The 57,671-nt window shown below is 70.9% G+C and carries 54 protein-coding genes and 1 pseudogene (1 of these 55 running past the window's edge); 48 read left to right on the top strand and 7 right to left on the bottom strand.

The features are described from left to right. Positions 1 to 1,113, bottom strand: the 5' portion of a protein-coding gene (locus tag NOD94_RS11935; RefSeq protein ID WP_281205817.1) for an elongation factor G-like protein EF-G2. It extends 1,092 nt beyond the left edge of the window; only the first 1,113 of its 2,205 coding nucleotides appear in the window; the start codon lies at positions 1,111 to 1,113; its stop codon lies beyond the left edge, outside the window. Between the two features lie 243 nt (positions 1,114 to 1,356). Here NOD94_RS11935 and pgsA point away from each other — a divergent pair, with 243 nt between their 5' ends. The 15 genes from pgsA (at position 1,357) to NOD94_RS11860 (ending at position 16,551) form a co-directional block, all read left to right on the top strand. After that, the gene (gene pgsA / locus NOD94_RS11930) at positions 1,357 to 2,040 is read left to right on the top strand and encodes a phosphatidylinositol phosphate synthase (protein ID WP_281205816.1); all 684 of its coding nucleotides are present in this window, start codon (positions 1,357 to 1,359) and stop codon (positions 2,038 to 2,040) included. Then, the gene (locus NOD94_RS11925; RefSeq protein ID WP_281205815.1) at positions 2,040 to 2,942 is read left to right on the top strand and encodes a phosphatidylinositol mannoside acyltransferase; all 903 of its coding nucleotides are present in this window, start codon (positions 2,040 to 2,042) and stop codon (positions 2,940 to 2,942) included. The genes pgsA and NOD94_RS11925 overlap by 1 nt, the downstream gene beginning before the upstream one ends. After that, a complete protein-coding gene (locus tag NOD94_RS11920; protein WP_281205814.1) occupies positions 2,942 to 4,114 on the top strand; it encodes a glycosyltransferase family 4 protein in 1,173 nt (390 codons plus the stop codon). The genes NOD94_RS11925 and NOD94_RS11920 overlap by 1 nt, the downstream gene beginning before the upstream one ends. A 129-nt stretch (positions 4,115 to 4,243) precedes the next feature. Next, on the top strand, positions 4,244 to 4,786 hold the full coding sequence (locus NOD94_RS11915; RefSeq protein ID WP_281205813.1) for a hypothetical protein: 543 nt from the start codon (positions 4,244 to 4,246) through the stop codon (positions 4,784 to 4,786). A gap of 148 nt (positions 4,787 to 4,934) precedes the next feature. Continuing rightward, a complete protein-coding gene (gene pdxS / locus NOD94_RS11910) occupies positions 4,935 to 5,852 on the top strand; it encodes a pyridoxal 5'-phosphate synthase lyase subunit PdxS (protein ID WP_281205812.1) in 918 nt (305 codons plus the stop codon). A gap of 8 nt (positions 5,853 to 5,860) precedes the next feature. Next, positions 5,861 to 6,451 carry a pyridoxal 5'-phosphate synthase glutaminase subunit PdxT gene (gene pdxT, locus NOD94_RS11905; RefSeq protein WP_281205811.1) on the top strand — a complete coding sequence of 197 codons (591 nt, stop codon included), beginning with the start codon at positions 5,861 to 5,863 and terminating at the stop codon, positions 6,449 to 6,451. A 57-nt stretch (positions 6,452 to 6,508) separates the two neighbouring features. Continuing rightward, positions 6,509 to 7,261 carry a YebC/PmpR family DNA-binding transcriptional regulator gene (locus tag NOD94_RS11900; RefSeq protein WP_281205810.1) on the top strand — a complete coding sequence of 251 codons (753 nt, stop codon included), beginning with the start codon at positions 6,509 to 6,511 and terminating at the stop codon, positions 7,259 to 7,261. Positions 7,262 to 7,372: 111 nt separating this feature from the next. Further along, positions 7,373 to 7,903 (top strand): crossover junction endodeoxyribonuclease RuvC, encoded by a 531-nt coding sequence (gene ruvC / locus NOD94_RS11895; RefSeq protein WP_281205809.1) that lies wholly within the window; start codon positions 7,373 to 7,375, stop codon positions 7,901 to 7,903. Then, positions 7,900 to 8,532: a Holliday junction branch migration protein RuvA gene (gene ruvA / locus NOD94_RS11890; RefSeq protein WP_281205808.1), complete on the top strand. Its 633-nt coding sequence runs from the start codon at positions 7,900 to 7,902 to the stop codon at positions 8,530 to 8,532. The genes ruvC and ruvA overlap by 4 nt, the downstream gene beginning before the upstream one ends. 53 nt (positions 8,533 to 8,585) lie before the next feature. Further along, on the top strand, positions 8,586 to 9,659 hold the full coding sequence (ruvB, locus tag NOD94_RS11885; RefSeq protein WP_281205807.1) for a Holliday junction branch migration DNA helicase RuvB: 1,074 nt from the start codon (positions 8,586 to 8,588) through the stop codon (positions 9,657 to 9,659). 164 nt (positions 9,660 to 9,823) lie between these two features. After that, positions 9,824 to 10,312, top strand: a complete 489-nt coding sequence (gene yajC, locus NOD94_RS11880; RefSeq protein ID WP_281205806.1) for a preprotein translocase subunit YajC — start codon at positions 9,824 to 9,826, stop codon at positions 10,310 to 10,312. 151 nt (positions 10,313 to 10,463) lie between these two features. Then, the gene (gene secD, locus NOD94_RS11875; protein ID WP_281205805.1) at positions 10,464 to 12,287 is read left to right on the top strand and encodes a protein translocase subunit SecD; all 1,824 of its coding nucleotides are present in this window, start codon (positions 10,464 to 10,466) and stop codon (positions 12,285 to 12,287) included. Between the two features lie 3 nt (positions 12,288 to 12,290). After that, complete coding sequence (secF, locus tag NOD94_RS11870) at positions 12,291 to 13,352, top strand: protein translocase subunit SecF (RefSeq protein ID WP_281205804.1); 1,062 nt, start codon at positions 12,291 to 12,293, stop codon at positions 13,350 to 13,352. Further along, positions 13,349 to 13,900, top strand: coding sequence for an adenine phosphoribosyltransferase (locus NOD94_RS11865; protein WP_281205803.1), 552 nt, complete (start codon positions 13,349 to 13,351; stop codon positions 13,898 to 13,900). Before secF ends, NOD94_RS11865 begins: the two co-directional genes overlap by 4 nt. 218 nt (positions 13,901 to 14,118) lie before the next feature. After that, complete coding sequence (locus tag NOD94_RS11860; RefSeq protein WP_281205802.1) at positions 14,119 to 16,551, top strand: bifunctional (p)ppGpp synthetase/guanosine-3',5'-bis(diphosphate) 3'-pyrophosphohydrolase; 2,433 nt, start codon at positions 14,119 to 14,121, stop codon at positions 16,549 to 16,551. Positions 16,552 to 16,667: 116 nt separating this feature from the next. On the opposite strand, the gene NOD94_RS11855 is transcribed toward NOD94_RS11860, so the two are convergent. From NOD94_RS11855 to NOD94_RS11845, 3 genes are all read right to left on the bottom strand, one after another. After that, positions 16,668 to 17,921 (bottom strand): glycosyltransferase family 39 protein, encoded by a 1,254-nt coding sequence (locus NOD94_RS11855; protein ID WP_281205801.1) that lies wholly within the window; start codon positions 17,919 to 17,921, stop codon positions 16,668 to 16,670. A gap of 217 nt (positions 17,922 to 18,138) precedes the next feature. Next, positions 18,139 to 19,368, bottom strand: coding sequence for a DUF349 domain-containing protein (locus NOD94_RS11850; RefSeq protein WP_281205800.1), 1,230 nt, complete (start codon positions 19,366 to 19,368; stop codon positions 18,139 to 18,141). Positions 19,369 to 19,570: 202 nt separating this feature from the next. Further along, complete coding sequence (locus tag NOD94_RS11845) at positions 19,571 to 20,356, bottom strand: peptidylprolyl isomerase (RefSeq protein ID WP_281205799.1); 786 nt, start codon at positions 20,354 to 20,356, stop codon at positions 19,571 to 19,573. 152 nt (positions 20,357 to 20,508) lie between these two features. Between NOD94_RS11845 and NOD94_RS11840 the strand changes: the two genes are divergently transcribed. The 5 genes and pseudogenes from NOD94_RS11840 to NOD94_RS41400 form a co-directional block, all read left to right on the top strand. Continuing rightward, a complete protein-coding gene (locus NOD94_RS11840) occupies positions 20,509 to 21,222 on the top strand; it encodes an MBL fold metallo-hydrolase (protein ID WP_281205798.1) in 714 nt (237 codons plus the stop codon). 10 nt (positions 21,223 to 21,232) lie between these two features. Further along, positions 21,233 to 22,492, top strand: a complete 1,260-nt coding sequence (gene hisS / locus NOD94_RS11835; protein ID WP_281205797.1) for a histidine--tRNA ligase — start codon at positions 21,233 to 21,235, stop codon at positions 22,490 to 22,492. Positions 22,493 to 22,638: 146 nt separating this feature from the next. After that, positions 22,639 to 23,253, top strand: a complete 615-nt coding sequence (locus NOD94_RS11830; protein WP_281205796.1) for a vitamin K epoxide reductase family protein — start codon at positions 22,639 to 22,641, stop codon at positions 23,251 to 23,253. A 44-nt stretch (positions 23,254 to 23,297) separates the two neighbouring features. Beyond that, positions 23,298 to 24,650 carry a replication-associated recombination protein A gene (locus tag NOD94_RS11825; protein WP_281205795.1) on the top strand — a complete coding sequence of 451 codons (1,353 nt, stop codon included), beginning with the start codon at positions 23,298 to 23,300 and terminating at the stop codon, positions 24,648 to 24,650. A gap of 57 nt (positions 24,651 to 24,707) precedes the next feature. Beyond that, positions 24,708 to 25,385: pseudogene (locus NOD94_RS41400) on the top strand (HNH endonuclease family protein); the annotation flags it as partial. Positions 25,386 to 25,430: 45 nt separating this feature from the next. Here the strand turns inward: NOD94_RS41400 and NOD94_RS11815 are convergent. Then, positions 25,431 to 26,117 carry a DUF2470 domain-containing protein gene (locus tag NOD94_RS11815; protein ID WP_281205793.1) on the bottom strand — a complete coding sequence of 229 codons (687 nt, stop codon included), beginning with the start codon at positions 26,115 to 26,117 and terminating at the stop codon, positions 25,431 to 25,433. Between the two features lie 280 nt (positions 26,118 to 26,397). Here NOD94_RS11815 and rpsD point away from each other — a divergent pair, with 280 nt between their 5' ends. After that, positions 26,398 to 27,009: a 30S ribosomal protein S4 gene (rpsD, locus tag NOD94_RS11810; protein WP_008740451.1), complete on the top strand. Its 612-nt coding sequence runs from the start codon at positions 26,398 to 26,400 to the stop codon at positions 27,007 to 27,009. Positions 27,010 to 27,029: 20 nt separating this feature from the next. Here the strand turns inward: rpsD and NOD94_RS11805 are convergent, their stop codons facing one another. Continuing rightward, positions 27,030 to 29,228, bottom strand: a complete 2,199-nt coding sequence (locus tag NOD94_RS11805) for an AAA family ATPase (protein WP_281205792.1) — start codon at positions 29,226 to 29,228, stop codon at positions 27,030 to 27,032. A gap of 146 nt (positions 29,229 to 29,374) precedes the next feature. Here NOD94_RS11805 and NOD94_RS11800 point away from each other — a divergent pair, with 146 nt between their 5' ends. The 14 genes from NOD94_RS11800 to nusB all read left to right on the top strand — a co-directional run bounded on the left by NOD94_RS11800 (position 29,375) and on the right by nusB (position 42,523). Further along, entirely contained in the window at positions 29,375 to 29,818 is a 444-nt protein-coding gene (locus tag NOD94_RS11800) for a DUF948 domain-containing protein (RefSeq protein WP_281205791.1), read from the top strand. Positions 29,819 to 29,826: 8 nt separating this feature from the next. Further along, on the top strand, positions 29,827 to 30,171 hold the full coding sequence (locus NOD94_RS11795; RefSeq protein WP_281205790.1) for a DUF6167 family protein: 345 nt from the start codon (positions 29,827 to 29,829) through the stop codon (positions 30,169 to 30,171). Continuing rightward, positions 30,171 to 32,840: an alanine--tRNA ligase gene (gene alaS / locus NOD94_RS11790; RefSeq protein ID WP_281205789.1), complete on the top strand. Its 2,670-nt coding sequence runs from the start codon at positions 30,171 to 30,173 to the stop codon at positions 32,838 to 32,840. The genes NOD94_RS11795 and alaS overlap by 1 nt, the downstream gene beginning before the upstream one ends. Positions 32,841 to 32,842: 2 nt before the next feature. Then, on the top strand, positions 32,843 to 33,313 hold the full coding sequence (ruvX, locus tag NOD94_RS11785) for a Holliday junction resolvase RuvX (RefSeq protein ID WP_281205788.1): 471 nt from the start codon (positions 32,843 to 32,845) through the stop codon (positions 33,311 to 33,313). Between the two features lie 128 nt (positions 33,314 to 33,441). Beyond that, positions 33,442 to 35,190, top strand: coding sequence for an endolytic transglycosylase MltG (gene mltG / locus NOD94_RS11780; protein WP_281205787.1), 1,749 nt, complete (start codon positions 33,442 to 33,444; stop codon positions 35,188 to 35,190). Positions 35,191 to 35,197: 7 nt separating this feature from the next. Further along, positions 35,198 to 36,019 carry a shikimate dehydrogenase gene (locus NOD94_RS11775; protein WP_281205786.1) on the top strand — a complete coding sequence of 274 codons (822 nt, stop codon included), beginning with the start codon at positions 35,198 to 35,200 and terminating at the stop codon, positions 36,017 to 36,019. Positions 36,020 to 36,227: 208 nt separating this feature from the next. Then, positions 36,228 to 37,412: a chorismate synthase gene (gene aroC, locus NOD94_RS11770; protein ID WP_281205785.1), complete on the top strand. Its 1,185-nt coding sequence runs from the start codon at positions 36,228 to 36,230 to the stop codon at positions 37,410 to 37,412. Continuing rightward, on the top strand, positions 37,409 to 37,927 hold the full coding sequence (locus NOD94_RS11765; protein WP_281205784.1) for a shikimate kinase: 519 nt from the start codon (positions 37,409 to 37,411) through the stop codon (positions 37,925 to 37,927). The genes aroC and NOD94_RS11765 overlap by 4 nt, the downstream gene beginning before the upstream one ends. Then, positions 37,924 to 39,015, top strand: a complete 1,092-nt coding sequence (gene aroB, locus NOD94_RS11760; protein ID WP_281205783.1) for a 3-dehydroquinate synthase — start codon at positions 37,924 to 37,926, stop codon at positions 39,013 to 39,015. The genes NOD94_RS11765 and aroB overlap by 4 nt, the downstream gene beginning before the upstream one ends. After that, the gene (gene aroQ, locus NOD94_RS11755) at positions 39,012 to 39,452 is read left to right on the top strand and encodes a type II 3-dehydroquinate dehydratase (RefSeq protein WP_281205782.1); all 441 of its coding nucleotides are present in this window, start codon (positions 39,012 to 39,014) and stop codon (positions 39,450 to 39,452) included. Before aroB ends, aroQ begins: the two co-directional genes overlap by 4 nt. Before the next feature lie 46 nt (positions 39,453 to 39,498). Beyond that, positions 39,499 to 40,233 (top strand): AAA family ATPase, encoded by a 735-nt coding sequence (locus NOD94_RS11750; RefSeq protein WP_281205781.1) that lies wholly within the window; start codon positions 39,499 to 39,501, stop codon positions 40,231 to 40,233. A 118-nt stretch (positions 40,234 to 40,351) separates the two neighbouring features. Continuing rightward, entirely contained in the window at positions 40,352 to 41,458 is a 1,107-nt protein-coding gene (locus NOD94_RS11745; protein WP_281205780.1) for an aminopeptidase P family protein, read from the top strand. Between the two features lie 61 nt (positions 41,459 to 41,519). Continuing rightward, a complete protein-coding gene (efp, locus tag NOD94_RS11740; RefSeq protein ID WP_281205779.1) occupies positions 41,520 to 42,086 on the top strand; it encodes an elongation factor P in 567 nt (188 codons plus the stop codon). 2 nt (positions 42,087 to 42,088) lie between these two features. Beyond that, entirely contained in the window at positions 42,089 to 42,523 is a 435-nt protein-coding gene (gene nusB, locus NOD94_RS11735) for a transcription antitermination factor NusB (RefSeq protein WP_281205778.1), read from the top strand. A 202-nt stretch (positions 42,524 to 42,725) separates the two neighbouring features. On the opposite strand, the gene bldD is transcribed toward nusB, so the two are convergent. Continuing rightward, positions 42,726 to 43,226 (bottom strand): transcriptional regulator BldD, encoded by a 501-nt coding sequence (gene bldD / locus NOD94_RS11730; RefSeq protein ID WP_007263032.1) that lies wholly within the window; start codon positions 43,224 to 43,226, stop codon positions 42,726 to 42,728. 250 nt (positions 43,227 to 43,476) lie between these two features. Here bldD and pyrR point away from each other — a divergent pair, with 250 nt between their 5' ends. The 13 genes from pyrR to metK form a co-directional block, all read left to right on the top strand. After that, the gene (gene pyrR, locus NOD94_RS11725; RefSeq protein WP_281205777.1) at positions 43,477 to 44,064 is read left to right on the top strand and encodes a bifunctional pyr operon transcriptional regulator/uracil phosphoribosyltransferase PyrR; all 588 of its coding nucleotides are present in this window, start codon (positions 43,477 to 43,479) and stop codon (positions 44,062 to 44,064) included. 110 nt (positions 44,065 to 44,174) lie between these two features. Next, complete coding sequence (locus NOD94_RS11720; protein WP_281205776.1) at positions 44,175 to 45,161, top strand: aspartate carbamoyltransferase catalytic subunit; 987 nt, start codon at positions 44,175 to 44,177, stop codon at positions 45,159 to 45,161. 2 nt (positions 45,162 to 45,163) lie between these two features. After that, positions 45,164 to 46,450 (top strand): dihydroorotase, encoded by a 1,287-nt coding sequence (locus NOD94_RS11715; RefSeq protein ID WP_281205775.1) that lies wholly within the window; start codon positions 45,164 to 45,166, stop codon positions 46,448 to 46,450. Beyond that, a complete protein-coding gene (locus NOD94_RS11710; RefSeq protein WP_281205774.1) occupies positions 46,447 to 47,037 on the top strand; it encodes a hypothetical protein in 591 nt (196 codons plus the stop codon). The genes NOD94_RS11715 and NOD94_RS11710 overlap by 4 nt, the downstream gene beginning before the upstream one ends. After that, on the top strand, positions 47,034 to 48,182 hold the full coding sequence (gene carA / locus NOD94_RS11705) for a glutamine-hydrolyzing carbamoyl-phosphate synthase small subunit (protein WP_281205773.1): 1,149 nt from the start codon (positions 47,034 to 47,036) through the stop codon (positions 48,180 to 48,182). The genes NOD94_RS11710 and carA overlap by 4 nt, the downstream gene beginning before the upstream one ends. Beyond that, entirely contained in the window at positions 48,175 to 51,483 is a 3,309-nt protein-coding gene (gene carB / locus NOD94_RS11700) for a carbamoyl-phosphate synthase large subunit (protein ID WP_281205772.1), read from the top strand. The genes carA and carB overlap by 8 nt, the downstream gene beginning before the upstream one ends. 88 nt (positions 51,484 to 51,571) lie before the next feature. Beyond that, complete coding sequence (locus NOD94_RS11695; protein ID WP_281205771.1) at positions 51,572 to 52,681, top strand: quinone-dependent dihydroorotate dehydrogenase; 1,110 nt, start codon at positions 51,572 to 51,574, stop codon at positions 52,679 to 52,681. Then, positions 52,678 to 53,529 (top strand): orotidine-5'-phosphate decarboxylase, encoded by an 852-nt coding sequence (pyrF, locus tag NOD94_RS11690; RefSeq protein WP_281205770.1) that lies wholly within the window; start codon positions 52,678 to 52,680, stop codon positions 53,527 to 53,529. Before NOD94_RS11695 ends, pyrF begins: the two co-directional genes overlap by 4 nt. Before the next feature lie 403 nt (positions 53,530 to 53,932). Then, positions 53,933 to 54,256, top strand: a complete 324-nt coding sequence (mihF, locus tag NOD94_RS11685; protein ID WP_281205769.1) for an integration host factor, actinobacterial type — start codon at positions 53,933 to 53,935, stop codon at positions 54,254 to 54,256. A 61-nt stretch (positions 54,257 to 54,317) separates the two neighbouring features. Next, positions 54,318 to 54,881: a guanylate kinase gene (gene gmk, locus NOD94_RS11680; RefSeq protein ID WP_281205768.1), complete on the top strand. Its 564-nt coding sequence runs from the start codon at positions 54,318 to 54,320 to the stop codon at positions 54,879 to 54,881. Between the two features lie 160 nt (positions 54,882 to 55,041). Further along, complete coding sequence (rpoZ, locus tag NOD94_RS11675) at positions 55,042 to 55,314, top strand: DNA-directed RNA polymerase subunit omega (RefSeq protein WP_004948662.1); 273 nt, start codon at positions 55,042 to 55,044, stop codon at positions 55,312 to 55,314. Positions 55,315 to 55,432: 118 nt separating this feature from the next. Further along, a complete protein-coding gene (coaBC, locus tag NOD94_RS11670) occupies positions 55,433 to 56,659 on the top strand; it encodes a bifunctional phosphopantothenoylcysteine decarboxylase/phosphopantothenate--cysteine ligase CoaBC (RefSeq protein ID WP_281205827.1) in 1,227 nt (408 codons plus the stop codon). A gap of 194 nt (positions 56,660 to 56,853) precedes the next feature. Next, positions 56,854 to 57,671 (top strand): methionine adenosyltransferase (gene metK / locus NOD94_RS11665; RefSeq protein ID WP_281205767.1); only part of this gene is annotated, 818 nt, incomplete at its 3' end.

Here is a 57,671-nt window from a genome sequence, read left to right as displayed (position 1 = left end):
CCCGCTGACGTGGACGGCCTGCTCGGGGCGCAGGGTGCCGGAGAAGACGCGGACGAGGGAGACGCGGCCGACGTACGGGTCGGAGGAGGTCTTGACGACCTCGGCGAGCAGCGGCCCGGCGGGATCGCAGCCGGCGGCGGGGCGCGGGGTGCCGTCGGGGGAGGTGACGGTGATCGGGGCGCGTTCCAGGGGGGTGGGGAAGCCGCCCGTGATCAGTTCGAGGAGCTCCACGGTGCCGAGGCCCTGGCGCGCGCCGTCGGCGGCGGGGGCGGCCATCAGGACGGGGTGGAAGGTGCCGCGCGCGACGGCCCGTTCCAGGTCGTCGACCAGGGTCTTCAGGTCGATGTCCGCCCCGGCGAGGTAGCGGTCCATCAGGCCCTCGTCCTCGCTCTCCGCGATGATCCCCTCGATGAGGCGGGAGCGGGCGGCGTCGATGAGGGCGAGCTCGGCGGGGTCCGGGTCGCGCTCGACGCGCTCGCCCGACCCGTAGTCGTGGACGCGGCGGGAGAGCAGGCCCAGCAGGCCGGTGACGGGGGCGTGGCCGTCGGCGCCGGCCGGTCCGTGCAGCGGTAGGTACAGGGGGAGGACGGCGTCCGGGTCGTCCCCGCCGAAGATCTCCCCGCAGATGTCGGTCATCTGCGCGTAGTCGGCGCGGGCTGCCTCCAAATGGGTGACGACGATGGCGCGCGGCATGCCGACGGCCTCGCATTCGTCCCAGACCATCCGGGTGGCCCCGTCGATGCCGTCCGAGGCCGAGACGACGAAGAGGGCCGCGTCCGCGGCGCGCAGACCGGCCCTGAGTTCTCCGACGAAGTCGGCGTATCCGGGAGTGTCCAGGATGTTGATCTTGATTCCGGCCCATTCGACGGGGACCAGCGAGAGCTGGACGGACCGGTGGCGGCGTTGCTCGATCTCGTCGTAGTCGGAGACGGACGTGCCGTCCTCGACCCGGCCGGCCCTGTTCACGGCCCCGGAGGTCAGGGCCAGCGCCTCGACCAGGGTGGTCTTCCCGGCGCCGCTGTGGCCGACCAGCACGACGTTCCGTACGGAAGCGGGGCGGTCGGCCGTCAGTGCCCTGCCGGCGGCCCCGGCTTGGTGTGATGTGGCTCCCATGATGCTCTTGCCTCCCGGTGTCGCGGTGAGGAGGGGTGATCGGGGTCCTTCGAGCTTTGCACCGCCGTCACACTGCGTCCATACGTCGTACCCGCGCCGGCCCGGGGCGTGAACCGGACCCTCCGGGCGGATTCCCGGGAGCGAACCGGTGGGTGCGCGGCCGTGCGGGCCCCGGGCGCCGGCTACGATGGGCCAGCCGGTGGCCGTGGTGGCCGTGCGGCCCAGCGACCCTCCGGGAAGGCCATGCTGAACAAGTACGCGCGTGCATTCTTCACGCGTGTTCTCACGCCGTTCGCCGCGTTCCTCCTCCGTCGGGGGGTGAGCCCCGACGCGGTCACCCTGATCGGCACCGCCGGCGTGGTGGCCGGAGCGCTGGTCTTCTTCCCCAGGGGCGAGTTCTTCTGGGGCACGATCACCATCACCCTCTTCGTGTTCTCCGACCTGGTGGACGGGAACATGGCCCGCCAGGCCGGCGTCTCCAGCCGGTGGGGCGCGTTCCTCGACTCGACCCTCGACCGGGTGGCGGACGCGGCGATCTTCGGCGGGCTCGCGCTCTGGTACGCGGGCTCCGGGAACGACAACGCCCTCTGCGCGGTGGCCATCTTCTGCCTGGCCAGCGGCCAGGTGGTCTCCTACACCAAGGCCCGCGGCGAGTCGATCGGGCTTCCGGTCGCCGTCAACGGGCTCATCGAACGGGCCGAGCGGCTGGTGATCTCCCTGGTCGCGGCGGGCCTGTCCGGCCTGCAGACCTTCGGGGTGCCCTCGTGGATCGGCGTCCTGCTGCCGATCGCGCTGTGGGTCGTCGCCGTCGGCTCGCTCGTCACCCTGATCCAGCGGGTGGTCACCGTACGCCGGGAAGCGGCCGAGGCCGACGCCGCCGAGGCAGCCGCCGGACCCCAGACCTCCACCGAGAGCGGTACCACCTGATGGGCACGGCGCAGGACAAGCTGGTCGACGGCCTCTACGGACTCGGCTGGGCGGGGGTGAAGAAGCTCCCGGAGCCGGCCGCGGTCGCCCTCGGCCGCAAGATCGCGGACGTGGTCTGGAAGCGCCGCGGCAAGAGCGTGCTCCGGCTGGAGTCCAACCTGGCCAGGGTGGTCCCGGAAGCCTCGCCCGAGCGGCTGCGGGAACTGTCCAAGGCCGGCATGCGCTCGTACATGCGCTACTGGATGGAATCCTTCCGGCTGCCGACGATGAACCCGGAACGCTTCGGCAAGGAAGTCCTGTTCCAGGACGAGCACCTGCTGCGCGAAGCCCTCGCCAGTGGGCGCGGGGTCGTCGTCGCCCTGCCCCACCTGGCCAACTGGGACCTCGCCGGCGCCTGGGCCATCGGCCACATCGGCGTGCCGTTCACCACGGTCGCCGAACGGCTCAAGCCCGAGTCGCTCTACGACCGCTTCGTGGCCTACCGGGAGAGCCTCGGCATGGAGGTCCTGCCGCACAGCGGTGGCGCCGCCTTCGGCACCCTGGCCCGCCGGCTGCGCTCCGGCGGCCTCGTCTGCCTCGTCGCGGACCGGGACCTGTCGTCCTCCGGCGTCGAGGTGGACTTCTTCGGCGCCACCGCCCGCATGCCCGCCGGGCCCGCCCTGCTGGCCCAGCAGACGGGGGCGGTGCTGCTCCCGGCGACCCTGCACTACGGGGACTCGCCGACGATGTACGGCCGGATCCACCCCGAGGTCCCGGTGCCCGGGACCGGGACGCGGATCGAGAAGACCGCCACGATGACGCAGGCCGTCGCGGACGCCTTCGCCGAGGGCATCGCCGAACACCCGCAGGACTGGCACATGCTGCAACGGCTGTGGCTGGACGACCTGGAGGAGCGCCCGTAGTGAAGATCGGCATCGTGTGCCCGTACTCGTGGGACGTCCCGGGCGGCGTCCAGTTCCACATCCGTGACCTTGCGGAACACCTGATCCGCCTCGGTCACGAGGTGTCGGTGCTGGCCCCGGCCGACGACGAGACCCCCCTGCCGCCCTACGTGGTCTCGGCGGGACGGGCGGTGCCGGTGCCCTACAACGGGTCCGTCGCCCGGCTGAACTTCGGCTTCCTGTCGGCCGCCCGCGTACGGCGCTGGCTGCACGACGGGGTCTTCGACGTCATCCACATCCACGAGCCGGCCTCCCCCTCGCTGGGGCTGCTGTCCTGCTGGGCCGCCCAGGGCCCGATCGTGGCCACCTTCCACACCTCCAACCCCCGTTCCCGCGCCATGATCGCCGCGTACCCGATCCTCCAGCCGGCCCTGGAGAAGATCAGCGCGCGGATCGCGGTCAGCGAGTACGCCCGGCGCACCCTCGTGGAGCACCTGGGCGGGGACGCCGTCGTCATCCCGAACGGGGTGGACGTCGACTTCTTCGCCGACGCCGATCCCAAGGCGGAGTGGGGCGGGCAGACGCTCGGCTTCATCGGCCGCATCGACGAACCCCGCAAGGGCCTGCCCGTCCTGATGGCCGCCTTCCCGCGGATCGTCGAGGCCTGCCCCGACGTACGCCTGCTGGTCGCGGGCCGCGGCGACGAGGAGGAGGCGGTCGCCTCCCTGCCCGCGGAACTGCGCTCCCGCGTGGAGTTCCTCGGGATGGTCTCCGACGAGGACAAGGCCCGCCTGCTGCGCAGCGTGGACGTCTACGTCGCCCCCAACACCGGCGGCGAGAGCTTCGGGATCATCCTGGTCGAGGCGCTGTCCGCGGGAGCCGCCGTCCTGGCCTCCGACCTCGACGCCTTCGCCCAGGTCCTGGACCAGGGCGCGGCCGGCGAACTCTTCGCGAACGAGGACTCCGCCTCCCTGGCCGCCGCGGCCATCGCCCTCCTCCGCGACCCGGCCCGGCGGGCCGAACTGAGCGCGCGCGGCTCCGCCCACGTACGGCGCTTCGACTGGTCGACGGTCGGCGCGGACATCCTCGCGGTCTACGAGACCGTCACGGACGGCGCGGCCGCGGTCGCCGCCGACGAGCGGGTGCCCCTGCGCACCCGACTCGGCTTCTCGCGGGACTCCACGGGCTCCTGAGGCCGGGGGCGGGACCGGGCCGCCGACGCCCGCCCGCGCCGCCCTCCGGTCGAGCCCGGGACTTCCCCGCGGGGCGCCCGCGGGCAGGGGTGAGCGGGGGCCGCGCCCGGAAGGGTAGTGTCGCGGCCCGTGATCGAAAACCTTGTCTGGATCGCCGTGGCGCTGGGCGTCGTCGGCGTCTACCTCAGCTGGACCGCCGGCCGTCTCGACCGGCTGCACACGCGGATGGACGCGGCTCGGGCCGCGCTCGACGCACAGCTCGTGCGACGGGCCTCCGTGGTGGTGGAGGTGGCGACCTCCGGGGCGCTGGACCCCGCGTCCTCCCTCGTCCTGTACGAGGCCGCGCACGCCGCCCGGCAGGCCGAGGAGGAGCACCGCGAGGTCGCCGAGAGCGAGCTCAGCCAGGCCCTGCGCGCGGTCTTCGCCGACGTCGATCAGGTCGAGGTGCTGAAGGCCGCCCCGGGCGGCGAGGCCGCCGCCGAGGAACTGGCGGCCGCGGTGCGCCGGGTGCCGATGGCGCGGCGGTTCCTGAACGACGCCGTGCGCGCGGCCCGCGCGCTGCGACGCCACCGCAAGGTGCGCTGGTTCCGACTGGCGGGACACGCCCCGTTCCCGCTCGCCTTCGAAATGGACGACGAACCCCCGGCGGACCTCGCGGACCGTCCGACGTAGGGCCCCGGGCGCCTCCCGACGATCCGTCCTAGAGCCGCGAGGGACAAATGGAGAGGCCACCGGCTCCACATTGGCCCTTGTCGTGGCCTGGTCGGTGGGGTTTTCTCAGTGGAGTAGCACCCGTCTTCCTTTCGAGTGAGGTCAACCCGTGAGCACGCTTCCCACCTCCCCCCAGTCCGCTGAGTCGGCCATCGGCACCTCCCGCGTCAAGCGCGGCATGGCCGAGCAGCTCAAGGGCGGCGTGATCATGGATGTGGTCAACGCCGAGCAGGCGAAGATCGCCGAGGACGCCGGCGCCGTGGCCGTCATGGCCCTGGAGCGGGTCCCCGCGGACATCCGCAAGGACGGCGGCGTGGCCCGCATGTCCGACCCGAACATGATCGAAGAGATCATCGAGGCCGTCTCGATCCCCGTCATGGCCAAGTCCCGCATCGGCCACTTCGTCGAGGCGCAGGTCCTGCAGTCCCTCGGCGTCGACTACATCGACGAGTCCGAGGTCCTGACCCCGGCCGACGAGGTCAACCACTCCGACAAGTGGGCGTTCACCACCCCCTTCGTCTGTGGCGCCACCAACCTGGGCGAGGCCCTGCGCCGCATCGCCGAGGGCGCGGCCATGATCCGCTCCAAGGGCGAGGCCGGCACCGGCAACGTCGTCGAGGCCGTCCGTCACCTGCGCCAGATCAAGAACGAGATCGCCCGCCTGCGCGGCTACGACAACAACGAGCTGTTCGCCGCCGCCAAGGACCTGCGCGCCCCGTACGAGCTGGTCAAGGAGGTCGCCGAGCTCGGCAAGCTCCCGGTAGTGCTGTTCTCCGCCGGTGGCGTCGCCACCCCCGCCGACGCCGCGCTGATGCGCCAGCTCGGTGCCGAGGGCGTCTTCGTCGGCTCCGGCATCTTCAAGTCGGGCGACCCGGCCAAGCGCGCCGCCGCCATCGTGAAGGCCACCACCTTCTACGACGACCCGAAGATCATCGCGGACGCCTCCCGCAACCTGGGCGAGGCCATGGTCGGCATCAACTGCGACACCCTCCCCGAGGCCGAGCGCTACGCCAACCGCGGCTGGTAGTCACTGCCATGACCAACCCCGTGATTGGTGTCCTGGCTCTCCAGGGCGACGTACGGGAGCACCTGATCGCCCTGGCCGCGGCGGACGCCGTGGCCAGGCCGGTCCGGCGTCCCGAGGAGCTCGCCGAGGTCGACGCCCTGGTGATCCCCGGCGGCGAGTCCACGACCATGTCGAAGCTCGCCGTGCTGTTCGGCATGCTGGAGCCGCTGCGCGAGCGCGTGCGGGCCGGGATGCCCGTGTACGGCACCTGCGCCGGCATGATCATGCTCGCGGACAAGCTGCTGGACGGCCGTGACGACCAGGAGACGCTCGGCGGCATCGACATGATCGTGCGCCGCAACGCCTTCGGCCGGCAGAACGAGTCCTTCGAGGCGAAGATCGAGTTCGCGGGCATAGCGGGCGGCCCCGTCGAGGGCGTCTTCATCCGCGCCCCGTGGGTCGAGTCCGTGGGCGGCGCCGCCGAGGTGCTGGCCACGTACGAGGGCCACACCGTGGCCGTCCGGCAGGGCAACGTGCTGGCCACCTCGTTCCACCCCGAACTGACCGGCGACGACCGCGTCCACGCGTACTTCGTCGACATGGTGCGCGCGGGGCTGTAACGGCGTCCCGGTAGGATCTGAGGCGAACACTGTTGGTGACGCGAAGGAGACAGGCAGATGTCCGGCCACTCTAAATGGGCTACGACGAAGCACAAGAAGGCCGTGGTTGACGCCAAGCGCGGCAAGCTCTTCGCGAAGCTGATCAAGAACATCGAGGTCGCGGCCCGTATGGGCGGCGCCGACATCGATGGCAACCCGACGCTCTTCGACGCCATCCAGAAGGCCAAGAAGAGCTCGGTCCCGAACAAGAACATCGACTCCGCGGTCAAGCGCGGCGGCGGCCTGGAGGCCGGCGGCGCCGACTACGAGACGATCATGTACGAGGGCTACGGTCCCAACGGCGTCGCGGTGCTCATCGAGTGCCTCACCGACAACCGCAACCGTGCAGCCTCCGACGTCCGCGTCGCCATGACCCGCAACGGCGGCTCGATGGCCGACCCGGGCTCGGTCTCGTACCTGTTCAACCGCAAGGGCGTCGTGCTCCTGCCCAAGGGCGAGCTCTCCGAGGACGACGTCCTGGAGACGGTGCTGGAGGCGGGCGCCGAGGAGGTCAACGACCTCGGCGAGAGCTTCGAGATCATCAGCGAGGCCACCGACATGGTCGCGGTCCGCACCGCCCTCCAGGAGGCCGGCATCGACTACGACTCGGCCGACTCCAACTTCCTGCCGACCATGCAGGTCGAGCTGGACGAAGAGGGCGCGCGCAAGATCTTCAAGCTGATCGACGCGCTGGAGGACAGCGACGACGTGCAGAACGTCTTCGCCAACTTCGACGTGTCGGACGAGGTCATGGAGCAGGTCGACGCCTGACCGGGCACCAGCGACGGGCCGACGGGGACACACCCCGTCGGCCCGTCGCTTTGTCAGTGGCGCCCGCTAACCTGCACGGACGCGGACGGGTGAGCGAGGGAGGGGGACGCGGTGCGAGTGCTCGGCGTGGATCCGGGGCTGACGCGGTGCGGCGTCGGCGTGGTCGAGGGCGTCGCCGGCCGCCCCCTCACCATGATCGGCGTCGGCGTCGTGCGGACGCCGGCGGACGCCGAGCTGGGACACCGGCTCGTCGCCATCGAGCAGGGCATCGAGGAATGGCTCGACGCGCACCGGCCCGAGGTCGTGGCCGTGGAGCGGGTCTTCAGCCAGCACAACGTCAGCACCGTGATGGGCACCGCCCAGGCCAGCGCCGTCGCCATGCTGTGCGCCGCCCGGCGCGGCATCCCCGTCGCCCTGCACACCCCCAGCGAGGTCAAGGCCGCCGTCACCGGCACCGGCCGGGCCGACAAGGCCCAGGTCGGCGCCATGGTGACCCGCCTGCTGCGGCTCGCCGAACCGCCCCGCCCGGCCGACGCCGCCGACGCGCTCGCCCTCGCCATCTGCCACATCTGGCGGGCCCCCGCCCAGAACCGCCTCCAGCAGGCGGTCGCCCTGCACGCCTCGAAAGGCCGTACCCGATGATCGCCTTCGTCAGCGGCCCCGTCGCCGCCCTCGCCCCCACCCTCGCCGTCATCGAGGTCGGGGGCGTGGGCATGGCCGTCCACTGCACGCCGAACACCATCGCCGCCCTGCGCGTCGGCGAGCCGGCCCGGCTGGCCACCTCCCTGGTCGTCCGGGAGGACTCGCTCACCCTCTACGGATTCGCGGACGACGACGAGCGACAGGTCTTCGAGCTCCTCCAGACCGCCAGCGGGGTCGGCCCGAGGCTCGCGCAGGCGATGCTCGGCGTGCACAGCCCCGACGCGCTGCGCCTCGCCGTCTCGACGGGCGACGAGAAGTCCCTGACGGCCGTGCCCGGCATCGGCAAGAAGGGCGCCCAGAAGCTCCTCCTGGAACTCAAGGACAAACTGGGCTCCCCCCTGGGCGCCGGCGGCCTCGTCGGAGCCCAGCGGGCCGCGGCCACGGGCCCCGCCCCCTGGACCGAACAGCTCCAGGCCGCCCTGATCGGCCTCGGCTACGCCTCCCGCGACGCGGACGAGGCGGTCAGCGCCGTCACCCCGCAGGCCGAGGCCGCCATCGCCGCCGGCGGCTCCGCCCCGGTCCCGCAGCTGCTGCGCGCGGCCCTCCAGTCCCTCAACCGCGCCCGCTGACCGACGCCGCGTACGACCGACCACAGCGCATACCGAGAAGGCAGACCGACACCGTGAACTGGGACGACGAGAGCACCGCCGAGGACGAGGCCCGCATCGTGGCCTCCGCCGCCGACGGGGAGGACACGGCCGTCGAGGCCGCCCTGCGCCCCAAGGACCTCGGCGAGTTCGTCGGTCAGGAGAAGGTCCGCCAGCAGCTGGACCTCGTCCTCAAGGCGGCCAAGCAGCGCGGCGCCACCGCCGACCACGTCCTGCTCTCCGGCGCGCCCGGCCTCGGCAAGACCACGCTCTCCATGATCATCGCCGCCGAGATGGGAGCCCCGATCCGGATCACCTCCGGCCCCGCCATCCAGCACGCCGGCGACCTCGCCGCGATCCTCTCCTCCCTCCAGGAGGGCGAGGTCCTCTTCCTCGACGAGATCCACCGCATGTCCCGGCCCGCCGAGGAGATGCTGTACATGGCCATGGAGGACTTCCGCGTCGACGTGATCGTGGGCAAGGGCCCCGGAGCCACCGCCATCCCCCTCGAACTGCCGCCCTTCACCCTCGTCGGCGCCACCACCCGCGCCGGGCTGCTGCCCCCGCCGCTGCGCGACCGCTTCGGCTTCACCGGGCACATGGAGTTCTACGTCCCCGAGGAGCTGGAACGCGTCATCCACCGCTCCGCCCGCCTCCTCGACGTCGAGATCGACACCGCCGGCGCCGCCGAGATCGCCGGGCGCTCCCGCGGCACGCCCCGCATCGCCAACCGGCTCCTGCGCCGGGTCCGGGACTACGCGCAGGTCAGGGCCGACGGGGTGATCACCCGGGGCGTGGCCGAAACCGCCCTCCAGGTCTACGAGGTCGACGCGCGCGGCCTCGACCGGCTGGACCGGGGCGTGCTGGAGGCCCTGCTCAAGCTGTTCGGCGGCGGCCCCGTCGGCCTGTCCACCCTGGCGGTGGCCGTGGGGGAGGAGCGGGAGACCGTGGAGGAGGTCGCCGAGCCCTTCCTGGTCCGGGAGGGCCTGTTGGCCCGTACCCCGCGCGGGCGGGTCGCGACCCCCGCCGCATGGGCCCACCTGGGGCTCGTACCGCCGCAGCACGGCGCGAGTGGATCAAGCGGACAACAAGGCTTGTTCGGGGCCTGACGGCGCGGAGGTTCGCCCGGTCAGGAACTGCGGTGCCATGCTGGGCGTTGTTCCATCGGTGCGGACTCGCCTAGACTCCGCCGATGCCGACCCTTCGGGTCGGCGTGCCCACCCCCGTAGAAAAAGGCCGTCGTCCGTACGGTCGTGCGAAGGATCTTCGTCCCGTGAATCTCGTGACACTCCTCCCGTTCATCGTGCTCATCGGGGCCATGTTCCTGATGACCCGCTCCGCCAAGAAGAAGCAGCAGGCGGCCGCGCAGATGCGCAACGAAATGACGCCCGGCACCGGCGTCCGCACCATCGGCGGCATGTACGCCACGGTGAAGGAGATCGGTGAGGACACGGTCACCCTCGAGGTGGCTCCCGGTGTCCACGCGATCTACGCGAAGAACTCCATCGGCGCCGTCCTGGAGGACGAGGAGTACAACCGCATCGTCCACGGCATCAACGATGATCCGACGAACGACACGCCGGTCGTCCCGGACGACGCCTCCTCGCTGACCGAGGCCGACGCCCCGAAGACGGACCAGCCCAAGGCCGATCTGTCGAAGGACGCGTCCACCGACGCCACCGACGCGCCGAAGCTCGACCTGGGCAAGAGCGACGAGCCCAAGGGCGACGAGCCCAAGGACGGCGAGCCCGGCGCCAAGTAGCACCGGGCCGGGAACCGCGGTGGCGCCCGACCGGCGACCGCCGCGGTACCCGCAGTGAACTTCTGCGGGGGGCAGGGGTCCCCACCACACATTTCGTGGCCGTCCGCGCGCTGACCCGGCGCGGGACGGTTGGACAGGGAGAAACGACAAGGTGGCAGCACCGAAGAAGGGCCGGCGGCCCACGGGGGCTCAGGGGAGGCCGGGGCGCGCCCTGGCCCTCATCCTGATCGCGATGGTGGCGCTCACCGCGGGGATGTTCCTCTCGAAGCAGACGACTCCCCGCCTGGGCATCGACCTCGCGGGTGGTACGAGCATCACGCTCAAGGCGAAGAGCGAGCCCGGCAAGCCGAACGCCATCAACGAGACCAACATGAACACCGCGGTCGGCATCATCGACCGCCGTGTCAACGGTCTCGGCGTCTCGGAGGCCGAGGTCCAGACGCAGGGCACCGACCACATCATCGTGAACATCCCCAAGGGTGTGAACGAGCAGCAGGCGCGCGAGCAGGTCGGTACCACCGCGCAGCTCTACTTCCGTCCGGTGCTCGCCGTCGCCGACGGCGCCCCGATCGCCCCCGAGGCCACTCCGAGCGGCTCCCCGAGCCCCTCCGCGAGCGGTTCCGCGCCGCCGAAGGCCGAGGGCAGCGGCAAGCCGTCCGCACCGGCCACCCCGTCGTCCAGCGCCACTTCCCAGGGCCGTGCGCTCAGCGAGGCCCTCAAGGCCCCCAGCGCCCCCACCCCCTCGCCCTCGGCGAGCGGGTCGAAGAAGGCAGACGACAACAAGGCGACCCCCTCCGCCCCGGCCTCCGGTTCCCCGTCCGCGTCCCCCGACGCGAGCGCGCCGCCGGTGGACCCCGCGGTCGCCGACCTGCAGAAGAAGTTCGCCGAGCTGGACTGCACCGACCCGGCCCAGCGCACCGCGGCCGGCCAGGGCGCCAAGCCCGAGGACTCGATGATCGCCTGCGGTCAGCGTGACACCCAGTGGTTCAAGTGGGTCCTCGGTCCGGCGCAGGTCGACGGCCAGGACGTCAAGGACGCCAAGGGCGTCGTCGACACGCAGCGCGGTGGCGGCTGGATCGTCCAGATGCAGTTCACCGACAAGGGCGCCGACAAGTTCGCCAAGATCACCGGCGAGCTGGCCACCAAGCAGTCCCCGCAGAACCAGTTCGCGATCGTCCTCGACGGCAAGGTCATCTCCGACCCCTCCGTCAGCCAGGCCCTGACCGGCGGCAACGCCGAGATCTCCGGCGGCTTCACCCAGGAGAGCGCCCAGGACCTGGGCAACATGCTGTCCTACGGCGCCCTGCCCCTGTCCTTCCAGGAGGACAGCGTCACGACCGTCACCCCCGCCCTCGGCGGCGAGCAGCTGAAGGCCGGCCTCATCGCCGGCGCCATCGGCCTCGCCCTCGTGGTGATCTACCTGCTGGTCTACTACCGCGGTCTGGCCTTCATCGCGATCATCAGCCTCCTGGTGTCCGCGGTGCTGACCTACACGATCATGTCGCTCCTCGGCAAGGGCATCGGCTTCGCCCTCAACCTGCCGGCGGTCTGCGGCGCCATCGTGGCGATCGGCATCACTGCGGACTCGTTCATCGTGTACTTCGAACGCATCCGGGACGAGATCCGCGAGGGCCGCACCCTGCGTCCGGCCGTCGAGCGCGCGTGGCCGCGTGCCCGGCGCACCATCCTGGTGTCGGACTTCGTGTCCTTCCTCGCCGCGGCGGTGCTGTTCATCGTCACGGTGGGCAAGGTCCAGGGCTTCGCCTTCACACTGGGTCTGACGACCCTGCTCGACGTGGTCGTGGTGTTCCTCTTCACCAAGCCGATCATGACGCTGCTGGCCCGCACGAAGTTCTTCTCGAGCGGTCACCCGTGGTCCGGGCTCGACCCCAAGCGGCTCGGTGCCAAGCCGCCGCTGCGCGGATCCCGCCGCACCGGTCCCGTACCCGCCCCCGTCGACGCAAAGGAGGCGTGAGAGATGTCGAAGCTGGGAGATCTCGGCGCCAGGCTGTACCGCGGTGAGGTCGGCTACGACTTCGTCGGCAAGCGCTTTCTCTGGTACGGCGTTTCCATCCTGATCACCATCACGGCGATCGTCGCCCTGGCCGTCCAGGGCCTCAACATGGGCATCGAGTTCAAGGGCGGTGCCGTCTTCACCACCCCGAAGACGACCGCCTCCGTCGCCCACGCGACCGAGGCCGCGGAGAAGATCTCCGGCCACGACGCGATCGTCCAGGAGCTCGGCTCCGGTGGCATGCGCATCCAGATCTCAGGTCTGGACACCGCGGCCGCCGCCGACGTCAAGGGCAAGCTCGCCACCGACCTCAAGGTCAACGCGGCGGACATCAACGCCGACCTCGTGGGACCGAGCTGGGGCGAGCAGATCGCCAACAAGGCCTGGACCGGCCTCGGCATCTTCATGATCCTCGTGGTGATCTACCTCGCCATCGCCTTCGAGTGGCGCATGGCCGTGGCCGCGCTGATCGCCCTGATCCACGACCTCACCATCACGGTCGGCGTGTACGCGCTGGTCGGGTTCGAGGTCACCCCGGGCACGGTCATCGGTCTGCTGACCATCCTCGGTTACTCCCTCTACGACACCGTCGTCGTCTTCGACGGTCTGAAGGAGGGGTCGAAGGACATCACGAAGCAGACCCGCTACACCTTCAGCGAGATCGCCAACCGCAGCATCAACGGCACGCTGGTCCGCTCGATCAACACCACGGTCGTGGCCCTGCTCCCCGTCGCCGCCCTGCTGTTCATCGGTGGCGGCTTCCTGGGCGCGGGCATGCTCAACGACATCTCGCTGTCGCTGTTCGTCGGCCTCGCGGCCGGTGCGTACTCCTCGATCTTCATCGCGACCCCGCTGGTCGTGGACCTGAAGGAGCGCGAGCCGGCGATGAAGGCGCTCAAGAAGCGGGTCCTCGCCAAGCGCGCGGCCGCCGCGGCCAAGGGCGAGCCGGTCGACGGGGACGAGGGCGCCGAGCCCGGCGACTCCTCCGAGGCCGTCTCCGGCGGCAACGGGAGGCGGCGCCGGTGACCTCCTGTTCCCCCGAGGTCCGCGAGCTGCTGCTCAGCCGGATCAAGGACGTACCGGACTACCCGAAGCCGGGTGTGATGTTCAAGGACATCACCCCGCTGCTGGCCGACCCGAAGGCCTTCGCGGCCCTGACGGACGCGCTGGCGGAGCTGGCGGCCCGGTACGGCGCGACGAAGATCGTCGGCCTGGAGGCGCGCGGGTTCATCCTGGCCGCCCCGGTCGCCGTGCAGGCGGGCATCGGCTTCGTGCCGGTCCGCAAGGCCGGGAAGCTGCCGGGCGCCACGCTCGCGCAGTCCTACGAGCTGGAGTACGGCACGGCGGAGATCGAGGTCCACGCGGAGGACCTCACGGCCGGTGACAAGGTCATGGTCATCGACGACGTCCTCGCCACCGGCGGCACCGCCGGAGCCTCGCTGGAGCTGATCCGGCGGGCCGGCGCGGAGGTCGCGGGCGTCGCGGTCCTGATGGAGCTCTCGTTCCTCCCGGGCCGGGCCCGGCTGACGGACGCCCTCGCGGGCGCCCCGCTGGACGCCCTGATCGTGGTCTGAGCCACGAGCTGCCCCGCGGCAACGCCCCCAGCAGTACCTGCCGGAGCGGCGGGCCCCCGGAACCTCCCGGGGGCCCGCCGCTTCCGTTCGTTGCCGGGGAGGGAGGCCGCGAGGGCGGCGTCCCGAGGGACGGGCGCGGGGGAACGGGCGGGCGCAACCCTCGCTACCATGGGTTATCCGGACCTGACCGGGGCCCCGGATCCGCATGAGGAGCGCTCTTGCCAGACGAGGTCCAGCCACTCTCCGCCGCGCAGCCCGACCCGCAGGCCGAGCCGGCCGCGGCGGCCGCCGCCACGCCCCCGCCGCCGCCGCCGGCCCCGCCGGTCAAGCCCGCTCCGGCGAAGCAGGCCGGTTCCTCCAACCGGGTGCGCGCCCGGCTGGCCCGCCTCGGCGTGCAGCGTTCCAACCCGTACAACCCGGTACTGGAACCCCTGCTCCGCATAGTCCGCAGCAACGACCCGAAGATCTCGACGGAGACCCTGCGCCAGATCGAGCAGGCCTACCAGGTCGCCGAACGCTGGCACCGGGGCCAGAAGCGCAAGAGCGGCGACCCGTACATCACCCACCCGCTCGCGGTGACCACCATCCTCGCCGAGCTCGGCATGGACCCCGCGACGCTCATGGCGGGCCTGCTGCACGACACCGTCGAGGACACCGAGTACGGCCTGGAGCAGCTGCGCCGCGACTTCGGCGACGCCGTCGCCCTGCTTGTCGACGGCGTCACCAAGCTGGACCGGGTCAAGTTCGGCGAGGCCGCCCAGGCCGAGACCGTCCGCAAGATGGTCGTCGCCATGGCCAAGGACCCCCGGGTCCTGGTCATCAAGCTCGCCGACCGCCTGCACAACATGCGCACCATGCGGTACCTCAAGCGGGAGAAGCAGGAGAAGAAGGCCCGCGAGACCCTTGAGATCTACGCGCCGCTGGCCCACCGCCTCGGCATGAACACCATCAAGTGGGAGCTGGAGGACCTCGCCTTCGCGATCCTCTACCCCAAGATGTACGACGAGATCGTGCGGCTGGTCGCCGAGCGCGCCCCCAAGCGCGACGAGTACCTGGCCGTCGTCACCGACGAGGTGATGACGGACCTGCGGGCCGCCCGCATCAAGGCCACGGTCACGGGGCGCCCCAAGCACTACTACAGCGTCTACCAGAAGATGATCGTCCGCGGCCGTGACTTCGCGGAGATCTACGACCTGGTGGGCATCCGCGTCCTCGTGGACACCGTCCGGGACTGCTACGCGGCCCTCGGCACGGTGCACGCGCGCTGGAACCCGGTCCCCGGCCGGTTCAAGGACTACATCGCGATGCCCAAGTTCAACATGTACCAGTCGCTGCACACGACGGTCATCGGGCCCAGCGGCAAGCCGGTCGAACTGCAGATCCGCACCTTCGACATGCACCGCCGCGCCGAGTACGGCATCGCCGCGCACTGGAAGTACAAGCAGCAGACCGTCGCCGGCACCTCCAAGGTCCGCACCGACGTCCCGCAGGCGGCCAAGGGCAGCGCCGGCCAGGACACCGTCAACGACATGGCCTGGCTGCGGCAGTTGCTCGACTGGCAGAAGGAGACCGAGGACCCGGGCGAGTTCCTCGACTCGCTGCGCTTCGACCTCTCCCGCAACGAGGTCTTCGTCTTCACGCCCAAGGGCGACGTCATCGCGCTGCCCGCCGGCGCGACCTCCGTGGACTTCGCGTACGCCGTCCACACCGAGGTCGGCCACCGGACCATAGGGGCGCGGGTCAACGGACGGCTGGTACCGCTCGAATCGACCCTCGACAACGGCGACCTGGTCGAGGTCTTCACCTCCAAGGCCGAGGGCGCCGGCCCGTCCCGGGACTGGCTCGGTTTCGTCAAGTCGCCCCGGGCCCGGAACAAGATCCGCGGCTGGTTCTCCAAGGAGCGCCGCGACGAGGCCATCGAGCACGGCAAGGACGCCATCGCGCGGGCCATGCGCAAGCAGAACCTGCCGATCCAACGCATCCTGACCGGCGACTCCCTCGTCACGCTCGCCCACGAGATGCGCTACCCCGACATCTCCTCGCTGTACGCGGCGATCGGCGAGGGCCACGTGGCCGCGCAGGGCGTCGTGCAGAAACTGGTGCAGGCCCTCGGTGGCGAGGACGCGGCCAACGAGGACATGGAGGAGAGCATCCCGCCGGCCCGCGGCCGCAGCAAGCGGCGGGGCAACGCCGATCCCGGCGTGGTGGTCAAGGGCGTCGACGACGTATGGGTCAAGCTGGCCCGCTGCTGCACCCCGGTGCCGGGCGACCCGATCATCGGCTTCGTCACCCGGGGCAGTGGCGTATCGGTTCACCGCGCGGACTGCGTCAACGTCGACTCCCTCTCCCAGCAGCCCGAGCGGATGCTGGAAGTGGAATGGGCGCCCACCCAGTCCTCCGTCTTCCTGGTCGCCATCCAGGTCGAGGCGCTGGACCGGTCCCGGCTGCTGTCGGACGTCACCCGCGTCCTGTCGGACCAGCACGTGAACATCCTCTCCGCGGCCGTGCAGACCTCGCGCGACCGGGTGGCGACCTCCCGGTTCACCTTCGAGATGGGCGACCCGAAGCACCTGGGCCACGTCCTGAAGGCGGTCCGCGGAGTCGAGGGCGTGTACGACGTCTACCGCGTGACCTCGGCCCGCAGGCCGTAGCGCGGTCCGGGCGCGGCAGTACCGGCGGACACGAGAGCGGGCGCCACCCCCCGGGGGGGTGGCGCCCGCTCTCGTACCTCACACCGGGACGGACCGACGGCTTCCGGACGTCCGGATCAGGGGGAACCCCACCAGACGAAGGACAGGTTGCCCCCGAAGAGCGCGGAGACGACCGCGGTCGGTCCGACGATCCACAGCACCGTGGCGCGGCGGGCCCTCGCGAGCGCCAGCGCGAACGGGAACAGCAGCGGGAACGCCAGCATGATGAAGCGCATCTTCGAGAAGTAGTACTCCCCCCCGCCGCCCAGCGATATCAGCAAGATCATGGCGGTGTAGATCCATACGACCATCGGGGGCCGGTGCTTGCGCGTCATCAGGACGAACAGCACCACGGCCGTGACCACGGTCAGCGAGACGACGACGTGGTTGAGGGTCGTCTGCACCTCGGTGAACGTCTTCTTCAGCCCCACCAAGGTGTCGAAGCCACCGTCGAAAACGGAACCCCACCGCCGCTGGAGCTCGAAGTAGCCGTTCCACTGCCCGAAGTACCAACCCACATACCCCACGTAGCCGAACCAGCCCAGCGGGGCGATCAGCGAGGCCGCCACGATCCGGCCGACCGGGGGCCGCTTCGCACGGCGCTTGCGCAGCCACTGCACGTACTCCCACACCCCGGCCAGCACCACCGCCGCGACGATGGCCGACCCCGACGGGCGGGTGGCACCCGCGACGAAGGCCAGCACGCCCGCCGTCAGCCAGGACCTCGTCATCACGGCGTACATCGCCCAGACCGCCAGGGCGAGGAACAGCGGCTCGGTGTACGCCATCGACTGGACCAGCGCGGCCGGCACGATCGCGAACAGGGCGCAGGTGAACAGTGCGACGCGGCGGCCGTAGATCCGGTCGGTGACGGCGAAGATGCCCCAGGCGGCGACGACCGAGGCGAGGAGCGCGAGGCCCATCGCCACCCAGTTCATGGGCAGTCCCGTGACGTACGAGGTGTACCGGATCAGCATCGGGTAGACCGGGAAGAACGCGAGCTGGCAGTCCGGCCCCGCGAACCCGCACGGCGAGGGGTTCGGCATCGGGGTCGTCAGACCGTTCTGGGCCATGTGCAGGTAGTAGACCGCGTCCCAGCGCCCGCCCAGGATCTCCAGGGGCCGCACGTCCTTGCGCTCGGCCCAGACGGCCATGACGGCCAGTCCGGTGGCCCGGAGCGCGACGTGGATCAGCAGCGCCTTGCGGGCCCGCAGGAGGCTGGCGAGTACGCGCCGTCCGACACCTCGGAGCCCGGAATCCCCCGTGCCCCCGAGCGGTGTGGAAACGGCCACCGAGTCCGGGACTTCGGCGCGTATCTGGGTATGCGTCACATTCGATCCTGCTCGTCGCCCGATGGTGGGCCGCCATCTGCGGCACCGCACAACGGTACACAGGGGTCAGGTGCTGTCGGTGCGCACCCTGTATGGAAACCACGTGACGAATCGGTGACCCACGATGAGGATCACACAGCGGATGGGCACCACCGGACGATTCCGGTGATGCCCATCACTTCGTACCCGACGGAGCCCGTGGACTCAGCCGCCGAACTCAGCCGCCGAACTCCTCAAGGCCCTTCAGCGCCTGGTCCAGCAGGGCCTGCCGGCCCTCCAGCTCACGGGCCAGCTTGTCGGCCTTCGCGTTGTTGCCCGCCGCGCGGGCGGCGTCGACCTGTGCGCGCAGCTTGTCGACGGCCGCCTGGAGCTGACCCGTCAGACCGGCGGCACGCGCCCGGGCCTCCGGGTTCGTCCGCCGCCACTCGCCTTCCTCGGCCTCCTGGATGGCGCGCTCCACGGTGTGCATCCGACCCTCGACCTTGGGACGGGCGTCCCGCGGTACGTGGCCGATGGCCTCCCAGCGCTCGTTCAGCGAGCGGAACGCGGCGCGGGCCGCCTTCAGGTCCGTCACCGGGACGAGCTTCTCCGCCTCGACGGCCAGCTCCTCCTTCAGCTTCAGGTTCTCGATCTGCTCGGCGTCCCGCTCGGCGAAGACCTCGCCGCGCGCCGCGAAGAACACGTCCTGCGCGCCGCGGAAGCGGTTCCACAGGTCGTCCTCGGACTCGCGCTGCGCCCGGCCGGCAGCCTTCCAACTGTCCATCAGTTCGCGGTAGCGGGCGGCCGTCGGACCCCAGTCCGTCGACTTCGACAGCGACTCGGCCTCCGCGACCAGCTTCTCCTTGGCCTTGCGCGCGTCCTCGCGCTGGGCGTCCAGCGCGGCGAAGTGCGCCTTGCGGCGCTTGGAGAAGGCGGACCGGGCGTGCGAGAAGCGGTGCCACAGCTCGTCGTCCGACTTGCGGTCCAGCCGCGGCAGACCCTTCCAGATGTCGACGAGCGCCCGCAGCCGCTCGCCCGCCGAGCGCCACTGGTCGCTCTGCGCCAGCTGCTCGGCCTCGGTCACCAGCGCGTCCTTGGCCGTGCGGGCCTCGTCCGCCTGCTTGGCCTTCTGGACCTTGCGCTCCTCGCGCCGCGAGTCGACGGTCGACACCAACTTGTCGAGCCGCACGCGCAGCGCCGCCAGGTCGCCCACGGCGTGGTGCTCGTCCACCTGCGTCCGCAGGTGCTCGATGGCCGTCTGGGCGTCCTTGGCGGACAGATCGGTGGTCCGCACCCGCCGTTCGAGGAGGCCGATCTCGACCACCAGGCCCTCGTACTTGCGCTCGAAGTAGGCCAGGGCCTCCTCAGGGGTGCCCGCCTGCCACGAGCCGACGACCTGCTCGCCCTCGGAAGTACGCACGTACACGGTGCCGGTCTCGTCGACTCGGCCCCACGGGTCGCTGCTCACAGCGCCTCCTCCACCTGATGCCGTCGAGGGGGTTCGCCCCCCGGGCATCGTCCACAGTTTCCTGGGGCGGGCAGCGCCCGCCCTGCACAACGCCAACATAGGCGACCGCCGGGTCGGCTGTCCGCATCCCGCACGACGGAATATCGACGTACGGGAGACCCGCCGGAGGCGGGCCGGCCCGGCCCGACGGTCGCCGGACCGGTCAGTTCTTGGTGACCGTGCCCTTCTCGATGGTCACGGGGGTCTTCGGAGCGCCGTCCGGGGTTCCGGTCGCCGTACCGGCCTTGGCGACCTCCTCCAGGACCTTCACCCCGGCCGGGTCGATCTTGCCGAAGGGCGTGTACTGGGGGGCCAGCGGGCTGTCCTTGTAGACCAGGAAGAACTGGCTGCCGCCGGTTCCGGGCTGACCCGTGTTGGCCATCGCGACGGTGCCCGCCGGGTAGATGACCTGACCCTGCTCGTTCGGCTTGCCGAGCGCGTCCAGGTTCTCGTCCGGGATGTTGTAGCCCGGGCCGCCGGAACCGGTGCCCTCGGGGTCACCGCACTGCAGGACGAAGATCCCGCCGGTCACCAGGCGGTGGCACTTCGTGTTGTCGAAGAAGCCCTTGTCGGCCAGTGCCTTGAACGAGTTCACGGTCTGCGGGGTCTTCGCCGCGTCCATCTCGAACTTGATCGCGCCGGCGCTCGTCTTCAGGTCGAAGGTGTACTTCGCCTTGTCGTCGATCGCCATCGCCGGCGGCGACTGCTTGGGCGTGGGAGTGGGCGAGGCCGAGGGGGACGCGTCCGCCGCCGGCTCGACGGTCTTGTCCTCGCTGTCGAAGACACCGCCCGCGATGAGGCCCACCAGAGTGGCCACCACCACGGCCGCGGCCGCGCCGATCACGGCCAGCCGCTGCCTCGACTTGCGCCGGGCCTCCGCCCTGCGCTGCTGCTGGCGCTCGTACTTCTCCCTGGCGAGCTGTCGCCGACGCTGATCGCTCGTGACCACCGGGTCGTCTCCTTGTGCGTCTCTGGTACCGCTGTCCGGGCTGGGTTAGGCCGTACCGTATATGGGTTCGCTGTGTAATGAGCGGCGCCGGTAGGCTCTGAGCAGCAGATTCCGATCCGCTGCCTCCCGCCGGACGACGATTGAGGACGAACGTGCTGATTGCCGGGTTCCCCGCCGGGGCCTGGGGGACCAACTGCTACCTGGTCGCCCCCGCCGCGGGTGAGGAGTGCGTGATCATCGACCCGGGCCACCAAGCGGCCCAGGGAGTCGAGGAGACGCTGAAGAAGCATCGGCTCAAGCCCGTCGCGGTCGTCCTCACCCACGGCCACATCGACCACGTCGCCTCGGTGGTCCCGGTGTGCGGGGCACACGACGTACCGGCCTGGATCCACCCCGAGGACCGCTACATGATGAGCGACCCGGAGAAGGCCCTCGGCCGTTCCATCGGGATGCCGCTCATGGGGGAGCTGACCGTGGGGGAGCCGGACGACGTCCGCGAGCTCACCGACGGCAGCAGCCTGAAGCTCGCCGGGATGGAGTTCTCCGTGGCGCACGCGCCCGGGCATACCAAGGGGTCGGTGGCCTTCAGGATGCCCGAGTCGGCCGACGTTCCGCCGGTCTTCTTCTCGGGCGACCTGCTCTTCGCCGGCTCCATCGGACGCACCGACCTGCCCGGCGGCTCCCACGCCGAGATGCTCGAATCGCTGGCCCGCGTGTGCCTGCCGCTCGACGACTCCACCGTGGTGCTGTCCGGCCACGGCCCCCAGACCACCATCGGCCGCGAGCGGACGACCAACCCGTACCTGCGGGAGGTCGCCGCCGGCCTGGCAGCGGACCCGAAAGCCGCTCCACGACGAGGAATGTGACGAGAGCTCCGTGAGCACCTTCAAGGCCCCCAAGGGCACGTACGACCTGATCCCGCCCTACTCGGCGAAGTACCTGGCGGTCCGCGAGGCCATCTCCGCCCCGCTGCGCACGGCCGGATACGGCTACATCGAGACCCCCGGTTTCGAGGACGTGAACCTCTTCGCGCGCGGTGTCGGCGAGTCCACCGACATCGTCACCAAGGAGATGTTCACCCTCACCACCAAGGGCGGCTCGAACCTGGCCCTGCGCCCGGAGGGCACCGCCTCCGTGCTGCGCGCGGCCCTGGAGGCCAGCCTGCACAAGCAGGGCAACCTGCCGGCCAAGCTCTGGTACTCGGGCTCGTACTACCGCTACGAGCGCCCGCAGAAGGGCCGCTACCGCCACTTCTCGCAGGTCGGCGCGGAGGCGATCGGCGCCGAGGACCCGGCCCTCGACGCCGAGCTGATCATCCTGGCCGACCAGGCCTACCGCGGCCTGGGCCTGCGGAACTTCCGGATCCTGCTGAACTCGCTCGGCGACAAGGAGTGCCGTCCCGTCTACCGGGAGGCCCTCCAGGCGTTCCTGGGCGGACTGGACCTGGACGAGGAGACCGTCCGCAGGGCCGAGATCAACCCGCTGCGCGTCCTCGACGACAAGCGCCCCGAGGTCCAGAAGCAGCTGGTCGGCGCCCCCGTGCTGCGCGACTACCTGTGCGACGCCTGCAAGACGTACCACGAGGAGGTCCGGGCGCTGATCACGGCCGCCGGAGTGGCCTTCGAGGACGACGAGAAGCTGGTGCGCGGCCTCGACTACTACACCCGCACCACCTTCGAGTTCGTCCACGACGGCCTGGGCTCGCAGTCCGCCGTCGGTGGCGGTGGCCGCTACGACGGCCTGTCCGAGATGATCGGCGGACCGGCGCTGCCCTCGGTCGGCTGGGCGCTCGGCGTGGACCGCACGGTGCTGGCACTGGAGGCCGAGGGCATCGCCCTGGACATCCCGGCGGCGACGACGGTGTTCGCGGTGGCCCTGGGCGAGGCCAAGGCGACCGTGTTCGGACTGGTGACGCAGCTGCGCAAGGAGGGCGTCGCGGCCGACATGTCCTACGGCGGCAAGGGGCTCAAGGGCGCCATGAAGGACGCGAACCGCAGCGGCGCCCGCTTCGCCGTCGTCGCGGGCGACCGCGACATCGCCGAGGGCGTCGTCCAGCTCAAGGACATGGAGTCCGGCGAACAGGGCCCGGTGGCCCTGGCCGACCTGGTGACCGCGGTCAAGGCCCGCCTGGCCTGACCGACGGCGCGCCTGCGCGGGGCGGTACGGGGACCGGTGGTCCCCGTACCGCCCCGCGTCCTTATCCCCATCGAACGGCCGACAGGTACCCCCGTACGGCACAATGGCCGGTGCTTGATGACCTTGCAGATGTGGAGCGGGCGGGTATGACGACAACAGGTGCGGGCGCGGAAACCGGCCCCCGGACGTTCGGCGGCAGCCGCGCCCTGGCGCTGCTGCTGGTGATCACGGGAGCCGCGGGCCTGCTCGCGGCCTGGGTGATCACGATCGACAAGTTCAAGCTGCTGGAGGACCCGAACTTCACGCCGGGCTGCAGCCTGAACCCGATCGTCTCCTGCGGCAACATCATGAAGAGCGACCAGGCGGCCGTCTTCGGCTTCCCGAACCCCATGCTCGGACTGGTCGCCTACGGCATGGTCGTCTGCGTCGGCATGAGCCTGCTCGCCGGCGCGCGCTTTCGCCCCTGGTACTGGCTGACCCTGAACGCGGGCACCCTGTTCGGCGTCGTCTTCTGCGCCTGGCTCACCTACCAGTCGCTGTACAACATCAACTCGCTCTGCCTGTGGTGCTGCCTGGCCTGGGTCGCCACGATCTTCATGTTCTGGTACGTGACCTCGCACAACGTGCGCCAGGGCCTGCTCCCCGCCCCCGCCTGGCTGCGCGGCTTCCTCGACGAGTTCACCTGGGTCCTGCCCGTGCTGCACGTCGGGATCATCGGCATGCTGATCCTGACCCGCTGGTGGGACTTCTGGACCTCCTGAGCCGTCCGGCCGGGACTGTCGGTGGCCTCGCATAGGCTTTCGGTGTGGAACCAGACCTCTTCACCGCCGCAGCCGAGGAACGCCTGGCGAAGGACCCGTCTGCCTCGCCGCTGGCGGTCCGGATGCGCCCCCGCACCCTGGACGAGGTGGTCGGGCAGCAACACCTCCTCAAGCCCGGATCGCCGCTGCGCCGACTGGTGGGGGAGGGTGCGGGCGGACCGGCCGGAGCCTCGTCGGTGATCCTCTGGGGGCCGCCCGGCATCGGCAAGACGACCCTCGCCTACGTGGTCAGCCAGGCGACGCAGAAGCGCTTCGTGGAACTCTCGGCGATCACCGCGGGCGTCAAGGAGGTCCGCGCGGTCATCGAGGGCGCCAAGCGGGCCGCCGGCGGCTACGGCAAGGACACCGTCCTCTTCCTCGACGAGATCCACCGCTTCAGCAAGGCCCAGCAGGACTCCCTGCTCCCGGCAGTGGAGAACCGCTGGGTCACCCTGATCGCGGCGACGACGGAGAACCCGTACTTCTCGATCATCTCCCCCCTGCTGTCCCGCTCCCTGTTGCTCACCCTCGAACCCCTGACGGACGGCGACCTGAGCGCGCTGATGCGCCGCGCGCTGACCGAGGACCGGGGACTCGACGGAGCCGTGACCCTGCCGACGGACGCGGAGGCGCACCTGCTGCGGATCGCCGGCGGCGACGCCCGCCGGGCGCTCACCGCACTGGAGGCGGCGGCCGGCTCGGCCATCTCCAAGGGCGAGGGCGAGATCACCCTGCAGACCGTCGAGGAGGCGGTCGACCGCGCGGCCGTCCGCTACGACAAGGACGGCGACCAGCACTACGACGTGGCGAGCGCGCTGATCAAGTCGATCCGCGGCTCCGACGTGGACGCGGCGCTGCACTACCTGGCCCGGATGATCGACGCGGGCGAGGACCCCCGGTTCATCGCCCGGCGCCTGATGATCTCCGCGAGCGAGGACATCGGACTGGCCGACCCGACGGCCCTGCAGCTCGCCGTCGCCGCGGCCCAGGCCGTCGCCATGATCGGCTTCCCGGAAGCGGCGCTGACCCTGTCGCACGCCACCATCGCCCTGGCGCTCGCCCCCAAGTCGAACACCGCCACCACCGCGATCGGCGCCGCGCTGGCCGACGTACGGGCCGGACTGGCGGGCACGGTGCCGCCGCACCTGCGCGACGGGCACTACAAGGGGGCGGCGAAGCTCGGGCACGCCCAGGGGTACGTCTACCCGCACGACGTACCGGGCGCCATCGCGGCGCAGCAGTACGCCCCGGACGAGATCCACGGCAAGCGGTACTACGAGCCGACCCGCTACGGCGCCGAGGCCCGGTACGCGGACGTGGTGGACAAGGTGCGGGAGCGGCTGCGCGGCGGGTCCTGACCCGGGGCGTCGCGCGCCGTCCGATTCCGCACCGGGGCCGGGCATACCCTCCGGGCCATGGGACGCCGTACTCCGCTCATCGCCGCGACGACGACGGCGACGCTGCTGCTGATCGGCGGCTGCCACCACGAGGAGCCGGACCGGCCACGGAACAGCACGGCCGCGCCGCTCGCCCGGATCCCGACGGCGAGCCCCGGCTTCCCACCCTCCGCGGCCGGCGCGAAGGCGCGGCTGGCGGGGCTGAAGGTCGAATGGGGCAAGAACTGGCAGACGTACCGGCGGGAGGAGTTCGGCCGGTACTGGTCGGACGAGACGGATGCCGTCGGCGGCCGCAACGGCTGCGACACCCGTGACGACGTCCTGCGGCGGGACCTCACCGAACTGCGCGAGGGCGACCGCAACCCCTGCGTGGTGGTCTCCGGAGTCCTGGACGACCCGTACACCGGCACGCGGCTCCCCTACTCCTACCGGCGCGCCTCGCAGATCCAGACCGACCACGTGGTCGCCCTCGGCGCCGCCTGGCGGGGCGGCGCGTACGCCTGGACGCCGCGGCGCAGGCTGGAGTACGCCAACGACCTCGACGTGCTGCTCGCCGTGGACAAGCAGACGAACCAGGACAAGGGCAGCAGGACCGCGGACAAGTGGAAACCGCCGCGGCGCGCGTTCTGGTGCGAGTACGGACGCCGGTACACAGGCATCAAGGCCAAGTACGGGCTCTCCGTGACGCCGCCCGAAAAGGCGGCGCTGGAGGAACTGCTGGCGACCTGCCCCGCCCAGGCCCTAGCGGGACGCGGCCGAGAAGAGGGTGTGCATGGCGCGGCGCAGGCCGCAGATGTCCGTGACCGGCTCGGGGAAGTCGAAACGGGCGTCGAAGGAGGACTCCTCGGCGTCGCCGCTGAAGCGCACGCGCAGACCCAGACGGTCCAGGGCGAGCGGGACGGCCCTCATGCCCTGGGCCTCGCGCGGCCCGAGCAGCCCGCACAGATCCGCGATCCGGTCGCCGTGGGCGGTGTGCAGGTGCTGGAGGAGCTCCGTCTCGTGCGCCACCATCGGGTCCGGCTCGACCCCGGCGAGGTCCTCGGGGTCGACGTGCTCGGCACCCCACAGGTCGTCCACCGAGATCTCGCCGACCTCCAGGCGCAGCATCATCCAGGCCGGCCGGCCGGTGTGGGGCGCGTCGAGGGACTCGGACATGCCCAGTAGCTCGCCCACCGGGCGCCGCTCCGCGAGCAGCGCGGCGCAGGTCGCGCGGTCGTCCCCGCGCACCGGCGTCAGCCACCCGGCCAGCCACGCGCGGCCTCGGATACGATGGGGCACGGACACCGGCGCCACGTCCGTGATCTCGATCACGGCCGTGAGGTCGTCGTCCTGGGCGTGAGCGGCTGCCCTGGCAGCCGTGGATTCCCCGGAAACAAGGAGAATCACGTCCCCGTCCGGGGTGACGGTCCGTGCGGCCGGCATCCCCATCCCCAGCTCCTCGGACTCGTGACTGTCACGAGCACCCGGCAGGGTGAGGGATACTGAGGCGTTGGACTCTACGAGGGTTCGTACGCGTTCGGCTCCGGTGAGCTGCCGAACGCCTTCCCTGGGACGCGGCTGACCTTGCCTATCGTCGTCGAAAGCGGATTCCGTTTCGTTGGAATCCGAACTTCGCTGCGCACTGGGCAGGGGGATCCCATGTGGTCGAGACATTACGTCCTCCTCGCTAAGGTAAGCCTCACCTAACTTACATGGAGGTAGGTTCCACGTGAACCAGAAGCGACCCAAGGTCAAGAAGTCGCGTGCCCTCGGCATTGCGCTGACCCCGAAGGCCGTCAAGTACTTCGAGGCCCGCCCCTACCCGCCGGGCGAGCACGGCCGTGGCCGCAAGCAGAACTCGGACTACAAGGTTCGTCTGCTGGAGAAGCAGCGTCTGCGCGCTCAGTACGACATCTCCGAGCGTCAGATGGCCCGCGCGTACGACCGCGCCAAGAAGGCCGAAGGCAAGACGGGCGAGGCGCTTGTCGTCGAGCTCGAGCGTCGCCTCGACGCCCTGGTCCTGCGTTCGGGCATCGCCCGCACCATCTACCAGGCCCGCCAGATGGTCGTTCACGGCCACATCGAGGTCAACGGTGACAAGGTCGACAAGCCGTCGTTCCGTGTCCGCCCGGACGACGTCATCACCGTGCGCGAGCGCAGCCGCGAGAAGGTTCCGTTCCAGGTTGCCCGTGAGGGTGGCTACGCAGGCGAGGGCGAGACCCCGCGCTACCTGCAGGTCAACCTGAAGGCCCTGGCCTTCCGCCTGGACCGTGACCCGAACCGCAAGGAAATCCCGGTCATCTGCGACGAGCAGCTCGTCGTCGAGTACTACGCCCGCTGATCCGTCGGCAGGCGTAGCCCTCACAGGCTGGTGTCAACCCGTCGTCCCCTCCGGGGGGCGGCGGGTTTTCCCGTTCTCGGGCTCCCGTCCCGACCGGGCACCCAGCGCGCCCGCAGGACCAGGGCGTCCACGCTCAGCTGCCGCCCCTCCTCGGCGTGCACCGCGTACCGCTCGGGGCCGAGCGCCTCACCGGCCCGCTCCTGGCACATCAGCCGGGGCGCGTTGAAGTACCCCGAGCCGAACAACCGCAGCCCGACCCCGCCCCACATCGGCTCCGCCGCGCCCTGGAGCACCGCCGCCTCCGCGGGCCTGCCCTCGGTGACCGTGACCAGGGCCAGCAGCTCCACCGCCAGCACCAGCCCCACCAGGTCCCGGAACGCGTGGTTGACGGTCACGCACTCGGTCAGCAGTCGCCGGGCACCGGCCGTGTCCCCCGCGTCCAGCGCCGCGTACGCCAACACGTACAGGGCGTACGCCTTCGTCCAGCGTTCCCCGCGGTCCTCGCAGATCTCCCGGACCTCCTCGCACAGCGTGGCCGCGGCCGCCAGCTCGCCCTGGAACGCCATCGCCATCGCCAGCTCCACCTGGCACATCAGCACGTTGCTGTTCAGCTCCCCGGCCTCCCGGTACAGGGCCAGCGCCGAGCCCAGCAGCTCCCCTGCCCGCGCCATGTCGTCCGAGACCAGGGCGAGGCAGCCCATCCGGTGCACCGCGTACGCCGCCGCCACCCGGTTCCCGGACCGCTGCGCGCCGTCGCGGCACTCGTGCAGGGCGCTCATCGACGCCACCGCGTCGCCCTGGAGCGCCGCCACGTAGCCGAGCACCCACAGCGCCTTGAGCCGGGAACCCTCGTACTCCTCCTGCCCGCCGCCCGGGACGGGCTCCAGGGTCCGGTCGAGCCAGTGGCGCCCCTCCGTGAGCCGGCCGCAGCCCGCCCAGTAGAACCAGAGGGTGCCGGCCAGGTACTGGCCCAGGTGCAGCTCCTCGGGCTCGTCCAGGCAGCACTCCAGGGCGAGGCGCAGGTTCGGCAGCTCCGCCTCCACGAGGGCCGCCACCTCCTGCTGGCGCGGGCTGAACCAATCCAGCTCGCACCAGGTGGCCAGGCCCATGTACCAGTCCCGGTGGCGCCGCCGCAGCCGGGTGGCGTCACCCTGGGACTCCAGCCAGCCCACCCCGTACAGCCTCACGGTCTCCAGCATCCGGTAGCGCACCCCGGCCGGGGTCTCCTCCCGGACCAGCAGGGACTGCGCGAGGAGTTCGCCGATCACGTCGAGCACGGAGTCCACCGGCAGGTCGGGGCCCGCGCACACGTACTCGGCGGCGTCCAGGTCGAACTGCCCGGCGAAGACCGACAGTCGGGCCCACAGCAGCCGCTCACCGGGGGCGCACAGTTCGTGGCTCCACCCGATGGCCGTCCTCAGCGCCCGGTGCCGGGGCGGCGCCCCGCGCGCGCCGCCGGTCAGCAGCGCGAAGCGGTCCTCCAGTCGGGTCAGCACCTGGGCGGGCGACAGCGCCCGCAGCCGGCCCGCCGCCAACTCCAGGGCCAGCGGGATCCCGTCCAGCCGGGCGCACAGCTCGACCAGCAGCGGCCGGTTCGCCTCCGTCACCGCGAAGGCCGGGTCGGCGGCCGTCGCCCGCCCGACCAGCAGCTCCAGGGCCCCGGCGGGCTCCAGCGGGGCCAGTGGGAAGACCTGCTCGCCCTCCACCGCGAGCGTGCGCCGGCCCGCCGCGAGCACCCGCAGACCGGGGGAGCGGCGCAGCAGCTCCGCCAGCAGCTCGGCCGTCTCCTCGACCAACTGCTCGAAGCCGTCCACGACCAGCAGCAGTCGCCGCCCCGCCAGGTGCTCGGCCAGCACCGTCCGGGGCGGCCGCGTGGTGTGGTCCGTCAGCCCGAGCGCCTCGGCGAGGGTGAACTCCAGCAACGCCGGATCCCGTACGCAGGACAGCTCGGCCAACCACACGCCGTCGAAGTAGCGTTCCTGCGGTCCCGGCCCCGCCCCTTCCACGGGCGTTGCGTACGGCGGTCCGCCGGCGGCCGCACGGGCCGCCGCCAGGGCCAGTCGGGACTTGCCCACCCCGCCGACCCCGGTGACCGTCACCAGCCGGGCGGAATCCAGGAGCCGCGCCAGTCGGGCCAGTTCGCCACCCCGCCCGACGAACCCGCTGAGCTCCGAGGGAAGATTGCCCCGGGTCCTGATTCGGAAGGGTCTCTGTCGCATGGGACACGGAGGGTACTGGTCCGGGTGCGCTGCGTACAAGGCGATCACGCCGGCCCGGGAATTCCGGTACTGCGGCGGATCTCCGGCGCGATAGGGTCGGAGGAGACTTTTCTCCGTAGGTTTTCAGATTCAGGGAGCGGTGCATCGTGTCCGGTGGAGAGGTGGCCGGGATCCTCGTGGCCGTCTTCTGGGCCATCCTGGTCTCCTTCCTCGCCGTCGTACTGGTGAGGCTCGCCCAGGTGCTGAAGGCGACGACGAAGCTGGTGGCCGACGTGACGGAGCAGGCCGTTCCGCTGCTCGCGGACGCCTCCACCACCGTCCGCTCCGCGCGCACCCAGATCGACCGGGTCGACGCCATCGCCAGCGACGTGCAGGAGGTCACCTCCAACGCCTCCGCCCTGTCCTCCACCGTGGCCTCCACCTTCGGCGGACCGCTGGTCAAGGTCGCGGCCTTCGGCTACGGCGTCCGCCGGGCCCTCGGCCGTACGGACACCGCGGCGACCGGCCGCGAACCGCAGAAGACGTCCCGGCGCACCGTGATCGTCGGCCGTACGGTGCCGACGCCCCGCCGCCGGAAGCAGAAGGGCTGAGACCGCCGATGTTCCGCCGAGCCTTCTGGTTCACCGCAGGCGCCGCCGCCGGCGTGTGGGCCACCACCAAGGTCAACCGCCGGCTCAAGAAGCTGACGCCGGAGAGCCTCGCCGCCCAGGCCGCCGACAAGGCCGTGGAGGCGGGGCACCGCCTCAAGGACTTCGCCCTCGACGTCAAGGCGGGAATGACGCAGCGCGAGGACGAGCTGAACGACGCACTGGGGCTGACCCAGGACCCCGATGCCCCCCACAACGTCACCGCCCTCCCCGGGCCGCGGCGGATGCGGGCCATCGGGCACGACAAGAACAACCACCGACCGAAGTTTTCGTACGACCGGAATGAGGACCACTGATGGAGTCGGCTGAAATCCGCCGCCGCTGGCTGAGCTTCTTCGAGGAGCGCGGTCACACCGTTGTCCCTTCGGCGTCGCTCATCGCGGACGACCCGACTCTGCTGCTGGTGCCCGCGGGCATGGTGCCGTTCAAGCCGTACTTCCTGGGCGAGGTCAAGCCGCCCGCGTCCACGCTCACCAGCGTGCAGAAGTGCGTCCGCACCCCGGACATCGAAGAGGTCGGCAAGACCACCCGCCACGGCACGTTCTTCCAGATGTGCGGCAACTTCTCCTTCGGGGACTACTTCAAGGAAGGCGCCATCAAGTACGCCTGGGAGCTGCTCACCAGCTCCGTGGCGGACGGCGGCTACGGCCTGGACCCCGAGAAGCTCTGGATCACCGTCTACCTCGACGACGACGAGGCCGAGCAGATCTGGCGCGACGTCATCGGCGTCCCCGCCGAGCGCATCCAGCGCCTGGGCAAGAAGGACAACTTCTGGTCCATGGGCGTCCCCGGCCCCTGCGGCCCGTGCTCGGAGATCAACTACGACCGCGGTCCCGAGTTCGGCGTCGAGGGCGGCCCGGCCGTCAACGACGAGCGCTACGTGGAGATCTGGAACCTGGTCTTCATGCAGTACGAGCGCGGCGCGGGCGACGGGAAGGAGGACTTCCCGATCCTCGGCGACCTGCCGTCGAAGAACATCGACACCGGCCTCGGCCTGGAACGTCTCGCCATGATCCTGCAGGGCGTGCAGAACATGTACGAGACCGACACCCTGCGCGTGGTCATGGACAAGGCCACCGAGCTGACCGGCGTGCGCTACGGCGCCGCCCAGGGCACCGACGTCTCGCTCCGCGTGGTCGCCGACCACATCCGCACCTCCGCCATGCTCATCGGCGACGGCGTCACCCCCGGCAACGAGGGCCGCGGCTACGTCCTGCGCCGCATCATGCGCCGCGCCATCCGCAACATGCGCCTCATGGGCGCCACCGGCCCGGTCGTCCAGGACCTCATCGGCGTCGTGATCGACACGATGGGCGCCCAGTACCCGGAGCTGATCACCGACCGCAAGCGCATCGAGACCGTCGCGCTCGCCGAGGAGGCCGCCTTCCTCAAGGCCGTCAAGGGCGGTACGAACATCCTCGACAGCGCCGTGACGGAGACCAAGGCCGCCGGCGGCACCGTCCTCTCCGGCGACAAGGCGTTCCTGCTCCACGACACCTGGGGCTTCCCGATCGACCTCACCCTGGAGATGGCCGCGGAACAGGGCCTCGCCGTGGACGAGCCCGGTTTCCGCCGCCTCATGCAGGAGCAGCGCGACCGGGCCAAGGCCGACGCCAAGGCCAAGAAGACCGGCCACGCGGACATGTCCGCCTACCGCGAGATCGCCGACGGCTCCGGCGCCACCGAGTTCACCGGCTACGCCACCACCCAGGGCGAGTCCACCATCGTCGGCCTGCTGGTCAACGGCGTCTCCTCGCCGGCCGCCACCGAGGGCGACGAGGTCGAGGTCGTCCTCGACCGCACCCCGTTCTACGCCGAGGGCGGCGGCCAGCTCGCCGACCAGGGCCGGATCCGGCTCGACTCCGGCGCCGTGATCGAGGTCCGCGACGTCCAGCAGCCGGTCCCCGGTGTCTCCGTGCACAAGGGCTCCGTCCAGGTCGGCGAGGTGACGGTCGGCGCCTCCGCGTACGCCGCCATCGACATCCACCGCCGCCGGGCCATCGCCCGCGCCCACTCGGCCACCCACCTGACGCACCAGGCGCTGCGCGACGCGCTCGGCCCGACGGCCGCCCAGGCCGGCTCCGAGAACTCTCCCGGCCGCTTCCGCTTCGACTTCGGCTCGCCGAACGCCGTCCCCGGCTCGGTCCTCACCGACGTCGAGCAGAAGATCAACGACGTGCTGTCGCGCGAGCTCGACGTCACCGCCGAGATCATGAGCATCGACGAGGCGAAGAAGCAGGGCGCCATCGCCGAGTTCGGCGAGAAGTACGGCGAGCGCGTGCGCGTCGTCACCATCGGCGACTTCTCCAAGGAGCTGTGCGGCGGTACGCACGTCGGCAACACCGCCCAGCTGGGCCTGGTGAAGCTGCTCGGCGAATCCTCCATCGGTTCCGGCGTGCGCCGCGTCGAGGCCCTGGTGGGCGTGGACGCGTACAACTTCCTCGCCAAGGAGCACACGGTCGTCGCCCAGCTCCAGGAGCTGGTCAAGGGCCGTCCCGAGGAGCTCCCGGAGAAGATCGCCTCCATGCTCGGCAAGCTGAAGGACGCCGAGAAGGAGATCGAGAAGTTCCGCGCGGAGAAGGTCCTCCAGGCCGCCGCCGGTCTCGCGCAGAACGCCCAGGACATCCACGGCGTCGCCCTCGTCGTCGGCCAGGTGCCGGACGGCACGGGCGCCGACGACCTGCGCAGGCTCGTCCTCGACGTGCGCGGCCGCATCCAGGGCGACCGCCCGGCCGTGGTGGCCCTGTTCACCGTGGCGAACGACCGCCCGCTGACCGTCATCGCCACCAACGAGGCGGCCCGCGAGCGGGGTCTCAAGGCCGGCGACCTGGTCCGCGCGGCCGCCAAGACCCTCGGTGGTGGTGGCGGCGGCAAGCCCGACGTCGCCCAGGGCGGTGGCCAGAACGCGGCCGCCGTACCGGAGGCCATCAGCGCCGTCGAGCGCCTCGTGGTCGAGACGGCCTGACGATGACGCTGCGCCGCGGCCGCCGACTGGCCGTAGACGTCGGGGACGCCCGGATCGGGGTCGCCTCCTGCGACCCCGACGGGGTCCTGGCCACACCGGTGGAAACCGTCCCGGGCCGGGACGTTCCGGCCGCCCACCGGCGGCTGCGGCAGCTCGTCGCGGAGTACGAGCCGCTGGAGGTCGTCGTCGGCCTTCCCCGCTCGCTCAGCGGGCGGGAGGGTCCGGCCGCGGCCAAGGTGCGCGTCTTCGCGAACGAACTGGCCAAGGGCATCAAACCGGTGGCGGTCCGACTGGTGGACGAGCGGATGACCACGGTCACCGCCGCCCAGGGGCTGCGGGCCTCCGGCAGGAACGCCAAGAAAGGCCGTTCGGTCATCGACCAGGCGGCCGCCGTGGTGATCCTGCAGAACGCCCTTGAGACCGAACGGGTATCAGGTAATCCGCCCGGTGAGTGCGTCGAAGTGGTTGTCTGATCGCGATACGGTAACGTTCCGCGAAATGAGACGGCATTCGAACAGCCGTCGCCACCACTAAAGAGGCGGAACCGGGTGTCGCGGCCGACGAAAGGCCGTGGCCTTCGTCTCGCGGCTCTAGGGGACCGATGACTGAGTATGGCCGGGGCGGCGGCTCCGAACCGTGGCATCCCGAGGATCCTCTCTACGGGGACCAGGGGTGGACCGCGCACCAGACCCAGCAGGGTCAGGTGCCGTACGGCGGCGCACCGCAGCAGCAGGCGCCGCAGTACCAGGAGCAGGTACCCCAGTACCAGTACCCGGAGCAGGTACCGCAGTACCAGGGGGGTCCGCAGCAGTACCCGGACCCGCAGTACCAGGACCCGCAGTACCAGCAGCAGTACGCCGCCCCGTACCCGCAGTACGTCGACCAGCAGCAGGGCTACGCCCCGCAGCACCCCGGTGCCCAGCCGCAGGCGCAGCCCCAGTCCCAGCAGCCGGTGTACGACTCCCAGGGCTGGGACACCGGCCAGGGCCAGTACGTGGCGGCCGTGCAGGCCGACCCCTACGCGGGGGCGGACCCGTACGCGCAGCAGGCCGTCGCCGGCTACCCCGGTGAGGCACCCGACCTGTACACCACCGAGGACGCCTACCCGCCGCCGCAGCCGCCGGGTCGGCGGCACCTGGAGCCCGATCCGGTCGACGAGCCGGAGGAGGAGCTGGAGTCCGAGCTGCTCGCCGCGGGCGGCGGTGGCGACGAGGACGAGCCGCGCGGCCGCCGGGGCGACCGCAAGGGCGGCGGCAAGAAGAAGGAAAAGAAGCGCAGCGGTACCGCCTGCCTGATCGCGGCCCTCGTCATCGTCGGCGTGGTCGGCGGTGGCGGCTACTACGGCTACTCCTACATCAAGGAGAGGTTCGCCACGGCCGCCGACTTCGCGGGCGAGGGCAGTGGCGAGACGATCGACGTCGAGATCCCCCAGGGCTCCACCGTCGCCCAGATCGGCAACATCCTGAAGAAGAGCGGCATCGTCGCGAGCGTCGACGCGTTCACGGCCGCGGCCGGTGCCAAGGGCAAGGCGATCCAGCCGGGCGTCTACCCGCTGAAGAAGAAGATGTCGGCGTCCGCCGCGGTCACCGTGATGCTGGACCCGAGCAAGCTGAACGTGCTCACCGTGCCGGAGGGCAAGCGGACCTACGAGGTCTACGAGCTGATCGACAAACGCCTCGGCAAGCAGGCCGGCACCACCGAGGAGATCGCCAAGCGCGACGCAAAGAACCTCGGCCTGCCCGCCTGGGCCGGCAACAACCCCAAGCTCATCGACCCGCTGGAGGGCTTCCTCTTCCCAGCGCGCTACGACATCGGCAAGGACAGCACGCCGGAGACGATCCTGCGGCAGATGGTCAAGAACGCGTCCGACAAGTACACCGAGCTGGGCGTCGAGGGCAAGGCCAAGGAACTCGGCCTGGAGAACCCGCTCCAGGTGATCACGGTCGCCAGCCTCGTCAACGCCGAGGGCAAGCACCACGAGGACTTCCGGAAGATGTCCGAGGTCGTCTACAACCGCTTGAAGAAGACGAACGACGTCACCAACCAGAAGATCGAGTTCGACTCGACCTACAACTACATCAAGCGCACCAGCCACCTGAACTTCAACATCAAGGAAGCCAGGGCGCTCGACAACCCCTACAACACGCACTTCGTCAAGGGCCTGCCCCCCGGTCCGATCGGGAACCCCGGCGAGGAAGCGCTGACCGCCACGCTCAACCCGGACCAGGGTGGTTGGATGTTCTTCGTGTCGGTCGACAGCAAGACGACGACCTTCACCAAGACCTACGAGGAGCACCAGAAGCTGGTGGACGAGTTCCTCGCGCGGCAGAACCAGAAGAACGGCGGATAGGCACGACATGTCACGGATACGGGCCGCGGTGTTGGGTTCGCCCATCGAGCACTCCCTCTCACCGGTGCTGCACCGCGCCGCCTACCGGGAGCTCGGCCTCGACGACTGGTCGTACGACCGCTTCGAGATCGACGAGGCCGCCCTCCCGGAGTTCGTGGGCGGCCTCGGCCCCGAGTGGGCCGGGCTGTCGCTGACGATGCCGCTCAAGCGGGCGATCATCCCGCTCCTCGACGGCGTCAGCGACACCGCGGCCTCGGTGGAGGCTGTCAACACGGTCGTCATGACCGAGGACGGCCGCCGCCTCGGCGACAACACCGACATCCCCGGCATCGTCGCGGCCCTGCACGAGCGGGGCGTCGAGAAGGTGCCCGCCGCGGCCGTCCTCGGGGCGGGCGCCACCGCCTCCTCGGCGCTGGCCGCCCTCTCCCGGATCTGCACCGGCGAGGTCACCGCGTACGTCCGCTCGCGCTCCCGCGCCGAGGAGATGCGCCGGTGGGGCGATCGGCTCGGCGTGGCCGTCCGCACCGCCGACTGGTCGGACGCGGCCGAGGCACTCGCCGCGCCGCTGGTCATCGCGACCACCCCGGCCGGTACGACGGACTCCCTGGCCGCGGCCGTTCCCGAGGGCGCCGGGACGCTCTTCGACGTCCTCTACGACCCCTGGCCGACCGCCCTGGCGGCGGCCTGGTCGGGGCGCGGCGGCGAGGTCGTCGGCGGCCTGGACCTGTTGGTCCACCAGGCGGTGCTCCAGGTCGGGGCGATGACCGGCCGCCCCGGACCGCTCGCGGCCATGCGCGCCGCGGGGGAGCGGGCCCTCGCCGAGCGTTAGGCCGGGCCGACGGATCGGGCCCGACGGATCGGGCCCGACCCGGCACCCGGCCGCGGCCGGCCGACGGCCCACCTGATGGACGAGCCGTCCGATAGCTGGACCGGGGCCCGGTACATCGCTCCGGACATGGGAGGATCGGGTAAGGCGGGTCAGGGCCGCGCACCCGATCGCGCCATCGCTGTGCCAGGCGCGAGCATGAGGAGCATCGTTGAGCAGGTTGCGTTGGCTGACCGCAGGAGAGTCGCACGGACCGGCACTGGTCGCGACGCTGGAGGGTCTTCCCGCCGGCGTCCCGGTCACCACCGAGCTGGTGGCCGACCACCTGGCCCGGCGCCGGCTCGGCTATGGCCGCGGTGCCCGGATGAAGTTCGAGCAGGACGAGATCACCTTCCTCGGCGGCGTCCGCCACGGCCTGTCCCAGGGCTCCCCGATCGCGGTCATGATCGGCAACACCGAGTGGCCCAAGTGGGAGACCGTGATGTCGGCCGACCCGGTCGACCCGTCGCTGCTCAAGGAGACCGGCCGCAACGCGCCGCTCACCCGCCCGCGCCCCGGCCACGCCGACCTCGCGGGCATGCAGAAGTACGGCTTCGACGAGGCCCGGCCGATCCTGGAGCGCGCCAGCGCCCGTGAGACCGCCGCCCGCGTCGCCCTCGGCGCCGTCGCCCGCTCCTTCATCAAGGAGGTCGCGGGCATCGAGATCGTCTCCCACGTGGTGGAACTGGCCGCGGCCAAGGCCCCGTACGGGGTCTACCCGACCCCCGCCGACGTCGACAAGCTCGACGCGGACCCGGTGCGCTGCCTCGACGCCGACGCCAGCAAGGCGATGGTCGCCGAGATCGACCAGGCCCACAAGGACGGCGACACCCTCGGCGGTGTCGTCGAGGTCCTCGCCTACGGCGTGCCCGTCGGCCTCGGCTCGCACGTCCACTGGGACCGTCGCCTCGACGCGCGCCTCGCGGCCGCCCTCATGGGCATCCAGGCCATCAAGGGCGTCGAGGTCGGCGACGGCTTCGACCTGGCCCGGGTGCCCGGCTCGAAGGCCCACGACGAGATCGTCTCCACCCCCGAGGGCCTCAAGCGGACCTCCGGCCGTGCCGGCGGCACCGAGGGCGGTCTGACCACCGGTGAACTGCTGCGCGTCCGGGCCGCGATGAAGCCCATCGCGACCGTGCCGCGCGCGCTGGCCACCGTGGACATCGCGACCGGTGAGGCGACGGTGGCCCACCACCAGCGCTCCGACGTCTGTGCCGTCCCGGCGGCGGGCATCGTCGCCGAGGCCATGGTCGCCCTGGTCCTCGCCGACGCCGTCGTCGAGAAGTTCGGCGGCGACTCGGTCCCCGAGACCCGTCGCAACGTCCGCTCGTACCTCGACAACCTGCAGATCCGGTGACGGGCGGACCACTGGTCGTCCTCGTCGGCCCCATGGGGTCCGGCAAGTCCACGGTGGGGGGCCTGCTCGCCGAACGGCTGGGCGTCCCCTACCGGGACACGGACGCCGACATCGTCGCCGCCCAGGGCCGGGAGATCTCCGACCTGTTCGTCGACGAGGGCGAGCCGTACTTCCGCGCGCTGGAACGGCGGGCCGTCGCGGCCGCCGTCGCCGAGCACAAGGGAGTCCTCGCCCTCGGCGGCGGAGCCGTCCTCGACGAGGGCACGCGCGGCCTGCTCGCCGGCCTGCCCGTCGTCTACCTGTCGATGGACGTCGAGGAGGCCGTGCGCCGCGTCGGCCTCGGCGCCGCACGACCGCTGCTCGCCGTCAACCCGCGCCGCCAGTGGCGCGAGTTGATGGAGGCCCGGCGCCCCCTGTACACCGAAGTCGCGCGCGTCGTGGTGGCCACCGACGACCGCACCCCCGAAGAGGTCGCCCAGGCGGTCCTCGACGCTCTGGAGTTGAAGGACGTATGACAGACCAGGTGACGCGGATCAACGTCGGCGCGAGCGCCGGGCACGACGCGTACGACGTGCTGGTCGGCCGGCAGCTGCTCGGCGAGCTGGGCAGCCTGATCGGTACGAAGGCACAGCGGGTCGCGGTGATCCACCCCGAGGCACTGGCCTCGACCGGTGAGGCGCTGCGGGACGACCTGGCGGCGCAGGGCTACGAGGCCGTCGCCATCCAGGTGCCGAACGCCGAGGAGGCCAAGACCGTCGAGGTCGCCGCCTACTGCTGGAAGGCGCTCGGACAGTCCGGCTTCACCCGTACCGACGTCATCGTCGGCGTGGGCGGCGGCGCCACCACCGACCTCGCGGGCTTCGTCGCGGCCACCTGGCTGCGCGGGGTGCGCTGGATCGCGGTTCCGACCACCGTCCTGGCGATGGTCGACGCGGCCGTCGGCGGCAAGACCGGCATCAACACGGCCGAGGGCAAGAACCTCGTCGGCTCGTTCCACCCGCCGGCCGGCGTGCTCTGCGACCTGGCGGCGCTGGACTCGCTGCCGGTCAACGACTACGTCAGCGGCCTCGCCGAGATCATCAAGGCCGGTTTCATCACCGACCCGGTGATCCTCGACCTGATCGAGGAGGACCCGCAGGCGGCCCGTACGCCCGCCGGCCCGCACACCGCCGAGCTGATCGTCCGCTCCATCCAGGTCAAGGCGGACGTGGTCTCCAGCGATCTCAAGGAAGCCGGGCTGCGGGAGATCCTCAACTACGGCCACACCCTCGCGCACGCCATCGAGAAGAACGAGCGCTACAAGTGGCGCCACGGCGCCGCCGTCTCCGTCGGCATGGTCTTCGCCGCCGAGCTCGGCCGGCTCGCCGGCCGCCTCGACGACGCGACGGCCGACCGGCACAAGGCGGTCCTCGCCTCCGTCGGGCTGCCGCTGACCTACCGCGGCGACCAGTGGCCCAAGCTGCTGGAGACGATGAAGCTCGACAAGAAGTCCCGCGGCGACCTGCTGCGCTTCATCGTCCTCGACGGGCTCGGCAAGCCGACCGTCCTGGAGGGCCCCGACCCGGCCGTGCTGTTCGCCGCCTTCGGCGAGGTCGCGGCGTGAGCCGGCGGGTCCTCGTCCTGAACGGCCCGAACCTGGGCCGGCTCGGGTCCCGCGAACCCGACGTGTACGGGGCCACCTCGTACGCCGGACTCGTCGAGAGCTGCCGCACCCTGGGTGCGGAGCTCGGCTTCGACGTGGAGGTCCGCGAGACCAACGACGAGGGCGAGCTCGTCCGTTGGCTGCACGAGGCGGCGGACGGCAAGATCCCGGTCGTGATCAACCCGGGCGCCTTCACGCACTACTCGTACGCCATGCGCGACGCCGCGGCCCAGCGGACCGCGCCGCTCATCGAGGTGCACATCTCCAACCCGTACGCCCGGGAGGAGTTCCGTCACACCTCGGTCATCGCGGCCGTGGCGACGGGTACCGTGGCGGGCTTCGGGCTGGGCTCGTACCGGCTGGCGCTCCGTGCGCTGGCGGAAGAGGTCACGGCCTGAGATAACGTTCTCGCATCAGTCGCCTGAACGAGACGGAGTGGCGCGGATGCAGCACGGAGTGGGGGGCTGGGGCCCGCCGGGACAACACCCGGCGGCGCCCCCGCAGCCGCCGATACCCCCTGCGCAGGGCTGGCCGGTGACCCCGGTGCCCGACGCCACGGGACACGTCCCGCTGCCCCCGGCCGTGCCGGCGCCGGCAGGGCCGCCCCCGCCCGGCACCGGCGGGGCCACCCTCGCGGTGCTGCTCATAGGCCCGGCGGGCGCGGGCAAGACCACCGTGGCCCGGCACTGGGCGGGTACCCGCCCGGTGCCGACCGCGCACATCAGCCTCGACGACGTCCGCGAATGGGTCTGCTCGGGCTTCGCGGACCCGCAGACCGGTTGGAACGAGCACTCCGAGGCCCAGTACCGCCTCGCCCGCCGCACCTGCGGGTTCGCCGCCCGCAACTTCCTGGCCAACGGCATCTCCTGCATCCTCGACGACGCCGTCTTCCCCGACCGTCCGGTCGTCGGGCTGGGCGGCTGGAAACGGCACGTGGGCCCCGGGCTGTTGCCCGTGGTGCTGCTGCCGGGCCTGGAGATCGTCCTGGACCGCAACGCCGCCCGCTCGGGCAACCGCAGGCTCTCCGACGAGGAGGTCGCCCGCATCCACGGCCGGATGGCCGGCTGGTACGGGTCCGGCCTCCCGATCATCGACAACTCCCACCTCGACGTCGAGGGCACCGCCCGCGCCCTCGACGAGGCCCTCGCACGGGCCCTGGCGACCCCCGGAAGCTGGTAGCCCGGCCGGAACGCGGCCGCCGCACCGGCACGCCACGGGGACCGGGGGACGCCGTCCCCGGCCCCGTGCGGACGCGCTCGCCGGGCCGGATGGCCGGTGCGCTCGTACGCTCGAAGACATGTCAGACGTGTACGCGGCCCGCAGGGGCCTGCTCCGCGACCGCTGCGCAGCGGCGGGCAACTCCGCCGCCCTGATCACGCGTCCGGCGAACGTCCGCTACCTCGCCGGGGCGTCCCCCTTGGACGCCGTCCTGCTGGTCGGACCGGCCGAGGACGTGATGTTCTGCGCGGGCGCGCCCTCCGGCGAAGCGGACGAGGGGCGCCTGGACGAACAGCTGCGGCTGTCCGTACTGCCGAGCCCCGGGGCGGACCCGGCGGTGGCGGCCGCGGACATGGCGGCGTCCGTGCGGGCCGAGTCCCTCGCCGTCGAGGAGCACCACCTGACCGTCGGCAGGCACCGCGCCCTGCACTCCGTCGCGCCCCGGCTGCGCCTCGCCGACCTCGGGTCGGCCGTGGAACAGCAGCGCCTCGTCAAGGACGAGGACGAGATCGCCTGCCTGCGGATCGCCGCTGAGATCGCCGACCAGGCCCTCGGAGAGCTCCTGGAGTCCATCCTCGTCGGCCGTACCGAACGCCACCTCGCCCTGGAGCTGGAACGCCGCCTCGTCGACCACGGCGCCGACGGCCCCGCCTTCCCGACCTCCGTCGGCACCGGCCCGCACTCCGGGCGCTCCCGGCACCGGCCGTCCGACCGGAGGGTGGAGGAGGGTGACTTCCTTTCCGTCTGCCTGGGCGCGAACTACCGCGGCTACCGCTGTGAGATCGGCCGTACCTTCGTGATCGGCACCACCCCGGCCGACTGGCAGATCGAGCTCTACGACCTCGTATTCGCCGCCCAGCGGGCCGGCCGGGAGGCCCTGCTGCCCGGTGCCGCGTACCGCGACGTCGACCGCGCGGCGCGCTCCGTACTGGACTCCGCGGGGCACGGCGAGGCCCTCGCCGGGTGGATGGGACACGGGGTCGGTCTCGAAATCGACGAGGACCCGCAGCTTGCACCTACGGCAATGGGTAAACTGGACGCTTGCGTGCCGGTCACCGTCGAACCGGGGGTTCACCTCCCGGGCCGGGGAGGTGTCCGGATCGATGACACGCTCGTCGTGCGCCCCGAGGCGGACGGCGGTCCCGAGCTACTCACCATTACGACCAAGGAGCTGCTCGCGCTCTAGCCCGCGTTGCCGGGCCGTGGGTGCGCACCCTTGGTCTTCCAGTGCAGGAGATTCCGCAACCGTGGCTTCCACGAACGACCTCAAGAACGGCATGGTGCTCAAGCTCGACGGTGACCAGCTCTGGTCCGTCGTCGAGTTCCAGCACGTCAAGCCCGGCAAGGGCCCGGCCTTCGTGCGCACCAAGCTCAAGCACGTGCTCTCCGGCAAGGTCGTCGACAAGACCTTCAACGCCGGCACGAAGGTCGAGACGGCCACCATCGACCGCCGTGACATGCAGTTCTCGTACATGGACGGCGAGTACTTCGTCTTCATGGACATGAGCACCTTCGACCAGCTCATGGTCGACAAGAAGGCCGTCGGCGACGCCGCCAACTTCCTGATCGAGGGCTTCACCGCCTCCGTCGCACAGCACGAGGGCGAGGTGCTCTACGTCGAGCTGCCGGCCGCCGTCGAGCTCGTCATCGAGCACACCGACCCGGGCGTCCAGGGCGACCGCTCCACCGGCGGCACCAAGCCCGCCAAGCTGGAGACCGGTCACGAGATCCAGGTCCCGCTCTTCGTCACCACCGGCGAGAAGATCAAGGTCGACACCCGCACGAGCTCCTACCTCGGCCGGGTGAACAGCTAACCGTGGCTGCCCGGAGCAACGCGCGCAAGCGCGCTTTCCAGATCCTCTTCGAGGCCGACCAGCGCGGTGTTCCCGTGCGCGAGGTCCTCGCGGACTGGATCCGCCACGCGCGGTCGGACGACCGGCAGCCGCCGGTCACCGCCTTCACGATGGACCTCGTCGAGGGTTACGCCGACAAGGTGAACCGGATCGACGATCTGATCGTCACCTATGCCGTGGACTGGGAGCTCGACCGCATGCCGGTCGTCGACCGGAACATCCTCCGGCTGGGCGCCTACGAGCTGATCTGGGTCGACGAGACCCCGGACGCCGTGGCCATCGACGAGGCCGTCCAGCTCGCCAAGGAGTTCTCCACGGACGACTCGCCGTCGTTCGTGAACGGGCTCCTCGGCCGCTTCAAGGACCTCAAGCCGAACCTGCGCCGCAGCGAGAGCTGAGGCGCGGCACCGCGCTCACGGAAGGGCCCGCAGCGAACGCGCTGCGGGCCCTTCCGTTTGTCGTGGTCGTGGTCGTGGTCGTGGTCGTGCGGCGTGACCGCCGTCGGACGCGGACGTGAAAAAACCGGTGGGTGCCGGGCCCCGTTCGGGACCCGGCACCCACCGGTAAACGTTTCTGCTGGGCCGGGACGGCCCCGAGGGACTAGATGTCCTCGTGTGCCACCGCGCGCCGCGCGTCGGCGTCCAGCACGCCCCAGCTGATCAGCTGTTCGGTCAGGACCGAGGGCGACTGGTCGTAGATGACGGCCAGGGTGCGCAGGTCGTCCTGGCGGATCGACAGGACCTTGCCGTTGTAGTCGCCGCGCTGGCTCTGGATGGTGGCGGCGTAACGCTGGAGCGGGCCGGCCTTCTCGGCGGGCACGCCCGCAAGGCGCTCCAGGTCGAGGCGCAGCTTCGGCGGCGGCTCGGCGGCTCCGCCGGGGGTCGTACCCGGAAGCAGCTCCTGCACCGGCACCCCGTAGAAGTCCGCCAGTTCGGCAAGACGCTGGACGGTCACGGCGCGGTCCCCGCGCTCGTAGGAACCGACCACCACGGCCTTCCACCGGCCCTGGGACTTCTCCTCGACACCGTGGAGGGAAAGGCCCTGCTGGGTGCGGATGGCCCGGAGCTTGGCCCCGAGCTGTTTGGCGTATTCGCTGGACATAACGCTCCCGGACGCTGTGACGCTGTGACGACATTGGACAACGTGCGGCTCCGCCGCGCGGCTGGTAACTCACTGTGAGGTTACGCAGCGTTACGTGGATGCGTCAAGCCGAATGCTCGGCGGCGCCCTCGGGCGAGGGGTTCGGACCGTGCCCGGTGCGGGGCCCCGCGCATCCCCCTGCTACGGTGGACGACGTACATCAGACGTCCTTTAAGGTCCGTCCCGTGAGGCGGAGAAGGAGGTCCTTTTCATGGACACCCAGCTTTCCCCGCCCGACCAGAACCCGATGCGCCCCGTCCTGGAGGCCCAGGACATCGCCCGGGTCCTGACGCGCATCGCCCACGAGATCGTCGAACGCGCCAAGGGCGCCGACGACGTGGTCCTCCTCGGCATTCCGACCCGCGGTGTCTTCCTCGCCCGCCGGTTGGCCGAGAAGCTCGAAGAGATCACCGGTTCGAAGATCCCGGTCGGCTCCCTCGACATCACCATGTACCGCGACGACCTGCGCCTGAAGCCCGCCCGGGCGATCGGCCGCACGGAGATCCCCGGCGACGACATCGACGGCCGCCTCGTGATCCTCGTCGACGACGTGCTCTTCTCCGGCCGCACCATCCGCGCCGCCCTCGACGCCCTCGGCGCGATCGGCCGCCCGCGCGCCGTGCAGCTCGCGGTCCTCGTCGACCGCGGCCACCGCGAGCTGCCCATCCGCGCCGACTACGTCGGCAAGAACCTCCCCACGTCGCTGCGGGAGACCGTCAAGGTCCAGCTCCAGGAGGAGGACGGCCGAGACGCCGTACTGCTCGGCCAGCGGACCTCCCAGGCAGCCGTACAGCAGTAGCGCGTACCGGTCCGGGTCCCGCGGCAGCGGGTCCGTGCCGCGACCCGTCCTGCCCGCACCCCGGCGTGCCCGCAAGCCCGCCCGCCCTCCCGACCTACGGAGCCATCCAGATGAAGCGCCACCTCATCTCGGCCGCCGACCTCACCCGCGACGACGCGGTCCTGATCCTCGACACCGCCGAGGAGATGGCCCGCGTCGCGGACCGGCCGATCAAGAAGCTGCCCACCCTGCGCGGCCTCACGGTCGTCAACCTCTTCTTCGAGGACTCGACCCGCACCCGGATCTCGTTCGAGGCCGCCGCCAAGCGGCTGTCCGCCGACGTCATCAACTTCTCCGCCAAGGGTTCCTCCGTTTCCAAGGGCGAATCCCTGAAGGACACGGCGCTGACCCTGGAGGCCATGGGCGCGGACGCGGTCGTCATCCGCCACCACGCCTCCGGTGCCCCCTACCGGCTCGCTACCTCCGGCTGGATCGACTCCGCCGTGGTCAACGCCGGCGACGGCACCCACGAGCACCCCACCCAGGCCCTGCTGGACGCCTTCACCATGCGCCGCCGCCTCGTCGGCCGGGACGCCGGGCTCGGCAAGGACCTCTCCGGTCGCCGGATCACCATCGTGGGCGACGTCCTGCACAGCCGGGTCGCCCGCTCCAACGTCCTGCTGCTCCACACGCTGGGCGCCGAGGTGACCGTGGTGGCCCCGCCCACGCTGGTGCCGATCGGTGTCGAGAGCTGGCCCTGCGAGGTCTCGTACAACCTCGACGAGGTGCTGCCGAAGTCCGACGCGGTCATGATGCTGCGTGTGCAGCGAGAACGCATGAACGCCGCCTTCTTCCCGACCGAGCGCGAGTACTCCCGCCGGTACGGGCTCGACGGCGAGCGGATGGCCCGGATGCCCGAGCACGCCATCGTCATGCACCCCGGCCCGATGAACCGCGGCATGGAGATCACCGCCCAGGTCGCCGACTCCGACCGCTGCACGGCCGTCGAGCAGGTCGCCAACGGCGTATCCACCCGGATGGCCGTCCTGTACCTGCTGCTCGGAGGCTCCGAGCCCGCAGTCACCACCACCGCCGCGCGTACCGAGGAGAGCAAGTAATCATGAGCAAGATCCTTATCCGTGGCGCGAAGGTACTCGGTGGCGAGGCGCAGGACGTCCTGATCGACGGCGAGACCATCGCCGAGGTCGGTACCGGCCTGTCCGCCGAGGGCGCGACCGTCATCGAGGCCGCGGGGCAGGTCCTCCTCCCCGGCCTCGTCGACCTGCACACCCACCTGCGCGAGCCCGGCCGCGAGGACTCCGAGACCGTCCTCACCGGCACCCGCGCCGCGGCCTCCGGCGGCTTCACCGCCGTGTTCGCCATGGCGAACACCTTCCCGGTCGCCGACACCGCCGGCGTCGTCGAGCAGGTGTGGCGCCTGGGCAAGGAGTCCGGCTACTGCGACGTGCAGCCCATCGGCGCCGTCACCGTCGGCCTGGAGGGCAAGCAGCTCTCCGAGCTGGGCGCCATGCACGACTCCGCCGCCCGCGTCACCGTCTTCTCCGACGACGGCAAGTGCGTCGACGACGCCGTGATCATGCGCCGCGCCCTGGAGTACGTGAAGGCCTTCGGCGGCGTCGTCGCCCAGCACGCCCAGGAGCCCCGCCTCACCGAGGGCGCCCAGATGAACGAGGGCATCGTCTCGGCCGAGCTCGGCCTCGGCGGCTGGCCGGCCGTGGCCGAGGAGTCGATCATCGCCCGCGACGTCCTCCTCGCCGAGCACGTCGGTTCCCGCGTGCACATCTGCCACCTCTCCACCGCCGGCTCCGTCGAGATCGTCCGCTGGGCCAAGTCCCGCGGCATCGACGTCACCGCCGAGGTCACCCCGCACCACCTGCTCCTCACCGACGAGCTGGTCCGTTCGTACAACGCGGTCTACAAGGTCAACCCGCCGCTGCGCACCGAGCGCGACGTGCTGGCCCTGCGCGAGGCGCTCGCCGACGGCACGATCGACATCGTCGCCACCGACCACGCCCCGCACCCGCACGAGGACAAGGACTGCGAGTGGGCCGCCGCCGCCATGGGCATGGTCGGCCTGGAGACCGCGCTGTCCGTCGTCCAGCAGACGATGGTCGAGACCGGACTGCTCGACTGGGCGGGCGTCGCGGAGCGCATGTCCTTCGCTCCGGCGCGCATCGGAAGCCTGGACAACCACGGCCGACCCGTCTCGGCAGGTGAACCCGCGAACCTGACCTTGGTCGATACCTCGTACCGTGGTGTCGTGGACCCCGCACACTTCGCCTCCCGCAGCCGCAACACGCCTTACGAGGGCCGTGAGCTGCCGGGGCGCGTCACTCATACCTTCCTGCGGGGCCGGGCAACGGTCGTGGACGGGAAACTGGCGTGACACCTGCAGTAATCCAACTGGCCGCAGAGGCTGCCGAGCGACAGTCGGCGGAGGTGACGGACTGGGGCGCCCGCATCGCGTGGGTGGTCGGTCTGCTCGTCTTCATCGCGTTCGTGTACTGGCTGATGCGGCAGGGCTGGAAATGGCGCGGCGCACTGCAGAGCGATCTGCCGGAGCTGCCCGTCGCACCCGACGGACTCCCCGAGCACCGGCTGGCGCTGACCGGCCGGTACCACGGTTCGACCACCGCCGGGCAGTGGCTGGACCGGATCGTCGCCCACGGTCTGGGCGTCCGCAGCCGGGTCGAGCTCACGCTCACCGACGCGGGCCTCGACGTGGTTCGACCGGGTGCCACCGACTTCTTCGTACCGGCCGCGCAGCTGCGCGGCGCCCGCCTCGACAAGGGAATCGCGGGCAAGGTACTCACCGAGGGCGGTCTGCTCGTCGTCACATGGGCGCACGGCGACAAGCTGATCGACTCCGGATTCCGCTCCGACCGCGCGGCCGAACACGCCGCCTGGGTTCGAAGCATCGACACGCTGGTAACACAGAACTCATCCATCACGACGGAAGGCGCCGAACGATGACGACCTCCACCAGGGGAGCAGCCAAAGCTCCCGCCGTACTCGTCCTGGAGGACGGTCGCATCTTCCGCGGCCGCGCCTACGGCGCTGTGGGGGAGACCTTCGGCGAGGCCGTGTTCTCCACCGGGATGACCGGCTACCAGGAGACCCTCACCGACCCGTCGTACCACCGGCAGGTCGTCGTGATGACCGCCCCGCACGTGGGCAACACCGGCGTCAACGACGAGGACCCCGAGTCCTCCCGGATCTGGGTCGCCGGGTACGTCGTGCGCGACCCCGCCCGCGTCCCCTCCAACTGGCGCTCGCAGCGCTCGCTGGACGAGGAGCTCGTCAAGCAGGGCGTCGTCGGCATCTCCGGCATCGACACCCGCGCCCTGACCCGCCACCTGCGCGAGCGCGGCGCCATGCGCGTCGGCATCTTCTCCGGCGACGCCTGGACGGGCGTGCGCGACGAGACGCTGCTGGCCCGCGTCAAGGAAGCCCCGCAGATGAAGGGCGCCAACCTCTCCGCCGAGGTCGCCACCAAGGAGACGTACGTCGTCCCCGCCATCGGCGAGAAGAAGTTCACCGTGGCCGCGGTCGACCTCGGCATCAAGGGCATGACCCCGCACCGGATGGCCGAGCGCGGCATCGAGGTCCACGTGCTGCCCGCCACCGCCACCGTCGAGGACGTGTACGCGGTCAACCCGGACGGCGTGTTCTTCTCCAACGGCCCGGGCGACCCGGCCACCGCCGACGGACCCGTCGCGGTCATGCAGGGCGTCCTCGCCCGCAGGACCCCGCTGTTCGGCATCTGCTTCGGCAACCAGATCCTGGGCCGCGCGCTCGGCTTCGGCACCTACAAGCTGAAGTACGGCCACCGCGGCATCAACCAGCCGGTCCAGGACCGCACCACCGGCAAGGTCGAGATCACCGCGCACAACCACGGCTTCGCCGTCGACGCGCCCCTCGACAAGGTGTCCGAGACCCCCTACGGCCGCGCCGAGGTCTCCCACGTCTGCCTGAACGACCAGGTCGTCGAAGGCCTCCAGCTGCTCGACCAGCCGGCCTTCTCCGTCCAGTACCACCCCGAGGCGGCCGCCGGCCCGCACGACGCCGCGTACCTCTTCGACCGTTTCGTATCCCTGATGGAGGCCGAGCGTGCCTAAGCGCACCGATATCCAGTCCGTCCTGGTCATCGGCTCCGGCCCGATCGTCATCGGCCAGGCCGCCGAGTTCGACTACTCCGGCACCCAGGCCTGCCGCATCCTCAAGGCCGAGGGCCTGCGGGTCATCCTGGTGAACTCCAACCCGGCGACGATCATGACCGACCCGGAGATCGCCGACGCCACGTACGTCGAGCCGATCACCCCCGAGTTCGTCGAGAAGATCATCGCCAAGGAGCGCCCCGACGCGCTCCTGCCCACCCTCGGCGGCCAGACCGCGCTCAACACCGCGATCTCCATGCACGAGCAGGGCGTGCTGGAGAAGTACGGCGTCGAGCTGATCGGCGCCAACGTCGAGGCCATCAACAAGGGCGAGGACCGCGACCTCTTCAAGGGCGTCGTCGAGGCCGTCAAGGCCAAGATCGGCTACGGCGAGTCCGCCCGCTCGGTCATCTGCCACACGATGGACGACGTCATCAAGGGCGTCGACACCCTCGGCGGCTACCCCGTCGTCGTCCGCCCCTCCTTCACCATGGGCGGCGCCGGCTCCGGCTTCGCCCACGACGAGGACGAGCTGCGTCGCATCGCCGGCCAGGGCCTCACGCTCTCCCCGACCACCGAGGTGCTCCTGGAGGAGTCCATCCTCGGCTGGAAGGAGTACGAGCTGGAGCTGATGCGCGACACCAAGGACAACGTCGTCGTCGTCTGTTCCATCGAGAACTTCGACCCGATGGGCGTCCACACCGGCGACTCCATCACCGTCGCCCCGGCGATGACGCTCACCGACCGCGAGTACCAGCGGCTGCGCGACATCGGCATCGCGATCATCCGCGAGGTCGGCGTCGACACCGGCGGCTGCAACATCCAGTTCGCGATCGACCCGACCGACGGCCGCGTCATCGTCATCGAGATGAACCCCCGCGTCTCGCGCTCCTCGGCGCTCGCGTCGAAGGCCACCGGCTTCCCGATCGCCAAGATCGCGGCCAAGCTGGCCATCGGCTACACGCTCGACGAGGTCCCCAACGACATCACCGAGAAGACGCCGGCCTCCTTCGAGCCGTCCCTCGACTACGTCGTCGTCAAGGCCCCGCGCTTCGCCTTCGAGAAGTTCCCGCTCGCCGACGCCACCCTCACCACCACCATGAAGTCGGTGGGCGAGGCCATGGCCATCGGCCGCAACTTCACCGAGGCCCTGCAGAAGGCCCTGCGCTCCCTGGAGAAGAAGGGCTCGCAGTTCACCTTCGTCGGCCCCACCGGCGACAAGGAAGAGCTCCTCGCCACCGCGGTCCGCCCCACCGACGGCCGCATCAACACCGTCATGCAGGCCATCCGCGCCGGCGCCACCCAGGAAGAGGTCTTCGAGTACACGAAGATCGACCCCTGGTTCGTCGACCAGCTCTTCCTCATCAAGGAGATCGCGGACGACCTGGCCGCCGCCGAGAAGCTCCAGCCGGAGCTGCTCGCCGAGGCCAAGCGCCACGGCTTCTCCGACCACCAGATCGCGGAGATCCGCGGCCTGCGCGAGGACGTCGTCCGCGAGGTCCGCCACGCGCTGGGCGTCCGCCCCGTCTACAAGACGGTCGACACCTGCGCCGCCGAGTTCGCCGCGAAGACCCCGTACTTCTACTCGTCCTACGACGAGGAGTCCGAGGTCGCCCCGCGCACCAAGCCCGCGGTGATCATCCTGGGCTCCGGCCCGAACCGCATCGGCCAGGGCATCGAGTTCGACTACTCCTGCGTCCACGCCTCCTTCGCGCTCAGCGACGCCGGCTACGAGACCGTGATGGTCAACTGCAACCCCGAGACCGTCTCGACGGACTACGACACCTCCGACCGCCTCTACTTCGAGCCGCTCACGCTCGAAGACGTGCTGGAGATCGTCCACGCCGAGTCGCTGGCCGGTCCCATCGCCGGCGTCATCGTCCAGCTCGGCGGCCAGACCCCCCTCGGTCTCGCCCAGGCGCTCAAGGACAACGGCGTCCCCGTCGTCGGCACCTCCCCGGAGGCCATCCACGCCGCCGAGGACCGCGGCGCCTTCGGCCAGGTCCTCGCCGACGCCGGCCTGCCGGCCCCCAAGCACGGCACCGCCACCACCTTCGCGGGTGCCAAGGCCATCGCCGACGAGATCGGCTACCCGGTCCTGGTCCGTCCCTCGTACGTGCTCGGCGGCCGCGGCATGGAGATCGTCTACGACGAGACCCGGCTGGAGTCGTACATCGCCGAGTCCACCGAGATCTCCCCGACCCGCCCCGTGCTGGTCGACCGGTTCCTCGACGACGCCATCGAGATCGACGTCGACGCCCTCTACGACGGCACCGAGCTCTACCTCGGCGGCGTCATGGAGCACATCGAGGAAGCCGGCATCCACTCCGGCGACTCGGCCTGCGCCCTGCCCCCGATCACCCTCGGCGGGCACGACATCAAGCGCCTGCGCACCTCCACCGAGGCGATCGCCAAGGGCGTCGGCGTCCGCGGCCTGATCAACATCCAGTTCGCGATGGCCGGTGACATCCTCTACGTCCTGGAGGCCAACCCCCGCGCCTCCCGGACCGTCCCCTTCACCTCGAAGGCGACCGCCGTCCCCCTCGCGAAGGCCGCCGCCCGAATCGCGCTCGGCACCACCATCGCCGAACTGCGCGAAGAGGGCATGCTGCCCAGGAACGGCGACGGCGGCACCCTGCCGCTCGACGCGCCGATCTCCGTCAAGGAGGCCGTCATGCCGTGGTCGCGCTTCCGCGACATCCACGGCCGCGGCGTCGACACGGTCCTCGGCCCGGAGATGCGCTCCACCGGCGAGGTCATGGGCATCGACTCGGTCTTCGGCACGGCGTACGCCAAGTCGCAGGCCGGGGCCTACGGCCCGCTGCCCACCAAGGGCCGCGCCTTCATCTCCGTCGCCAACCGCGACAAGCGCACGATGATCTTCCCGGCGCGCGAGCTCGTCGCCCACGGCTTCGAGCTGATGGCCACCTCCGGCACGGCCGAGGTCCTGCGCCGCAACGGCATCAACGCCACCGTCGTGCGCAAGCTCAGCGAGGGCGAGGGCCCCGACGGCGAGAAGAACATCGTCCAGCTGATCCACGACGGCCAGGTCGACCTGATCGTCAACACCCCGTACGGCACCGGCGGCCGCCTCGACGGCTACGAGATCCGCACGGCGGCCGTGGCGCGCAGCGTCCCGTGCCTGACGACGGTCCAGGCACTCGCCGCGGCCGTCCAGGGCATCGACGCGCTCAACCGCGGCGACGTGGGCGTCCGCTCCCTCCAGGAGCACGCGGAGCGCCTGACCGCGGCCCGCGACTAACACCCGTACAGCCCGGACACGGGAGGGGGGACACCGGTTTCACGACGGGTGTCCCCCTTTCCATGAGCGCAGAGGGATCTTCACGACGATGTACAAGCTCTTCTTCAACCTGGTCTTCAAGCGGATGGACCCGGAGCAGGCCCACTACGCGGCCTTCCGCTGGATCCGCCTCGCCGCGCGCACCCCCGTGCTGCGCACCTTCGTCGCGGCCGCGCTCGCACCCCGCTACGAGGAGCTGCGCACCGAGGCCCTCGGCCTGCGGATGCACGGCCCCTTCGGGCTCGCCGCCGGCTTCGACAAGAACGCCGTCGCGATCGACGGGATGTCCATGCTCGGCTTCGACCACGTCGAGATCGGCACGGTCACCGGTCAGGCCCAGCCCGGCAACCCCAAGAAGCGGCTCTTCCGCCTCGTCGCCGACCGCGCCCTGATCAACCGCATGGGCTTCAACAACGAGGGATCCGAGGCGGTCGCCGCCCGCCTCGCGGCCCGCAACCCGGTCTTCCGGACCGTCGTCGGCGTCAACATCGGCAAGACCAAGGTCGTCCCGGAGGCCGAGGCCGCCGCCGACTACGTGCTCTCCACCGAGCGCCTGGCCCGCCACGCGGACTACCTCGTCGTCAACGTCTCCTCGCCGAACACCCCGGGTCTGCGCAACCTCCAGGCGACGGAGTCGCTGCGCCCGCTGCTCACGGCCGTCCGCGAGGCCGCGGACCGGGCGGTCACCGACCGGCGCGTCCCGCTGCTGGTCAAGATCGCTCCGGACCTGGCGGACGAGGACGTCGACGCCGTCGCCGACCTCGCCCTGGAGCTCGGCCTGGACGGCATCATCGCCACGAACACCACCATCGCCCGCGAGGGGCTGGGCCTGAAGTCCTCCCCGTCCCTGGTGAAGGAGACCGGCGGGCTGTCCGGGGCGCCGGTCAAGGAGCGCTCCCTGGAGGTCCTGCGGCGCCTGTACTCCCGGGTGGGCGACCGGATCGTCCTGGTGGGCGTGGGGGGCATCGAGAACGCCGAGGACGCCTGGCAGCGCATCCTCGCGGGCGCCACCCTGATCCAGGGTTACAGCGCCTTCATCTACGAGGGCCCCTTCTACGCCCGCGCCATCCACAAGGGCCTGGCCGCCCGCCTGGCCAACAGCCCGTACGCGACCCTGGCCGAGGCCGTGGGCGCCGAGACCCGAAAGGCCGCGCTGTGAGCCCCGAGACCCCTGTGATCCCCTTCGGAACCCGTCTGCGCGCCGCCATGGACGCGCGGGGCCCGCTGTGCGTCGGCATCGACCCGCACGCCGCCCTGCTGGCCTCCTGGGGGCTGGACGACGACATCGCGGGCCTGGAGCGGTTCTCCCGCACCGTCGTGGAGGCCCTGGCGGAGGAGGTCGCCGTCTTCAAGCCGCAGGCCGCCTTCTTCGAGCGCTTCGGCTCGCGCGGCGTCGCGGTGCTGGAGAGGACCGTCGCGGACGCGCGCGCTGCCGGGACCCTCGTCGTGATGGACGCGAAGCGCGGCGACATCGGCTCGACGATGGCCGCCTACGCCGCCGCCTTCCTGGACCCGTCCTCGCCGCTGTTCTCGGACGCGCTGACGGTCTCCCCGTACCTCGGTTACGGCTCCCTGAAGCCGGCCGTGGACCTGGCGCGCGAGTCGGGCGCGGGCCTGTTCGTGCTCGCCCTCACCTCGAACCCCGAGGGCGCCGAGGTCCAGCGGGCACTGCGCGAGGACGGCCGCACCATCGGCGCGACGATGCTGGCCCACCTGGCGGCGGAGAACGCCGGAGCCGAGCCGATGGGCTCCTTCGGCGCGGTGGTCGGCGCCACCCTCGGCGACCTGTCCTCCTTCGACCTCGACATCAACGGCCCGCTGCTGGCCCCGGGCATCGGCGCCCAGGGCGCGACGGCCGCCGACCTCCCGGCCGTCTTCGGCCGGGCCGTCGGCAACGTCGTCCCGAACGTGTCGCGGGGCGTTCTGAAGCACGGCCCGGACGCGGCGGCGCTGCGCGCCGCGGCGAAGGGCTTCGCCGACGAGGTCCGCGCGGCCGTCGCCGGGTAGCGCGCCGGGAGTACCCCGGCACCGATGGGGCCGGACCGCTTTTGCCGCGGCCGGCCCCGTCGTCGTTCCCGGGTGGGCAAGGTCACGTACGGCCGTCCCGGGGGCGCGGAATCGAGTGCTCCGCCGGCGCCGCCGACCGGGTCCGTGGCACGGCTTGACGAAATTCGAACGTCTTTCCCCGGACAAAACCGGGGTACTTTGTCCGTGATGTACGGTTCAGTGGAGGCTGACCAGGACTTTTCGTCCGTTCTCGCTGACTGGAGCGGCCTTGGCCGCTAGTCTCCGACCAGAGTGAACGAGCAGCGAACGATTTTTGTCGCTGTTCGGGGGCTCGCCCGGCGTGGTGCCCAAGTGCTCCGTGCCGGTCCGTATCCGACAGTTCGACATCCGAGGTGACGTAGGCGTGGCTCTTCCGCCCCTTACCCCTGAACAGCGCGCAGCAGCGCTCGAAAAGGCCGCCGCGGCTCGCCGGGAGCGGGCCGAGGTGAAGAATCGACTCAAGCACTCCGGCGCCACTCTCCATGACGTCATCAAGATGGGTCAGGAGAACGACGTCATCGGCAAGATGAAGGTCTCCGCCCTTCTGGAGTCGCTGCCCGGCGTCGGCAAGGTCCGCGCCAAGCAGCTCATGGAGCGCCTCGGCATCTCCGAGTCCCGGCGTGTCCGAGGTCTCGGTTCCAACCAGATCGCCTCTCTGGAGCGCGAGTTCGGCGGTAGCAACGCCTGAGGCGTTGCCCGAAGTTCTCCCGGCGTTCTCAGGCAGTCCCGAGAACCTGGATAATCGCTCTATGGCAGCAGAGGTTCGTCCGCGGCTGACCGTGCTCTCCGGCCCCTCGGGGGTCGGCAAGAGCACGGTCGTCGCGCATATGCGCACAGTCCACCCCGAGGTATGGCTCTCGGTGTCGGCCACCACCCGCAAGCCGCGGCCCGGTGAGCGACACGGAGTCCACTACTTCTTCGTCAACGACGACGAGTTCGACAAGCTGATCGCCAACGGCGAGCTGCTGGAGTGGGCCGAGTTCGCGGGCAACCGCTACGGCACACCGCGCGGCGCGGTGCTGGAACGCCTGGACAACGGCGAGCCCGTACTGCTGGAGATCGACCTCCAGGGCGCCCGGCTCGTTCGCGAGTCCAAGCCCGACGCCCAGCTGGTCTTCCTGGCCCCTCCGAGCTGGGACGAACTGGTCCGCCGGCTCACCGGCCGCGGTACCGAGTCCGCGGAGGTCATCGAGCGTCGCCTCGCGACCGCCAAGATCGAACTCGCTGCCGAATCCGAGTTCGACACCACCCTGGTCAACACCTCCGTCGAGGACGTGGCGCGCGAGCTGCTAGCCTTGATGAATGTCGTCTGATCGTTGATCCATCGATCGTTGATCGATTTCATGTCGATCAGCAGTCGGTCAACAGTCGATCAACATCGGATCCACCATGCGGCCAAGCATGTGATCCACCATGTGATCGCGGTCAATACTTGATCGTTTCGATCATTCACCCATCTTCGGAAGGTAGAGCGTGTCCTCTTCCATCACTGCGCCCGAGGGCATCATCAACCCGCCGATCGACGAGCTGCTCGAGGCCACGGACTCGAAGTACAGCCTCGTGATCTACGCGGCCAAGCGCGCGCGTCAGATCAACGCGTACTACTCCCAGCTCGGCGAGGGCCTGCTGGAGTACGTCGGCCCGCTGGTGGACACCCACGTCCACGAGAAGCCGCTTTCGATCGCGCTGCGCGAGATCAACGCGGGTCTGCTGACCTCCGAGGCCATCGAGGCCCCGGCTCAGTAAGGCACCGAGATTCCTTCACCACAGGCCCGGCAGAACATCTGCCGGGCCTGTGGTGTGTCATAGGTCCGACGGGTCTGACGGGTGTCACCGACAGATCGATCCTGAAGGGGAGTGCGTGGTGGGTAAGCCGAAGGTCGTGCTGGGGGTCAGCGGCGGGATCGCCGCCTACAAGGCCTGCGAACTGCTGCGCCGGCTGACCGAGTCCGGACACGACGTACGGGTGGTGCCCACGGCGGCGTCCCTGAACTTCGTCGGCGAGGCGACCTGGGCCGCGCTGTCCGGGAACCCGGCCTCCACGCAGGTCTGGGAGACGGTCCACGAGGTGCCCCACGTGCGCATCGGCCAGTCCGCCGACCTCGTCGTGGTCGCCCCGGCCACCGCCGACATGTTGGCCAAGGCCGCGCACGGGCTGGCCGACGACCTCCTCACGAACACGCTGCTCACGGCCCGCTGTCCGGTCGTCTTCGCACCCGCGATGCACACCGAGATGTGGGAGCACCCCGCCACCCAGGACAACGTCGCCACGCTGCGCCGTCGCGGGGCCCTCGTCATCGAGCCCGCCGTCGGCCGGCTCACGGGCAAGGACACGGGCAAGGGGCGGCTGCCCGACCCCGAGGGGATCTTCGAGGTCTGCCGCACGGTCCTGGCGCGGGGCGTCACCGAGCCGGACCTCGCCGGACGGCACGTCGTGATCAGCGCCGGCGGGACGCGCGAACCCCTGGACCCCGTCCGCTTCCTCGGCAACCGGTCCTCCGGCAAGCAGGGCTACGCCCTCGCCCGCACCGCCGTCGCCCGTGGCGCCCGGGTCACCCTGATCGCCGCCAACACGGCCCTCCCCGACCCGGCCGGCGCGGACGTCGTGCGCGTGGGCACGGCCCTCCAACTGCGCGAGGCGGTGCTCGAGGCGGCCGCCGACGCCGACGCCGTGGTGATGGCGGCGGCCGTCGCCGACTTCCGGCCCGCCCGGTACGCGGACGGGAAGATCAAGAAGCAGGACGGGCGGGAGCCCGAGCCGGTGGCCCTCGTGCGCAATCCCGACGTGCTCGCGGAGATCTCCGCCGAGCGGGCGACGGCCGGACAGATCGTCGTCGGCTTCGCCGCCGAGACCGACGACGTCCTCGCCAACGGCCGCGCGAAGCTCCGCCGCAAGGGCTGTGACCTCCTCGTGGTCAACGAGGTGGGGGAGACCAAGACCTTCGGTTCGGAGGAGAACGAGGCCGTCATCCTCGCCTCCGACGGCACCGAGACGCCGGTTCCCCACGGTCCGAAGGAAGCCCTGGCCGAAATGATCTGGGACCAGGTCGCTCCCCGGCTCGCGCCCGCGCGGGCTCCCCGACCTGCCTGAGCGTCGCCCTTTCCGCGGGCCACCGCGTGCGTCAGAATGGAGTGCCGCAGGTCACATGGCTCCCATAAGGCGAGACGGGTGGTCCGGCAAACGGTGGCGACCGATAAACTGCACCAGGAACGTGATCGGGCGCAGCCCCCGATGTGGTTCCGCCAAATGATCAGCCAGCAGCCGCTGCAACCCCAGGGAGCGTTGTGTCCCGTCGCTTGTTCACCTCGGAGTCCGTGACCGAGGGTCACCCCGACAAGATCGCTGACCAGATCAGCGACACGATCCTCGACGCGCTCCTCACCGAGGACCCCACCTCGCGTGTGGCCGTGGAGACTCTCATCACGACCGGTCTCGTGCACATCGCGGGCGAGGTGACGACCAAGGCGTACGCGCCGATCGCCCAGCTCGTCCGCGAGAAGATCCTCGAAATCGGCTACGACTCCTCGAAGAAGGGCTTCGACGGCGCCTCCTGCGGCGTCTCGGTGTCCATCGGCGCGCAGTCCCCGGACATCGCGCAGGGCGTCGACACCGCCTACGAGAAGCGCGTCGAGGGCGATGAGGACGAGCTCGACAAGCAGGGCGCCGGCGACCAGGGCCTGATGTTCGGCTACGCCTGCGACGAGACCCCCGAGCTGATGCCGCTGCCGATCCACATCGCGCACAAGCTCTCCCGCCGCCTGTCCGAGGTCCGCAAGAACGGGACCATCCCGTACCTGCGCCCCGACGGCAAGACCCAGGTCACCATCGAGTACGACGGGGACAAGGCCGTGCGCCTCGACACCGTCGTCGTGTCCTCGCAGCACGCCGCGGACATCGACCTGGACTCGCTCCTCGCTCCCGACATCCGCGAGTTCGTCGTCGAGCACGTGCTGGCGCAGCTCGTCGAGGACGGCATCAAGCTGGACACCGAGGGCTACCGGCTGCTGGTGAACCCGACCGGTCGCTTCGAGATCGGTGGCCCGATGGGCGATGCCGGCCTCACCGGCCGGAAGATCATCATCGACACGTACGGCGGCATGGC

The organism is Streptomyces sp. Isolate_45, assembly GCF_024721315.2.
Classification (GTDB): Bacteria; Actinomycetota; Actinomycetes; order Streptomycetales; family Streptomycetaceae; genus Streptomyces.
The sequence above is the reverse complement of the archived record's forward strand: the minus strand, read 5'-3'. Positions and strand labels throughout refer to the sequence as shown.

Excerpts from the sequence above, each read along its gene's own strand:
- bldD (WP_007263032.1), bottom strand. The coding sequence starts at position 43,226 with ATGTCCAGCGAATACGCCAAACAGCTCGGGGCCAAGCTCCGGGCCATC.
- ruvX (WP_281205788.1), top strand. The coding sequence starts at position 32,843 with ATGACGCTGCGCCGCGGCCGCCGACTGGCCGTAGACGTCGGGGACGCC.
- carA (WP_281205773.1), top strand. The coding sequence starts at position 47,034 with ATGACGACCTCCACCAGGGGAGCAGCCAAAGCTCCCGCCGTACTCGTC.
- secF (WP_281205804.1), top strand. The coding sequence starts at position 12,291 with ATGTCGAAGCTGGGAGATCTCGGCGCCAGGCTGTACCGCGGTGAGGTC.
- NOD94_RS11815 (WP_281205793.1), bottom strand. The coding sequence starts at position 26,117 with ATGGGGATGCCGGCCGCACGGACCGTCACCCCGGACGGGGACGTGATT.
- gmk (WP_281205768.1), top strand. The coding sequence starts at position 54,318 with ATGGCAGCAGAGGTTCGTCCGCGGCTGACCGTGCTCTCCGGCCCCTCG.
- ruvA (WP_281205808.1), top strand. The coding sequence starts at position 7,900 with ATGATCGCCTTCGTCAGCGGCCCCGTCGCCGCCCTCGCCCCCACCCTC.
- NOD94_RS11720 (WP_281205776.1), top strand. The coding sequence starts at position 44,175 with ATGAAGCGCCACCTCATCTCGGCCGCCGACCTCACCCGCGACGACGCG.
- NOD94_RS11805 (WP_281205792.1), bottom strand. The coding sequence starts at position 29,228 with ATGCGACAGAGACCCTTCCGAATCAGGACCCGGGGCAATCTTCCCTCG.
- NOD94_RS11715 (WP_281205775.1), top strand. The coding sequence starts at position 45,164 with ATGAGCAAGATCCTTATCCGTGGCGCGAAGGTACTCGGTGGCGAGGCG.
- alaS (WP_281205789.1), top strand. The coding sequence starts at position 30,171 with ATGGAGTCGGCTGAAATCCGCCGCCGCTGGCTGAGCTTCTTCGAGGAG.
- aroB (WP_281205783.1), top strand. The coding sequence starts at position 37,924 with ATGACAGACCAGGTGACGCGGATCAACGTCGGCGCGAGCGCCGGGCAC.
- pyrR (WP_281205777.1), top strand. The coding sequence starts at position 43,477 with ATGGACACCCAGCTTTCCCCGCCCGACCAGAACCCGATGCGCCCCGTC.
- NOD94_RS11925 (WP_281205815.1), top strand. The coding sequence starts at position 2,040 with ATGGGCACGGCGCAGGACAAGCTGGTCGACGGCCTCTACGGACTCGGC.
- pdxT (WP_281205811.1), top strand. The coding sequence starts at position 5,861 with ATGACCAACCCCGTGATTGGTGTCCTGGCTCTCCAGGGCGACGTACGG.
- NOD94_RS11750 (WP_281205781.1), top strand. The coding sequence starts at position 39,499 with ATGCAGCACGGAGTGGGGGGCTGGGGCCCGCCGGGACAACACCCGGCG.
- NOD94_RS11695 (WP_281205771.1), top strand. The coding sequence starts at position 51,572 with ATGTACAAGCTCTTCTTCAACCTGGTCTTCAAGCGGATGGACCCGGAG.
- NOD94_RS11830 (WP_281205796.1), top strand. The coding sequence starts at position 22,639 with ATGACGACAACAGGTGCGGGCGCGGAAACCGGCCCCCGGACGTTCGGC.
- NOD94_RS11745 (WP_281205780.1), top strand. The coding sequence starts at position 40,352 with ATGTCAGACGTGTACGCGGCCCGCAGGGGCCTGCTCCGCGACCGCTGC.
- NOD94_RS11775 (WP_281205786.1), top strand. The coding sequence starts at position 35,198 with ATGTCACGGATACGGGCCGCGGTGTTGGGTTCGCCCATCGAGCACTCC.
- mltG (WP_281205787.1), top strand. The coding sequence starts at position 33,442 with ATGACTGAGTATGGCCGGGGCGGCGGCTCCGAACCGTGGCATCCCGAG.
- NOD94_RS11900 (WP_281205810.1), top strand. The coding sequence starts at position 6,509 with ATGTCCGGCCACTCTAAATGGGCTACGACGAAGCACAAGAAGGCCGTG.
- NOD94_RS11795 (WP_281205790.1), top strand. The coding sequence starts at position 29,827 with ATGTTCCGCCGAGCCTTCTGGTTCACCGCAGGCGCCGCCGCCGGCGTG.
- pgsA (WP_281205816.1), top strand. The coding sequence starts at position 1,357 with ATGCTGAACAAGTACGCGCGTGCATTCTTCACGCGTGTTCTCACGCCG.